Raw genomic sequence first — 56657 nt, 5'->3', positions numbered from 1 at the left:
CGCCTCGCAGCGCCAGCTGGCCGATACGGCCTTTGCGGGTGACGTGGTGGGCATCCCGAACCACGGCACCTTGCGCATCGGCGATACGCTGACCGAGGGGGAAAACCTCGTTTTCCAGGGTGTGCCGAACTTCTCGCCGGAAATCCTGCGCCGCGTGCGGCTTGAGGATGCCATGAAGGCGAAGAAGCTGAAGGAAGCCCTGCAGCAGATGGCGGAAGAGGGCGTCGTTCAGCTCTTTTCGCCGGAAGACGGCTCGCCGGCCATCGTCGGTGTCGTCGGCGCGCTGCAGCTCGATGTGCTGAAGGAACGGCTGATGGGCGAATACGGCCTGCCGGTCTCCTTTGAAATGTCGCGCTTCTCCGTCTGCCGCTGGATTTCCTCCGATCAGCCGGCGGAAATGGACAAGTTCCTCAACGTCAAGCGCGGCGATATTGCCCGCGATCTCGATGGTGATCCGGTGTTTCTGGCGCAGGATGCGTTTTCGCTGCGGTATGAATCCGAGCGTTTCCCCGCGATCAAGATGGTCGCGATCAAGGAATATCACGTCGCCAAGGCGGCGTGATTGCACTTTGAATGCCAAGGGCTTAGTTTCCCCGTAAACGGGAAACTGGTCCGGCATCATGACGCTTTCAGGCAAACATATTCTTCTTATCATCTCCGGCGGCATCGCGGCTTATAAGAGCCTCGATCTCATCCGCCGCCTGAAGGAGCGCGGTGCAAAGGTGACGCCGGTGATGACGAAGGGCGCGCAGGAATTCGTCACCCCGCTAGCCGTCGGCGCGCTCTCCGCCACCCATGTCTTTACCGAGCTTTTTTCAAGGCAGGATGAGCAGGATGTCGGTCATATCAGGCTGGCGCGCGACTGCGATTTCGTGCTGGTCGCACCCGCCACTGCCGATCTGATGGCGAAGATGGCGCATGGACTGGCCGACGATCTCGCCTCCACGGTCCTTCTCGCGACGGATCGCAGGGTGCTGGTCGCGCCCGCGATGAACCCGAAAATGTGGATGGCGAAGCCGACTGTCCGCAATGTTGAAACGCTGAAGAAAGACGGCGTGTTTTTCATTGGCCCGATGGCGGGTGAAATGGCGGAGAAGGGCGAAGCCGGTCCCGGTCGGATGGCGGAGCCGTTGCAGATCGTTGAAGCCGTCGAGGCGCTGCTGCAAAGCGGCCCGAAGCCTTTGCGCGGCAGAACGGCAATCGTCACTTCCGGTCCCACCCATGAGCCGATCGATCCGGTGCGTTATATCGCCAATCGTTCCTCCGGCAAGCAGGGCCATGCCATTGCGGCGGCTCTCGCGGAACTGGGGGCGGAGGTCACGCTGGTCTCCGGCCCGGTCGCCATCGCCGATCCCGCCGGGGTCAAAACGATCCATGTCGAGCGCGCTGAAGAAATGCGCGATGCGGTGATCTCAAGGCTTCCGGCGGATATCGCCGTCATGGTTGCCGCCGTCGCCGACTGGCGGGTGGCCGGCTCGTCGGGGCAGAAGATCAAGAAGCAGCCGGGGGACGCGCCGCCGGCGCTGCAACTGACGGAAAATCCGGATATTCTCAAAACCGTCGGTCACCATGAAAAGCGCCCGAAGCTGGTGGTTGGTTTTGCAGCTGAAACGCAGGATGTCGAAAAGAACGGCCGAGCCAAGCTGGAACGCAAGGGAGCGGATTATATCGTCGCCAATGATGTCTCCGCCGAGACCGGCATCATGGGCGGAGACCGCAACAGCGTGAAGATCATCTCGGCTGATGGCATCGAGGTCTGGCCGGATCTCGATAAAGCGGAAGTCGCAAAACGTCTGGCAGCCCTTGTTGCGGAGAAGCTCGCATGATCCTGTTTGATCGCAAGACATTCGACAGGGTGCTGGGCGCGTGGCCGGGCGTGCGTTTCGTCGATCAATGGGATTCCCATGTCGCCAAGGTGGGCGACAAGGTCTTTGCCGTTCTGGGTGAGCGGGAGGACTGGCGGCTGGTGGTGAAATGCTCGGAGGAGAGTTTTGAAATCCTCACCTCGCTCGAAGGCATCGCTCAGGCGCCCTATTTCGCCAAGCGGAAGTGGGTTTCGATCGCAGATCATTCTCCACTCGAACAGGAAGAACTGGAGCACTATGTGCGCCGTTCCTATGAGCTTGTCGCCGCCGGCCTGACAAAAAAACTGCGGGGCGAACTGGGCATCGTGATCGACACCGCATCTCGCGTGCGCCCAGTCTAAGCGGAAGCGTCGGACGTGTTCTATTCTTTGTTGTTCCGCATTTTCCGGGCGTAAAACCGCTACGCACTTTTACTGGAAATGCGCCAGCCCGTAATCTTCCGTCAGTTGATCTTCTTGTCCTTGCCGATGATCTGACGCACGCCTTCCCTGGTGAATGGCTGCACGAGTTGCGGCAGAAACCCCTTCGCGATTTCTCCTTTGATGCCGATATCGGTGGAGGAGGGCCGGTCGGGATTGTGGTAGGAGCCGAAGATCAGATCGAAGATGACGAGGTTTTCGCCGTAATTGGTATTTCCTTCCGGAAGCTGTTTTGAATGGTGCCAGCGGTGCAGGCGCGGCGTGCTGAAGACGTAGTCGAGCAACCCCGTTTTCATATCGACATTGCAATGGGTCAAAATGCCGATGAAGGCGGTCACGGCGCCCAGCCACCAGAAAACCTGCAGCGGCGCGCCCATGAAATAAAGCGGAATCTGGCTGAGCGCGATCTTGAACAGGGAATCGGCCACATGGAACCGTCCCGTATTAACGACCCAGAGCCGCACGACGCTGTGGTGCAGGGCATGGAAGCGCCAGAAGAACACGGTTTCATGGGCAATGCGGTGGGCCCAGTAAAGACCGAATTCGGCAATCGTTACCGCAAGCGCCACCTGAACGATCATAGGCAGTTGCGACGGCCACAGGTCGAAGCGCATGGCGGCCAGGGGCTGCAGCACATTGGCTGTCAGCATCGGGAAAATCGCGGCTGCCGCTGCCGCGAGCTGGACAAGCCCTTTTGTCAAAAGCGTATGGCCGATGCTGTTCACGGTCTCGCCGTCACCCTCAAGCCATTGCACTTCATAGGGAATATAGCGCTCGAGAAGAAACAGGCTGAGAACTGCGCCCGCATAAACGGCCAGAAAAGCCGCGATCGGATGGCTGCTCGTAAACGCGAAATAGGAGCCCGCAAGGCCGCCCACGAACACCAGCGGCCACGAAGAATAAGAAAGGGCCACTTTCAATGCTTGCGATTTTGCCATGAATTTCAAATCCCGTCCGGCATTACCTGTCTCTCAACCATCGGCGCAATTCCGCGCAGGATCGCGGCGTTGCGTCACTGAAACGGCCATCGCTGCAGGGGTCAATCCCGAACCGCCGCGTTGGCCTCTCATCGTTCAAATCCCTGCGGTCGGGCCTGTCCGAATGGCGTAGCGCGCGCCGCAATTCGCCACAGCTGCGTGGTTTCCCGTCACTTGCGCGCCCGTCGGTGCATGGATCATGGACCCGATGCTCGGCCATCGCATCCGGCACCAAAGCCAGTTGAATGGATATGAGCATCAAAGCAAGCGGCGAGAACGCCTTTATCCGCATGGATCACCTGTCTTGTTTCAAGATCAGGCCCTTATTCCTCCAATAGATTACACCAGCATGGCACTCGTTCGTCTTCAGATGCTCAGCTGACCCTGACAGCAATATAGAGAAGCGTCAGCGCAATCACCCACAGCGCTATCCGGCCCCATTTTGTGTGGCGCGCCTCCGCCTTGCCGATGGCTTCCGCAGTCTGCGCGTCGAAACGCAGGCCATTCTCGCTCATATACATCAGATCGGAATGCAGTTTCTCCGTCTTGGCGGCGATTTCCGGTGCTGCCTCGGCAAGTTTGAGGGCCGCCTTCACGCCATCCTTCAGATCGGTGGCAATGCGCTTCGGACCGAGATTGTCGCGGATCCAGCCGCCGACCACCGGATCGGCCGCCTTCCACATGTTGAAACGCGGATTGAGCATGCGCGACACGCCTTCCACCACCACCATGGTCTTCTGCAGCATCACCAGTTCCGGCCGTGTTTCCATGTCGAAAAGCTCGGTCACTTCAAACAGCAGCGTCAGAAGCTTGCCCATGGAGATTGTCTCGGCCGGCTGGCCGTGAATCGGTTCGCCAATGGCGCGGATCGCCTGCGCGAAGCTCGCTTTATCGTGGTGGCCAGGCACATAGCCCGCCTCGAAATGCACTTCCGCCACCCGCATGTAATCGCGGGTAATGAAGCCATAGAGGATTTCGGCGAGGAAGCGGCGTTCCTTTTTGCCAAGGCGTCCGGCAATGCCCATGTCCACGGCAACAATCATGCCCTGGGCATCGACGAAGAGATTGCCGGGGTGCATGTCGGCATGGAAAAAACCGTCGCGCAGCGTGTGCCGCAGGAAAGACTGGATCAGGGTGTCGGCGAGCTGGTTCAGGTCGTGACCGGCAGCCTTTAGCCCCTCGATATCGGACATCTTGACGCCGTCGATCCACTCCATGGTGACGACATCGCGCCCGGTGCGTTCCCAGTCGACCTCGGGAACGCGGAATCCGGGGTCGTCCTTGGTGTTTTCCGCCAGTTCGGAAAGGGCTGCGGCCTCAAGCCGCAGATCCATCTCGATCTTGGTCGTCTGCTCCAGCGTGCGGGTGACCTCGACCGGTCGCAGGCGGCGGGCGGAGCGGACGAAGCGCTGCTGCAGGTCGGCGATCAAATACATCGCCTCGAGATCGTTCTGGAAACGCTGGCGCACGCCGGGGCGGATAACCTTGACGGCGACCTTGCGCGGCCCCTTGGGTGTATCCACCATTGCCGGATGCACCTGGGCGATGGAGGCGGCGGCGATCGGATCGCCAAATTCCCTGTAGAGATCAGAAACCGACCGTCCGAGCGAACCTTCGATATTGGCCTTCGCGGCGGCGGCCGGGAAAAAGGCCATGCGGTCCTGAAGACTTGCAAGATCATCGGCGAAGTCAGCACCCACCACATCCGGCCGGGTGGCGAGAAACTGACCCATCTTCACATAAGAAGGTCCAAGCCGTTCGACGGCCACGGCCAGCCGGTCGCTGCGCTGGGCCCGTTTCGCCTTGCTGCGGGCGAACGGCTTCAGCAGCGTTTTCAGCAATTGTGCGGGAGCAGGAAGATCATCGGATGGCAAGGCCAGCACGACGCCTTCGCGCACGAGAACCCAGCCCACCCTTGCGAGGCGGAAATATGCGCCCAAAGTGCTCATGCTTATGCTTGTCTCCTGCTTCTGCCAGCCATGCGCCTTAAAGCTTCCAGCCGGAATGCAGGGCGGCGATGCCGCCGGTGTAATTGGTGTAGGTCACGCGGGAGAAGCCGGCGGTGCGGATCATCGATGCAAAATCTTCCTGATTGGGGAATTTGCGAATCGACTCGACCAGATATTGATAGGGTTCGGCGTCACCGGTGATCATCTTGCCGAATTGTGGAATGGCATTGAACGACCAGGCGTCATAGACGCGATCGAGAAGCGGCATTTCGACTTCGGAGAATTCCAGCACCAGCAACCGCCCGCCACGCTTCAGCACGCGGTGGGCCTCCTTCAGCGCGACGTCGATGCGCGGCACGTTGCGAATGCCGAAGGCGACGGTATAGGCATCGAAGCTATTCGCCTCGAAGGGCAGTTCCTCGGCATTGGCCTCAACGAAGGTCAGATTGTCGGAGAGTTTCTTTTTTGCCGCGCGCTCTTCGCCCACAGCCAGCATCGAGCCGTTAATGTCGAGAACGGTGGCGTGCGCCAGGCGATTGGAGGCTTCAACGATACGGAAGGCGATATCGCCGGTGCCGCCCGCCACGTCCAGCACCTTGTAGGAGGAGTCCTTGCGCGGCGAAAGCGAGGAGACCATGGCGTCCTTCCACAGCCGGTGCAGGCCCGCCGACATCACGTCATTCATGATATCGTAGCGTTTGGCCACCTTGTGGAAGACTTCGTTGACCAGCCCCTGCTTTTTGCCTTCGTCCACCTTGTGGAAGCCATAGGACGTTTCCATGCCACCTTCTGCGGTCGTACGGGCGTCGGTCATCGTCTGTCTCCATATTTATTGCGTGGCGGACCATAGCGGAAACGCCACGGCGGCGCTATCTGTTGCCGCATAGCTTAAGCGCGACATTTCGCGTGCATTGTATAGACCACATGGTCCTAACGATAAACTGCCGGATAAGCCAGATGCCAGAATTGCCAGAAGTCGAAACCGTCAGGCGCGGCCTCGCCCCAGCCATGGAAGGCGCAAGGGTCCGCAAGCTCCATCTTGGCCGCCCGGATCTGCGTTTTCCGTTTCCGGAAGATTTCGCGGCGCTTATTGAAGGCAAGGCGATCCTGTCTCTCGGCCGCCGGGCGAAATACCTCCTGATCGAGCTGGAGGACGGGCTGACCATCGTTGCCCATCTCGGCATGTCCGGTTCGTTCCGCATCGAGGCGGAAGTGGATGAAGCCGGCAATACGTCCGGCGCTTTTCATTATGCCCGCTCGAAGGACGGCAAGCACGACCATGTCGTCTTTCATCTGGAAAGGGGCGGAGAGCGTGCCTGTGTCGTCTATAATGATCCGCGTCGCTTCGGCTTCATGCATCTGGTGGAGCGCAACAGGCTTGATCTTTACCCGGCCTTTGCGGAGCTGGGGCCGGAACCAACAGGCAATGCGCTGAGCGCCGATTATCTGGCGAGCCGGTTCGATGGCAAAAGCCAGCCGTTGAAAAGTACGCTGCTGGACCAGAAGGTGATTGCCGGTCTCGGCAACATCTATGTCTGCGAGGCACTGTGGCGCGCCCATCTTTCACCCCTGCGGGCGGCGGGAACACTGGTCACGAAAACCGGCAAACCCAAAGCGCAGCTAGTTGAACTGACGGAGAAGATCCGCGATGTCATCGCGGATGCGATCGCCGCTGGCGGCTCTTCCCTGCGCGACCATATCCAGACGGACGGAACGCTCGGTTATTTTCAGCATTCCTTTTCGGTCTACGATCAGGAGGGCCAGCCTTGCCGGACACCCGGCTGCGGGGGTACGGTTGAAAGAGTGGTGCAGGCCGGTCGTTCGACCTTTTATTGCGCCGCCTGCCAGAAGTGACTGAGCCGGAAAACAACGGGCCGGAAATAGCGGAGAAGGGAGACTACCGTGGATTATGAAACGATACTGGTCGAGAAACGCGATGAGGTGGGCGTCATCACGCTCAACCGCCCGAAAGCGCTCAACGCTCTCAACTCGGTGCTTCTGAAGGAACTTCGGCACATTCTCTCTTCATTTTCCGCCGATGATTCCATCGGTGCCGTCATCATCACCGGCTCGGAAAAGGCATTTGCCGCAGGCGCCGACATCAAGGAGATGCAGGGGCTGGATTTCGTCGATGCCTATGTCGGTGATTTTCTCGGCGGCTGGGACGAGGTCGCGGCGACGAGGAAGCCGGTCATTGCCGCCGTTTCCGGTTTTGCGCTCGGCGGTGGCTGCGAACTGGCGATGATGTGCGATTTCATCATCGCGTCTGATACGGCAAAGTTCGGCCAGCCGGAGATCACGCTGGGCGTCATTCCCGGCATGGGCGGCTCACAGCGCCTCACGCAGGCGGTGGGCAAGGCAAAGGCGATGGATCTGGTTTTGACCGGGCGCATGATGGATGCGGCCGAGGCCGAGCGCGCCGGACTCGTCTCGCGCATCGTGCCCGGGGAAAAACTGATGGAGGAGGCCGTGGAGGCCGCCACCCGCATTGCCTCGCTGTCACGCGCCTCGGTTCTCATGGCCAAGGAAAGCGTCAATCGCTCCTTCGAGGTCCCGCTTGCGGAAGGGCTGCGATATGAAAGGCGATCCTTCCAGTCGCTTTTCGCCACCGCGGATCAGAAGGAGGGCATGGCCGCCTTCGTCGAAAAGCGCAAACCCGTTTTCCGGAATCGCTAAGGATTCGGAATATCGGCGCTTTTAGCGTTTTGCGCGTTGACGGGTGCGCGCTTTAGCGGTATATGCCCGCCCACGGTTAAGGAAAGCCATCCGGCTTGTCCGAAATTACTCCCGCATTCTTGGGTTACGTGAGGTCGTCGAACGACCCGATCCTCTGGTTGCGGAATTTGGTTTGAATTCGAAGAGAGGCATACATGGCCAATACAACTTCGGCGAAAAAGGCGACCCGCAAGATCGCTCGCCGTACCGCAGTCAACAAGGCTCGCCGTTCGCGCGTTCGTGGCTTCATCCGCAAGGTCGAGGAAGCAATCGCTACCGGTGATCTCGCAGTCGCTACCGAAGCTCTGAAGGCTGCTCAGCCGGAGATCCAGCGCGCCGCGACCAAGGGCGTTCTGCACGGCAACACGGCATCCCGCAAGGTGTCGCGTCTCGCACAGCGCGTGAAGGCTCTTTCCGCCTAATCCGGCTAATCACAAATAATTATTCAAAAAGCCTGGTCTTTTGACCGGGCTTTTTCTGATTCTAACCGCCTGTTAATCTTTCCTACCGTAACGTGACAAACGCGTGTCAGATGGACGACAGGAAAAATGAAGTAAAAACAAATACTTGCCGGAGGTCTTCCGGAAAATGAGAAGCTTTCTCTACGGAAGTCGGGACAAGTTTTGAGTCAAGAAGATTTTTATTTTTTTGCCAAAAGCGGCTCTCAAAAATTGCCAAAATTGAATCTCATTGATTCATAAGCGATTCTGCTTCGCACCTCGTCGGTGATGCAAAACGGCCTTTGTGAGTCAATGGCCGATCTGAGTTTTTGCAGAAAAAACGCCATTGATCTCTCACCACGATCCTGCCTAAATGCATTCCAACAAGGGGTGCGGATCTCAGTCCACAGATTATCTCGATGATCGTATCGACGATATTCACCTTCTTGCTGGCGGGTCTTTCGAGATCCGTTTTCTCAGGTCATGGAGCTTTTTGTGCCGTTTCGGTCTCGGAACGGGCAGGGGTTTTTTGTCCTCAAGAATGCGCCTTAAGGTTGTAACGAAAGGAGCGTTTTTAGCGTGTCGCAGGCCTCTCCATGAAGGGGAGGGAAATGGGATAACCGGCTCGCAAACGAGTAGTAGCCTTTGACGTTCTTTCGAGGGGAACGCTGGGGGCAGGAATAATACGAGGGGGATCCCTGGCGGTCGATCTTTGATCGTCAGGCTATGATTGGCAATTTGAAAGGCGGCAATATGCAATTGAATTTGGCGATGGGTGCGGTGGCTGATGGGGACCGCGCACCAAAGGCATGTGATGCAGCTTGCTCTGATGCGGCAGGGGACAAATCGGCAATGAAGCACGATGCGCTGTTTGAACGTTTTAGCGCGCGGCTCAAGGCACAGGTCGGTCCCGAGGTCTATGCAAGCTGGTTTGCACGGCTCAAACTCCACTCCGTTTCGAAAAGCGTCGTCCGTTTTACCGTTCCGACGACCTTTCTGAAGTCCTGGATCAATAACCGTTACATGGACCTGATCACGAACCTCGTCCAGAGCGAGGATCCGGATGTGCTGAAGGTGGAAATTCTTGTCCGCTCGGCCAGCCGTCCGGCTCGTCCGGCACAGGCCGAAGAGCGGGCACAGCCCGTGCCGGAAATCGGCGCGGCGCCGCGTAACAAGTCCTTCATTCCGTCGCAGCCCGCAGCAGCGCCTGCCGCACAGCCTGCGGCAGCGCAGGCAACACTGCGCCAGGGTGGGTCCGGGCCGTTGTTCGGCTCGCCGCTCGATACGCGCTTTACCTTCGATACCTTTGTTGAAGGGTCGTCCAACCGTGTCGCGCTTGCGGCGGCAAAGACGATCGCCGAAGCCGGTGCAGGCGCCGTGCGCTTCAATCCGCTGTTCATCCATGCGGGTGTCGGCCTTGGCAAGACGCATCTTCTGCAGGCCATTGCCAATGCGGCCATCGACAGCCCGCGCAATCCGCGCGTGGTTTATCTGACGGCTGAATATTTCATGTGGCGTTTCGCCACGGCGATCCGCGACAATGACGCGCTGACGCTGAAGGATACGTTGCGCAATATCGACCTGCTGGTCATCGACGACATGCAGTTCCTGCAGGGCAAGATGATCCAGCATGAATTCTGCCACCTGCTGAACATGCTGCTCGACAGCGCCAAGCAGGTTGTGGTTGCGGCTGACCGTGCGCCGTGGGAGCTGGAATCGCTTGATCCGCGTGTCCGTTCCCGCCTGCAGGGCGGCATGGCGATCGAGATCGAAGGTCCCGACTACGACATGCGTTATGAAATGCTCAACCGACGCCTCGGCTCTGCACGTCAGGACGATCCGTCCTTCGAAATTTCGGACGAAATCCTGACCCATGTGGCCAAGAGTGTGACGGCAAGCGGACGTGAGCTTGAAGGCGCTTTCAACCAGCTGATGTTCCGGCGCTCTTTCGAGCCGAACCTCTCGGTTGACCGTGTCGATGAGCTGCTGTCGCACCTCGTCGGAACCGGTGAAGCCAAGCGCGTGCGTATCGAGGATATTCAGCGCATCGTCGCCAAGCACTATAATGTGTCGCGGCAGGAGTTGGTCTCCAACCGTCGCACCCGCGTCATCGTCAAGCCGCGCCAGATCGCCATGTATCTGGCCAAGATGCTGACGCCGCGCTCATTCCCCGAGATCGGTCGCCGCTTTGGCGGTCGCGATCACACCACGGTTCTCCACGCGGTGCGTAAGATCGAGGAACTGATTTCCGGCGACACCAAGCTCGGCCATGAGGTTGAGCTGTTGAAACGCCTGATCAACGAAAACAACGCATGAAAAAAGCGGCCTTCGGGCCGCTTTTTTATTGTCATCTTGTTTATTGGGCTAAAGCTGGCGTCAGCAGGCGAGATCGGCCACCACCGCGTCCAGAATGAGCATGCCGGACGGCGTGCAGCGCAGGCGGGAATTGCCGAGCCTCTCGACGAAACCGTGCTGGAGGAGGAATTCCTCCTTCTCCGGGTCGAGATCGCGGCCGGAAAGATCGCTCCAGCGGGCAAGGTCGATGCCTTCGCGCAGGCGAAGTCCCATCAGCAGCAATTCGTCGGCCTGTTCGTCGACACCCAGCATCTCCTGATCGACCATGCCATGGCCTTCCCGCTCGACGGTTTCGAGCCAGGTTTCCGGGTGGCGCTCGGTGGCGGTTGCGAGCTTGGAGGCGCCCCTCGTCAGGCGTCCATGCGCGCCGGGGCCGATGCCGGCATAATCGCCATAACGCCAGTAGGTGAGGTTGTGGCGGCTTTCGGCGCCGGGACGGGCATGGTTGGAAACCTCATAGGCCGGCATGCCGTAACGCTCGGTGATTTCCTGCGTCGCCTCATAAAGCACGGCTGAATGCTCGCCATCCGGCACGATGAGCTTGCCGGCCTTGTGCAGCCCGTAAAAGGGCGTGCCCTCTTCGATGGTCAACTGATAGAGCGACAGATGGTCGACCGCATAGGAAACCGCCTCTTTCAGTTCGGCGTCCCATTCGGCCACCGTCTGGTTCGGGCGGGCATAGATCAGATCGAAGGACATGCGCGGAAAGATGTCCCGCGCCAGCCGGATGGCCTTCAAGGCATCGGCAACGTCATGCAGGCGCCCGAGGAATTTCAGGTCCCGGTCGTTCAGCGCCTGCACGCCGAGCGAGACGCGGTTGACGCCTGCCGCGCGATAGCCGCGAAAACGTTCCGCCTCGACGCTGGAAGGGTTGGCCTCCATGGTGATCTCGATACCATCGGGCACATGCCAGAAGCGCGAGACGCCATCGAGAACCGCACCCACCGTCTGCGGGTCCATCAGCGAAGGTGTGCCGCCGCCCATGAAGATGCTGGTGACGACCCGTGGGCCGCTGAGCGCCCGCATATGTTCCATCTCCCGGAGGAAAGCTGCGGTAAAGCGCTCCTGATCCACCGGCCGGTGGCGGACATGGCTGTTGAAATCGCAATAGGGACATTTGGCCGCACAGAAGGGCCAATGCAGATAGATCCCGAAACCGGGATCGCCCGTATCCGGCAGAAGCGATGCGCCGGGGGCAGAAAGTTGATGCTCCCCGACCATCGGGTTCATGCCTCCAGGCAGGTTTCTACGAATTTCTTGAAGGCGCGGGCACGGTGTGAGAGTGCGAAGGCATCCCCGTGTTTCCAGCCGTGTTTTTCATCCGCCGTCATCTCGCCGAATGTGGTGTCATATCCTTCGGGTTTAAAGACGGGATCATAACCGAAACCGCTCGTTCCGCGCGGCGGCCACACGACAGTGCCTTCCACCTCGCCGCGGAAATATTCGAGATGCCCATCCGGCCAGGCAAGGCAGAGCACGCTGACGAAGCGGCCCGTGCGATCTTCCGGCTTCGATGCGCCACGCTCGGCAAGTGCATCCTCGACCTTCTGCATGGCCATGGCAAAGTCGCGCGTTCCGTCGGCCGTCTCCGCCCAATTGGCGGTGTAGACGCCAGGCGCACCATCCAGCGCGTCGATGACCAGACCGGAATCATCCGAGAGGGCGGGCAGGCCGGACGCCTTCGCCGACGCCAGTGCCTTGATGGCGGCGTTTTCCTCGAAGGTGGTGCCCGTCTCGTCCGGCTCCTCGAAGTTCAGCTCCGCCGCGGATTTGGCGGAAAAACCGAAAGGTCCGATCAGATCGGCGATTTCGGCGATCTTGCCCTTGTTGTGGCTGGCGACGACGATCGTTCTGGTATCGAGCTTGCGCATCACGCTTTCCTGTCGGCTCAGGCAATCGCCTGTTTCTGAAGGGCGACCAGTTCGCTGCATCCGGCCTTGGCAAGACCGAGCAGCGTCAGGAATTCTTCCTCGGAGAAGGGCGCGCCTTCCGCCGTCCCCTGGACTTCGACGATGCCGCCGGAGCCGGTGATGACGAAGTTCGCGTCGGTTTCGGCGGAGGAATCCTCGAGATAATCGAGGTCGATCACCGGCTGGTTCGCGAAGATGCCGCAGGAGATCGCCGCGATATGGTCCTTCAGAACCTTCTCGACCTTGATCATGTTGCGGGTTTCCATCCACTTCAGGCAGTCATGCAGGGCAATCCATGCGCCGGTGATGGAGGCCGTGCGTGTGCCGCCATCGGCCTGGATGACATCGCAGTCAATGCTGATCTGGCGCTCGCCGAGTGCCTGCAGATCGACGACGGCGCGCAGCGAGCGGCCGATGAGGCGCTGGATTTCCTGTGTGCGGCCACCCTGCTTGCCGGCGGCGGCTTCGCGCTTCATGCGCTCGTGGGTGGAGCGCGGCAGCATGCCGTATTCGGCGGTCACCCAGCCCTTGCCGCTGTTGCGCAGCCACGGCGGCGTCTTTTCTTCAAGGCTTGCGGTGACGAGCACATGCGTGTCGCCGAATTTTACCAGACAGGAGCCTTCGGCATGTTTCGAGAAATTGCGCTCGAAGGAAACCTTGCGCATCTGATCGGTTTTTCTGCCTGAAGGCCGCATATGATCCACTCTCCATGTTGGTTCCTGCCTTCTAAGGCGCGCTCCGGGCTTTTGCAAAGCCAATTTCCATTTTGCCGCAGCCGTGCGACGCATTATATTGATGGAGACAGGATCTCGACGATAAAGAACGGACGAAATGGGTTTTTCTGCACCGCTTTCAAAAGATCAGGCATCGTTGCTGGATGAACGGTCGCGGGAAATTTTCCGGCGCATCGTCGAAGGTTATCTCGATACCGGTGAGCCTCTGGGATCGCGCAGCCTCTCGCGGCTGTTGCCGATGTCGCTTTCACCGGCTTCCGTTCGTAACGTCATGAGCGATCTGGAGGAACTCGGCCTCATCTATTCGCCGCACATCAGCGCCGGCCGCCTGCCGACGCAGACGGGGCTGCGCTTTTTTGTCGATGCCTTCATGCAGGTGGGTGATCTGCCCGCCGAAGAGCGGGCGAGCATCGACCGGCAGATCGGCCCGGTGGCGGCCCATGAGCAGTCGCTGGAAGGGCTGCTGACAGAGGCGAGCCGCATGCTGTCCGGCATGTCGCGCGGGGCGGGTCTTGTGCTCACGGCCAAGAACGACGTTGTCCTCAAACATGTCGAGTTCATCCGGCTGGAACCCACCAAGGCGCTTGCCGTGCTGGTGGGGGACCACAATCAGGTTGAAAACCGCATCATCGAATTGCCGACCGGTATATCCTCGTCGCAATTGACCGAGGCGGCCAATTTCATCAATGCCCATCTCTCCGGCCAGACGCTGCAGGAACTGCGCGGCCAGTTCCAGAAGCAGCGGGCTGAGCTGCAATCCGAACTCGGCACGCTGGCGCAGGACCTCATAGAACGCGGCCTGGCCGTGTGGGCGGGAGACAATGAGGACGGCAAGCTCGGCCGTCTCATCGTTCGCGGACGCTCCAACCTGCTGGAAGGGCTGGCCGGTGAAGAGGATATCGACCGTGTGCGCCTGCTGTTCGACGATCTGGAACGCAAGGAGAATCTGATCGAAATCCTCAATCTCGCGGAAACAGGCTCAGGGGTGAGGATTTTCATCGGCTCGGAAAACAAGCTCTTTTCGCTCTCCGGCTCATCGCTGATCGTTGCGCCCTATCGCGACGAGGACAACCGTGTCGTTGGTGCGGTCGGAGTTATCGGGCCGACGAGGCTCAATTACGCGCGCATCGTTCCCATGGTCGATTATACGGCGCAGATCATGGCCCGCCTTTCCCGTAAGCAGAGATAGGACTAGCCCGCAAGGTCAGGCAATGCGGCAAGCTTTTCGCCGCAAGCCTTGATTTTTGCCCGTCAAAGCTCGATATCGGGCGCAACCTACAACATTCAAATCTGGAGAACGTCATGACCGACGATACAAAAAAGCCCGGACCTGACGCGGACGTCGCCGAAGAGCTTGTCGAACCCGCGATCGCCGGGGAAGAGCCGACTGATGCTGCCGAACCCGATCCGGTGGAACTGCTCAAGGCCGAAAATGCCGATCTGCGTGACAAGTTCCTGCGCCTTGCCGCCGAAATGGATAATCTTCGCCGCCGCACCGAGCGTGACGTCAAGGACGCCAAGGCCTATTCGCTGGCCGGTTTTGCGCGGGATATGCTTGCTGTTTCCGACAATCTTCGCCGTGCGCTCGAGGCCATTCCCGATGAGCTCAAGACCAATGGCGAAGCCGGTCTCAATGGCCTGATCGAAGGCGTGGAGATGACCGAGCGTTCGATGCTGTCGACGCTGGAACGCCACGGCGTCAAGAAGATCGATGCCGAAGGCCAGAAGTTCGATCCGAATTTCCATCAGGCCATGTTTGAAATCCCCAACACGGCGGTTCCGAACAATACGGTGCTGCAGGTTATCCAGGCTGGTTTCACCATCGGCGACCGGGTCCTGCGCCCCGCCATGGTTGGCGTCGCCAAGGGTGGTCCAAAGGCGGAAGCCGCCGCATCGGCCGAACCCGGCACGGCGTCGCTCAATGAAAAGGATGCCTGAGGCATTCCTGTCTGCATAATAAAAAACGCGCCCTTGTGGCGCGTTTTTTATTGTCATGAAACCTGGGACAGGGCGTGCCTGATCAGGCAGCAGTCGCCTGTTCCTGGTTGAGGAAGGCATAGATTGCCGTATCGGAATCGGTGGCGCGCAGCTTGGCCACCAGTTCCGGGTCGCGCAGGGCGCGCGCAATTCTGGACAGCGCCTTCAGGTGATCCGCGCCAGCGCCTTCGGGCGCAAGCAGCAGGAAAACCAGATCGACGGGCTGATCGTCCAGCGCTTCGAAATCGACTGGCGTTTCAAGGCGTGCGAAAACACCAGTGATCTGGTGAATGCTGTTGAGCTTGCCATGGGGAATGGCGATGCCGTGGCCCACGCCGGTGGAGCCGAGCTTTTCACGCTGGAGGATGACGTCGAAAACTTCCCGTTCCGAGACTCCGGTAATTCTGGCTGCCTTTGCGGCCAGCTCCTGAAGCAATTGCTTTTTGGAATTCACCTTGAGGGCGGGAATAATCGCATCTTGTTGCAGCAAATCTGCCAACGCCATTCTCTTTTTCCTTCATGCCATCGAGACGATGCAGGAGGCAGATGCGCCTGTTGCGCTCCGCCTCCCACGTCTTGTCAGACTGTTCAGCTCTTGATCGTTTCCGCGTCGATCCAGCCAATATTGCCGTCATGACGTCGGTAGACGATGTTGAGATATTCCTTGCCGGGGCTGCGGAAGAGCAGAACCGGTTCGTCCGTCATGTCGAGCGCCATCACGGCGCTGGCGACGGACATTGTCTTGATCTGTTTCGAACTCTCCGCCACGATGGTGGGTGCGTAATCTTCAGGGACCTCGTGGTCCTCATCGGGAATGGCATCCATCACCGTATAGGCAATTTCAGTCAGCGCGCCGTTCGCGGCAGAACCATTGTGGTGGTCCTTCAGCTTGCGCTTGTAGCGACGCAGACGCTTCTCGATCCGCTCTGCGGCGGCATCGAAGCTTGCCTGCGGATCATTTGCCTGACCCGCCGCATGCAATACAACGCCCGTATCGAGATGCAGCTTGCAATCGGCGGCAAAACGCGATCCGGACTTCTCCACGGTCACTTGGCCTGAATACCCCCCATCGAAGTATTTGGTAACCGCCAGACCTATATTGTCCTCAATCCGCTGACGGAAAGATTCACCGATCTCCATATGTTTACCAGATACACGCACACTCATGGAAATTTTCCTTTTTGTAGTGATTTGCGAGTACCAGCTTACGTCAAGCCGCGCGCGCATCCAAGCGTTTCGAAGACCTTAAAAAGCCTTCATTCGAATTTTACGCCCATGGACGGTGGAGATGAATCCGTTACAAATGACCTTGCTTACGTGTGCGGCGGGCTTCTAGCCCCTGACGTGATAAGAGTCAATGGTGCGGCAAAAAAGCGCCCCAAACGTGATCGAGCCTGCCGCTTCAGAAGGCTGACAGCTTGGCGAGCGCTTTCTTTTCCCGGCGCCTCTGCACGGAAGAGGGGATGTTCATCGCCTCACGATATTTTGCGACGGTGCGGCGGGCGAGATCAACGCCGCTTTTCTTCAGATTGTCGACGATATCGTCATCGGAAAGCACGGCGTCAGCCGATTCCTGCGCAATCATCGCCTTGATGCGGTGACGCACCGCTTCGGCCGAATGGCTGTCGCCGCCTTCGACGGCGCTGATGGAGACACTGAAGAAATATTTAAGCTCGAACAGCCCGCGCGGCGTCAGCATGTATTTCTTCGACGTTACCCGGCTGACGGTGGATTCGTGCATCTTGATGGCCTCTGCCACCGTCTTGAGGTTCAGCGGGCGCAGGTGGTCGACACCATGGACGAGGAAGGCATCCTGCTGGCGTACGATTTCGGTCGCCACCTTCATGATCGTCCGGGCCCGCTGGTCGAGGCTGCGGGTCAGCCAGTGGGCTGTCTGCATGCACTCGGCAAGGAAATCCTGATCCTCTCCGGCACGGGCCTTGTGTTTCGATACTTCGGCGAAATAGCTCTGGTTGATGAGCACACGCGGCAGGGTCTCGGGATTGATTTCCACCAGCCAGCCGCCGGCGGAGGAGGGGCGCACGATGATGTCAGGGACAATCGTCTCTGAAACCGCCGAATCGTAACCTGCGCCGGGACGTGGGTTGAGCGTGCGGATTTCCGCCAGCATGTCGAGAAGGTCCTCCTCATCGACGCCGCAGAGTTTTTTCAGGGCAGCGAAATCCCGTTTCGCCAGAAGCTCCAGATTGTCGATAAAAGCCCGCATGGCAGGGTCGAGCCGGTCCTTCTGGGCGAGCTGGATTGCCAGACATTCGCTCAGCGAGCGGGAGAACACGCCGGGGGGATCAAACCCCTGAAGTGTCTTCAGAACCTGCTCTACCGTGGATGGCGCAGCCCCCAGCCGTTCGGCGACATCATCGACGGCATCTGCCGCGATATAGCCGGTCTCATCAAGTTGGCCGATCAGCGCATCGGCGATCATTCTGTCTTCGGCGGACGAAATGGCCAGTGGCAATTGCTGATTGAGATGGTCGCCAAGGCTCTGTTTTGCGGCGACGAAATCATCGAGATCATAGCTTTCACCGGACTCCTGTCCGGGCATGGATTTCCACTGGCTTGCCAGTTCGGGGGCATCGGCCTTTCTCGGCTCGGCATCATCAGGAAAAACATTTTCGAAGCTGGTATCGAGCTGCTCTCCAAGATTTGCGGCCCGATCGCCGTACCAGTCGTCGCTGTCGGCCGTCACTGCGGCGGCCCTGTCCGGCCCTTCGCCGTCGGTGTCGCCAAAATTCTCTGCATCCGCCGGGCTGTCTGCGCCCAAATCGCTGTCGTTTGCCGCAATTTCAAGCAGCGGATTGCGTTCCACCTCCTGCGCAATGAACTGCGTCAGCTCGAAATGCGTCATCTGAAGCAGCTGGATGGACTGCATCAGTTGCGGTGTCATCACGAGAGACTGGTTTTGACGCAGCAAAAGGCTGGCAGATAACGCCATGGCGGACGCGAAACTCCCTTTAAAGCTTCTCCATTGCCACAGTTTTCATAAATTTTGAGAAGGCAAAGAAACTTGGCCCAAAAATTGCTTTTTTATCTTGTTTGGTCAAGCGTCAGCACGGGGCGCGATGAAGAATCTTTCGCGCCCGGTGTCTTAAAGGCTGAAATTATTGCCGAGATAGAGGCGGCGTACATCCGGATTGTTGACGATATCGTCCGCGCGGCCGTGGGTCAGAACCTCGCCGGCGTGGATGATGTAGGCGCGGTCGATGAGGCCGAGCGTTTCGCGGACATTGTGGTCGGTAATGAGAACGCCGATCCCGCGCGCAGTCAGGTGCCGGACGAGATTCTGGATGTCGCTGACGGAAATCGGGTCGACACCGGCAAAAGGCTCATCGAGCAGCATGAAGGTCGGATCAGTCGCCAGCGCACGTGCGATTTCCAGGCGCCGCCGCTCACCGCCCGACAGTGCGACTGCCGGGGACTTGCGCAGCTGGGCAATGTGGAACTCTTCCAGAAGCTCATCGAGCTTGCGACTGCGCTTGGTGCTGTCGGGCTCATGGACCTCCAGTACGGCGCGGATATTCTCCTCAACCGTCAGCCCCCGGAAGATCGAGGCTTCCTGCGGCAGATAACCGACGCCGAGACGCGCACGCCTGTACATAGGCATGGTGGTGACGTCGTTGCCGTTGATGGCGATCTTGCCGCTATCGACAGGTACGAGACCGGTGATCATGTAAAAACAGGTGGTCTTGCCCGCACCGTTCGGACCGAGCAGCCCCACCGCCTCTCCGCGGCGCACGACCAGCGACACGCCATTGACCACCCGGCGGGTGTTATAGGTCTTCGTCAGGCCATGCGCGATCAGCGTGCCTTCATAACGGGCCTTGTCGGCCGGTGAGGCAGCTTCCGCGGAAGGATCACGCCCGCCGCCAAGAATTTTTGAGATCGAGGGTATCTTCACGAGAAAAGACTACTGTTTTTTCTGCGATTTCGGATCGAGCATGATCCGGACAGGGCCGCCACAGCTTTCGAGCTTGGCCTGTCCCGTATTCATCAGAACGGTCAGCTTGCAGCCAGTGAAGACATTCGTGCCCTCGGACAGGACGACCTGCTTGCCCGTCAGAATGAAGGTCTGCGCCGCCATGTCGAATTCGCCGTGATCGGCGGTGGCCTTCTGGGTCTCGGAGGTCAGATAGACATTATTGTCGACGAATATCTTTTCGATATTGGCGTCGCCGCTGGTGAGCGAAGAACCCTCGCCCTTGTAGTTGACCGTCATCTTGCCGGCTTGAAGCGTGGTTGTGCCCTGCACGACCTTCACATTGCCGGTGAAATAGGCCTTGCGCTCCTGATCACGGATTTCGAGCTGGTCGCTTTCAATCGCGATCGGCTGGTCACCGGAGAGCTTGACGCCCTGCATGTTGCTCGTGGTGTTCTGCGCGAAAGCCACGGTTGCAAGACACGAAAGAAAAAGACTTGCGGCTGCGAAGCCTGCGGATCTGCCAAGGGAAACGGGACGGGAAATTTGCATCATCTGGACCGGGCTCTCACTTGCCTTCATTTTTGATATTGGATGCAGCGATACGTGCCCGTACCTGCCCCGAAAATGTAATCGTCTTGCCATTATCGGCGATATCAATCGATTGCGCAACAATCGAGCCGTCGTTTGTTTTGATCGAAACGGGCTCCTTGCTGCTCATTTTTCCGGCCTTGAGATCGACGTCTGCGGACTGGAACTTCGCTTGTATGCCATTGCTGAGATTGATGTCAAAAGGGGCCGTCATCTTCAGCGTATTGGTGGCGCGGTCGAAAATGCCTTCCTTGGCGATCACCTGCGCGACACTGTCATTGACCGGAACGGCGGCCAGAACCTTCTCAAGCGTCATGAGGTTGGGGTTGGCGATATCCTGCAACGCACGGTCGGCGTTCATGGAGTAATCGATCCCCTTCTCGTTGCGGCCCGCGACGGCGGGTTTTTCCATCACGATCTTGCCGTCTTCGATCCTCGCGCTTTCCAGCGAAACCTCGTCGGGCGCCCAGGTTCGGATAACCGAAACGGCGATGAAGGCGAGCGAAATGACCGCCGCGCCAAGCGGCAGGATGATTTTCAGCCGCTTCACGCGCGCGGAATGCCTGAGCGCGCGCTCGTAGGCGCCGTTCTGGTCATGGGGCAGCGAAAATGCTGGCGCGGGTTCGCGGAGTCTTTCAAGCATAAGAGTGGGTCCGGAAAACTTCCTGGGCGCCATTCTGGCGCGCAATTGAAGCTTGTATGTTTATCGTAATGTGTTTGGCACGAGTGCTTTGTCCTGCCAATATGGTTTTTGTCTGGAAAGGTGCAAGGGAAATGCGAATTTTATCGTAATTCTGGTTTCCTTATTGTTTCCTTGCGGCTTCGCGCTAGAAGAACCATATGGCCGTGAGGCAGGGTGGTGTCATAAGGCCGGATGGCAGAGGTTTTCAATGGATAATATGGCGATAGCGGATCGCAGGCGATTGCGCCGCAAGCTGACTTTCTGGCGGATTGCCGCTGTTTTCCTGCTCGTCGCCGGCGCCTTCGGCCTCTACCGGTTTTTGTGGGACAGGCCGCAGCAAAGCGCCAGACCCCACATTGCCCGTGTCGAGATTTCCGGTCTGATCCAGGACAATACCGAACTTCTGGAACGGCTCGACAAGATCGCCAGGAGCGACAATGTCAAAGGGTTGATCGTGTCGATTTCCTCGCCCGGCGGCACCACCTATGGCGGAGAGCGCATATTCAAGGCCCTTCGCGGCGTGGCCGAAAAGAAGCCCGTTGTCTCCGATGTCCGCACGTTGGCCGCGTCCGCCGGCTATATGATCGCATCGGCCGGCGATGTCATTGTTGCCGGCGAAACCTCGATCACCGGCTCGATCGGCGTGATCTTTCAATATCCCCAGCTTGGCCAGCTGATGGACAAGCTCGGCGTCTCGCTGCAGGAAATCAAGTCTTCACCCCTGAAGGCCGAGCCCTCGCCGTTCCATGAGGCGCCGGAAGAAGCAAAGACGATGATCCGCGCCATGGTGATGGACAGCTACGGCTGGTTCGTTGACCTTGTGGCCGATCGCCGCAAGCTGCCGCGCGAGGATGTGCTGAAGCTGGCGGACGGATCGATTTTCACCGGCCGACAGGCTCTTGCCAACAGGCTGGTCGATACGCTGGGCGGTGAAAAGGAAATTCGCGGTTATTTCGAAACACGCGGTGTCGCCAAGGATTTGCCGATCGTCGAATGGCGTGCGCCGTCGTCCCGTTCGCCTTTTTCGCTTTTCAGTGTTGCGCAAATAGCGAAGTTTCTGGGATATGACGATTTAATTCCCTTTGCGGGACCTGGCCAGCTCGGTGCGGACAAGTTGTTTCTTGACGGTCTTGTTTCCGTTTGGCAGGTTGAGCCGCGTTAAAAATCCAATCCTTTCAGGGGGCAACCGTGATCAAGTCTGAACTGGTGCAGATTGTTGCTGCGCGTAACCCGCACCTTTATCACCGTGACGTGGAAAACATCGTCAATGCGGTGCTGGATGAAATCACCGATGCCCTGGCGGCAGGAAACCGCGTCGAGCTTCGTGGCTTCGGCGCATTTTCGGTGAAAAACCGTCCGTCCCGATCCGGGCGGAACCCGCGTACGGGCGAGTCGGTTTTCGTCGAGGAAAAATGGGTGCCTTTCTTCAAGACGGGCAAGGAACTGCGTGAGCGCCTGAACCCCGGTATGGGTGACGAAGAGGACGATTGATCGTTCTTGACGCTTGGCCGCTGAAACGGGGCCGGCGGAACACCCGCAGCGATGGAGTATTGTCGGATGTCGAAAAAAATCATCAACCTCATCATCCTGCTTCCGCTGGCGATAATCCTCATCATCCTGTGCGTGGCCAACCGCCAGGCGGTGACGCTTGCGCTCAATCCCTTCCGGGAGGACAGCGTTTTGTCCTTCACCGCGCCGTTTTTCGTCTTCCTGTTTCTGGCGGTGATTTTTGGCGTGCTGCTGGGATCTGCGGCCACATGGTTTGCGCAGGGCAAACATCGCAAGCGCGCCCGTATCGAAGCGAAAGAGGCCGTCCGCTGGCATGATGAGGCGAACCGCCAGAAGGCGGCGGCAACCGCGCAGCTTCCGCATGCGGGACAGCTCCCGGCAAAGTGATGTAGCGGACATTCGTTCCGGCTCTAGGCGAGCGACGCATGGAATGCTATTTGCTGCGCCATAAGACGCGGGCAGAAGCGGAAAGATTTCCATTGAAGAAAAAAGACAGCCGGCCGGGCAATCGTGCGCGTGCCGGGAGCGAGAAAAAACAGGTTCATGCCGCAAAGCCGGCACGCCGACCGGATTCAGCGCCGAAAAAGCGCGAGCCGGATGCCGTGCGCAGCGTGCCGAAGCCTTCGCCTAAAGAAAGGGTCAGCGTAGCGCCTGCGGTTGAGCAGGTGCCCGTGCGGCCCCTCAAGGAGCGCACAGGCGAACTGCCCGCAGAACAGGTTCCGGTCATTCTGGAATCGAGCGGCGCGGGCGATTTTCACCTGATCGACAGCGGGAATGGTCTGAAGCTCGAACAATACGGCGACTACCGCGTCGTCCGTCCCGAGGCGCAAGCGCTGTGGAAACCTTCGGTTCCCGATCGCGTGTGGCAGAATGCCGACGCTGTCTTTACCGGCGACACGGATGAGGACGGCATGGGCCGCTGGCGTTTTCCCAAGGCGGCGCTGGGTGAGACCTGGCCCCTGTCTCTGCTCGGCGTCGAATTTCTGGGCCGCTTCACGGCTTTCCGGCATGTCGGCGTCTTCCCGGAACAGATCGTGCATTGGGAATGGCTGAAACATGCCATCGAGACGGCTGACCGGCCGCTGAAGGTGCTGAATCTCTTCGGTTATACCGGGGTCGCCTCGCTGGTCGCGGCGGCGGCCGGCGCTGAAGTCACCCATGTCGACGCCTCCAAGAAGGCGATCGGCTGGGCGAAGGAAAATCAGGCGCTCGCCGGGCTCGAACAGGCACCGATCCGCTGGATCTGCGAAGACGCGATGAAATTCATCCAGCGTGAGGAACGCCGCGGCAACAGCTACGATATCATCCTCACCGACCCGCCGAAATTCGGCCGCGGCACCCATGGTGAAGTCTGGCAATTGTTCGACCACCTGCCGCTGATGCTGGATATCTGCCGGGAAATCCTGTCGCCCAGGGCGCTAGGTCTGGTGCTGACCGCCTATTCCATCAGGGCCAGCTTCTATTCGATGCATGAGCTGATGCGCGAGACCATGCGCGGCGCCGGTGGTGTTGTCGCATCCGGCGAATTGGTCATTCGCGAGGCCGGGCTTGACGGCAAGACGCCCGGCCGGGTGCTTTCCACCTCGCTGTTCAGCCGTTGGGAGCCGAAATGACGAAGGATATGCGCGAAAACACGACGCGCCGGGTTGGCCAGGTCAAGGAAGTGACCAGCCTCGCCAATCCCATCATCAAGGACATCAAGGCGCTCAGCCAGAAAAAGGGCAGGGAAGAGACCGGCACCTTCATGGCGGAAGGCCTGAAGCTGGTCATCGATGCGCTCGAACTCGGCTGGACCATCAAGACGCTGGTTTATGCCAAGGCCGCCAAGGGCAAGCCGCTGGTGGAGCAGGCGGCGGTGAAGACAGTCGCGTCAGGTGGCCTGGTGCTCGAAGTCAGCGAAAAGGTCATTGCCTCGATCACCCGCCGCGACAATCCGCAGATGGTCGTCGGCATTTTCGAACAGAAATGGAAGCCGCTGAAGGATATCCGTCCGGAAAAGGGCGAGACCTATATCGCGCTCGACCGGGTGCGCGATCCCGGTAATCTCGGCACAATCATCCGCACTGCCGATGCGGCTGGCGCCTCGGGCGTCATTCTGGTCGGCGACTGTACCGATCCCTTCTCGCTGGAAACCGTTCGTGCCACCATGGGTTCGGTCTTCGCCATGCCCGTGGCCCGCGCCTCGGTTGAGGAATTCCTGTCCTGGAAAAAATCGGCACAGGTCAGTGTCGTCGCCACCCATCTTGCCGGTTCGGTGGATTATCGAAAAATCGATTATGCCGGCAAGCCGGTCGTGCTTTTGATGGGTAACGAGCAATCCGGCCTGCCGCCGGAACTGGCCGGCAAGGCCGATCAGCTGGCGCGCATCCCCCAGCAGGGCCGCGCCGACAGCCTCAATCTCGCCATCGCAACCGCCGTCATGTTGTTCGAAGCGCGGCGACATCTCCTCGAACTTGCTCCGGTGAAGTAATGGCCAAAGCGGCACTGTTTTCGAAATTCGGCCCGGCTCTTGCACTGATCGTCGCCGCACTGGTGCTGGACCAGATCGTCAAGCAACTGGTGGAAGCCTATCTGCCACTGCAGGAGATGGTGCCAGTCGTGCCGTTTCTGGCGCTTTACCGGACCTATAATCTCGGCGTCGCATTTTCGATGCTGTCGGACATGCAGGGCTGGTTCATCGTCAGCATGCGGCTCGTCATCGTGGTCTTCGTTCTGTGGCTGTGGCGCAAGACGGCGGCGGACCGTACCTTCGCCCATCTCGGCTTTGCCTTCATCATTGCGGGTGCGGCCGGCAATCTTCTCGACCGGTTTTTCTACGGACATGTCATCGACTACATCCTGTTTCACACGCCGACATGGTCCTTCGCGGTCTTCAATCTCGCCGACAGTTTCATAACCATCGGTGCGGCTTGCGTCATTCTTGACGAGTTTCTGCACGCCCGGGCGGCCAAAAAGTAAAATTTTAGGGTTTGGGCCAAACATATCAAAACCGCTGTCATGGTAGCGGTTGGATATGAGCGAACTGGCAAAACTTCGGGAAAGAGTTTCAGAGGGTCTTGGGCTGGCGTCTGTGGCGGTGCAGCCGGGAGACCGCGCCGATGCAGCAAGGCATCATGCCGCCTCCGAACCCGAAATCGCTTCGGGGCCGATTGCCCTGTATGTCGCGGTTTCATTGTCGGTGGGTGCGTTTTCCGCCGCGCTGATCGCGCTTGCCGTGCCCTACGCGGTCACGGTCGCACTGGCCTCCTTCTTTGGCGCCGTGCTCGTCGGTGTTCTTCTTTATGCGCTGTTCGGGAAAACTGGCTGGCATCGAGGCGCGCTGTCCGCGGACTATTCGGAGGTTCGGCTGCGGCGGACGCAAAACCGTTCGCTGATCGCCGAGATGCAGGAGTCCATGGGCGACATCGTCGTGATCCGAAATATGGATCGGCGCATCGTCGAGGCGAACCGCGTCTTTTGTGAAATGACGGGATGCTCGGTGCCGGAGGGATTGAGCTGCGAGGAAATCGGCATCGCCTTCCGTCCGGGCGACAAGGTCCATGCCTATGACGTGGAAATCGCCACCCCTTTCGGCCAGCGGATATTTTCCTGGCACGATGTCGTGACCCGCGATCTGACAAGCAGCCGTCTTCTTATCAGCAGCATTGCCAGGGATGTGACCGAGGAGCGGCTTGCGCTTGCCGAAAGGGAAGACGCCCGGCTGCGCGCCGAAAAGGCCGATGCTGAAAAGGCGCGGCTGCTTGCCACGGTAAGCCATGAAATCCGCCTGCCGCTTTCCGGCATGCTGGGCATGAACCATCTTCTGTCGCAAACGCGGCTCAACGACGAGCAGCGCAACTATCTCGACGGTATGAAGCAGTCCGGCCAGTCCCTGGTGCAGCTGGTCGAGGATCTGCTGGATTATTCGACCATGGAAGCGGGCCGCTTCAAGCTCAATCCGCGTGCAGAGAACCTGCGCCGGCTGATCGAGAGCATTGTCGAGATGCTGGCGCATCGCGCCCATGAAAAAGGCATAGAAATCACCTCTTTCGTAACCCCGGATGTGCCCGATTATCTCGATTTCGATCCGGCAAGACTGCGTCAGGTCCTGTTCAATCTCCTCGGAAATGCCGTCAAGTTCACGCGGGAAGGCGGGGTCGTCATCCGTGCGCGCATGGCCAACGGTCAATTGCAGATCACCGTCGAAGATACCGGTCCGGGCATGAACGAGGCGGAACAGGCGCGTATCTTCGGCGAATTCGAGCAGGCAGGCCCGATGTCGCAGCGAAGCGCCGGCACAGGCCTCGGGCTTGCGATTTCCGCCCGTATCGTGCGGGAATTCGGCGGCAGCCTCACGGTTTCGAGCCGCAGGGGCAGGGGCAGCATCTTCACGCTGTCGTTCCGCCCGGGTGGCGCGCCTGCCGCAATGCCGGATCCGGGTCGTCGCCATTGCCTGCAGCACACGAACGTCCTGCTCATCGCGCCAAAGGGTGTGGCTGCGGCGGTGACGATGGAGGCTATCGAGGCCTTTGGCGGCAAATGTGTTCTCATCCATCAGCCGGAAGATTTGCAGAAGCTAAAGAGCGAGGCGTCTCACCAGAACGCCGATCTCACCGACATCATCGTCGACCGTCGCGTTTCACCCCTGTTCAGGGACGCCCTGAAGGATTGGCCGCAGCAGAATGTTCGCCGTACGCTGCTGGTCAGCCCGGAAGAACGGCCTTCGACCATGCATGTGTCTTTTGACGCCTGGCTGATCCGGCCGCTGCGCGAAAAATCGCTGATCGATGTCCTTTGCGGCCGCCTGCGTGGCATAGAGCGCCGCGACGCCCTCAACGACAACCACCCGGATGTGGGTTTTTCGTCGCGGCTGAAGGAAGGGGCAAGCGGTATCGACATTCTCGTGGCCGAGGATGATGCCGTTAATGCCCGCATCATTCGCGCCGTTCTGGAAAAGAGCGGCTATACCGTCCGTACGGTCGATAATTTTCAATCCCTGCGGCAGTCGATGGCATCGGATGTGTCTCACCTGCCGCACCTTGTCATCTCGGACCTCAATATGCCAGGCGGTGAGGGGCTGGAGGTGCTGCCGGAGCTTCTCGGCACGCTGGAGGGTGACAGAAATATTCCCGTCATAGTCCTCAGCGGGGATGCCGGTGCGCAGACGGCCGAAATGCTCCTGAAGGCCGGTGCAGGCGCGGTTTTGGCCAAGCCCGCCGACCCCAGACGACTGGTGGAGGAAATCCGCCGCCTGCTGACGGCGAAACGCCTTTCCTCATAATAGCTTGACAGACTGGCACTGTCGGCATTTTGTCACTATTCTGTCGTCAATTAGTGATTTATGACAGGAAAATTCTTTGGTGGCGGAGCGATTCCCCATGGTTGCCGAAATCTTCAATCACGACATTTGTGAAAACAATGTTGTCATTAGCCCGCGCCCTGAGGCAGTTCAGGACAATGAGGGTCTTTTCGGTCGTATCGGTACACTGGAAACACGGCTCGCGCGAAATGACCGCGAGATCGATGCCGCGCAATCCGTGCGTTACCGGGTCTTCGTTGAGGAGATGAACGCGCGCCTTCCCGCTGAAGCGATGCGCCGCAAGCGCGACATCGACGCGTGGGACAGTGTCTGCGACCATCTGCTCGTACTCGACAAGGCGATCGAAGGTGACAGCGAGGACCAGATCGTCGGCACCTACCGTCTGTTGCGGCAGGAAACGGCGCTCGCCAATAATGGTTTTTATTCCGCCAGCGAATTCGACATTGCCGGGCTCGTCGCGCGCCATCCGGGCAAGCGTTTCATGGAGCTTGGCCGTTCCTGCGTATTGCCGGAATATCGCACCAAGCGCACAGTCGAGCTTCTGTGGCAGGGCAACTGGGCCTATGCCGTCAAGCACCGCATGGACGCCATGATCGGTTGCGCCTCCTTTCCCGGCGTGCAGCCGGAAACCCATGCGCTGGCGCTTTCCTTCCTGCATCATAATTGCGTTGCAAAGGGTGAGTGGGAGGCCTCCGCGCTTCCCGAGCTTTACCACGAGATGGACCTGATGCCGGCGGAGGCGCTGAATACCCGCAAGGCGTTGAACGCCATGCCGCCGCTCATCAAGGGCTATATGCGCCTTGGCGCCATGTTCGGCTCCGGCGCCGTGGTGGATCATGCTTTCAACACGACGGATGTTCTCGTGGTCCTGCCGGTCTCTTCCATTGCCGGCCGCTATATCAGCTACTACGGCGGCGAGGCCGAGCGCATCAACGGCTGATCGGTTTTGATGCCTGACCTTGCGGGATGTTCCTGTGGGCAGCCGTGACGTGCGTGTTGTCTTGGGGAGGGCATTGCCGTTAGTGTCGGCGCTCGTTTTCCGCAACACGATATGACATCGGCAGGCCATTGACGGACGTTCTGACAACCGCTTCCCTGATCACGGAGGAGAGCCGCGCTTCGGCCACTCCGATGATGGAGCAATATATCGAGATCAAGGCGAACAATCCCGGTTCGCTGCTCTTTTACCGCATGGGCGATTTTTACGAATTGTTCTTCGACGATGCGGTCGAGGCCTCCCGTGCTCTCGGCATCACGCTGACCAAACGCGGCCAGCATATGGGGTTCGATATTCCCATGTGCGGCGTTCCCGTCCATGCGGCGGACGACTATCTCCAGAAGCTCATCCTGCGTGGCTATCGCGTCGCCGTCTGCGAACAGGTTGAAGACCCTGCGGAAGCCAAGAAGCGCGGATCGAAATCCGTGGTCAAGCGTGATGTGGTGCGGCTCGTCACGCCCGGCACGTTGACAGAAGAGAAACTGCTGTCGCCAACCGAATCCAACTATCTGATGGCGCTTGCCCGCATTCGCGGCAGTGCCGAGGCGCAGTTCGCGCTCGCCTGGATCGATATCTCCACCGGCGTCTTCCGCCTGGCGGAAACCACGCTGACGCGACTTCTCGCCGATATCTGGCGCATTGATCCGCGTGAGCTGATCGTCGCCGACAGCCTGTTCCATGACGAGGAATTGCGCCCGGTATTCGATGTGCTTGGCCGTGTGGCGGTGCCGCAGCCGGCTATTCTTTTCGACAGCGCCACGGCGGAGGGGCGCATTGCCCGTTACTTCAACGTTTCGACACTCGATGGTTTCGGCACGTTTTCGCGGGTGGAACTGGCGGCGGCCGCTGCCGCCGTGGCCTATGTCGAAAAGACCCAGATCGCCGAGCGTCCGCCGCTCGGTGCGCCGGAGCGCGAGAGTGCCGCCTCCACGCTTTTCATCGATCCCGCCACCCGCGCCAATCTGGAGCTGGTGAAGACGCTGTCAGGCGAAAGGGACGGATCGCTGCTGCATGCCTTGAACCGCACGGTAACCGGCGGCGGCGCGCGGCTTCTGGCGGAGCGGCTGATGTCGCCCTTGACCGATCCCGAAAAGATCAATGCGCGCCTCGATGCGGTCGCCTATCTCATCGATGACGTTTCGCTGTGCGACGGCCTGCGCGATGCGCTGAAGCAGGTTGCGGATATGCCGCGTGCGCTTTCGCGCCTTGCGCTGGAGCGCGGCGGCCCGCGCGATCTCGGTGCCATCAGGCAGGGGCTGGCTTCGGCCGAAAAGATTGCCGCCATTCTCGATCAGGGATTGTTGCCGGACGAGCTGGCGGCGGCGCTGTCGGATTTGAAAGCCCTGCCCGGTGGGCTGGAAGCCATGCTCGGCTCGATGCTGGCCGACGATCTGCCGCTTCTGAAGCGTGACGGCGGTTTCCTGCGTGAAGGCGCCAATCCCGAACTCGATGAGGTGCGGGCGCTGCGCGACCAGTCGCGTCGGGTGATTGCCGGGCTGCAACTGAAATATGCCGACGAGACCGGCATCAAGTCTCTGAAGATCAAGCACAACAATGTGCTGGGTTATTTCATCGAGGTCACGGCGGGCAATGCCGATGTGATGACATCGACGGACGAGGCCAAGGCGCGCTTTATCCACCGCCAGACCATGGCGGGCGCCATGCGCTTCACCACCACCGAGCTTGCCGATCTCGAAAGCCGCATCGCCAATGCTGCTGCGCAGGCTTTGACCATGGAACTGGAAGCCTTCGAGCGTATGGTCAAGGCCGTGGTGCAGCAGGCGGAGGCGATCAAGGCCGGCGCGCTGGCGCTTGCGGTGATCGACGTCGCCTCAAGCCTTGCCTATCTCGCGACCGAGCAGGCCTATTGCCGCCCGATCGTCGATGCCTCCATGACTTTCGCGATCAAAGGCGGACGTCATCCGGTGGTGGAGCAGGCGCTGCGGCGGCAATCGGCCGGACCCTTCATCGCCAATAATTGCGACCTATCGGCTGTCGACGGCGGCAAGAACGGTGCGATCTGGCTGCTGACCGGCCCGAACATGGGCGGTAAATCGACCTTCCTGCGCCAGAATGCGCTGATCGCCATCCTTGCGCAGATCGGCTCCTTCGTGCCGGCGGAAGCCGCCCATATAGGCACTGTCGACCGGCTGTTTTCCCGTGTCGGCGCATCGGACGATCTGGCGCGCGGCCGCTCGACCTTCATGGTGGAAATGGTGGAAACCGCCGCCATTCTCAATCAGGCGACGGATCGCTCGCTGGTCATTCTGGACGAGATCGGCCGAGGTACCGCAACCTTTGACGGGCTTTCAATCGCCTGGGCGGCGGTGGAGCATCTGCACGAGGTCAATCGTTGCCGCGGGCTCTTCGCCACCCATTTCCATGAGCTGACCGTGTTGTCGGAAAAACTCGGCCGCCTTTCCAATGCCACGATGCGGGTGAAGGAGTGGGAAGGCGACGTCATCTTCCTGCATGAAGTTGGACCGGGTGCCGCGGATCGTTCCTACGGTATTCAGGTGGCGCGTCTCGCTGGCCTTCCGGCATCGGTTGTGGAGCGCGCCCGCGAGGTTCTGACGAAGCTCGAAGATGCCGACCGCAAGAACCCGGCGAGCCAGCTGATCGACGATCTGCCGCTGTTCCAGATTGCCGTCCGCCGCGAGGAAACCCGCAAAGCCGGCCCATCGAAGGTGGAGGAGGCTCTGAAAGGCTTCAATCCCGACGAAATGACGCCGCGTGAGGCATTGGACGCGCTCTATGCGTTGAAGAAAGAACTTGGCAAGGCTTGAAGGGATACAGTGCCTGTCCATCGCCTTTAAAACTCGCTATAGGACACTCCCATCGCAAGTGGTGGGATTTCCCACAGGACATGGATACCGGCATAGATGGCCATCAAGGACCTGGATTTTTCCGACATTCTCGATGTTTCGGCGCTGAAGCGCGAATGTGACATCATCTTTAGGGAAGACGGCAAGCGCATTGCCGATATCAGGTCCGACCTGCTGCCGCTCTTTCGCAAGGCCAGCACGGAAGGCCGGGAGAATATCCGCGAATTGCTGAAAGCCGATGGCAGCGGCATTGATTGCGCCCGCCGCATTTCCTGGCTTCAGGACCGGCTGATCGAGATGCTTTATGATCTCGCCTGCCAGTATGTCTATCCGAAGGACGCACCCCAGATCGCGGTCGCGGCGGTCGGCGGTTACGGCCGCGGTACGCTGGCGCCGGGATCGGATATCGACCTCCTGTTCCTGCTGCCGGCCAAGAATACGCCTGACATGCACAAGGCCGTGGAATTCGTGCTCTATCTCCTCTGGGATCTCGGTTTCAAGGTGGGCCATGCCACGCGCACGGTGGATGAGTGCATCCGCCTGTCAAAATCCGATATGACGATCCGCACCGCCATTCTGGAAGTTCGGGCGATCTGTGGCAGGAAGTCCCTGACCGACGATCTCGAAAAACGCTTCGAGTCGGAAGTCGTCACCGGCACTGGTCCGGAATTCATCGCCGCAAAGCTTGCCGAGCGCGACCAGCGCCACCGCAAGGCCGGCGATACGCGCTATCTGGTGGAGCCGAATGTCAAGGAAGGCAAGGGCGGGTTGCGCGACCTGCACACGCTGTTCTGGATCGCCAAATATTATTACCACGTTCGCGATACGGCTGATCTGGTCAAACTCGGAGTTCTGTCCAGATCCGAACTGAAGCTGTTCGAAAAGGCCGACGATTTTCTCTGGGCCGTCCGCTGCCAGATGCATTTCATCACCGGCAAGGCGGAAGAGCGTCTTTCTTTCGATATTCAGCGTGAGATCGCCGATGCGCTGAATTATCAGCCGCGCCCCGGCCTTTCCGCCGTCGAACGTTTCATGAAGCACTATTTCCTCGTGGCCAAGGATGTGGGTGACCTGACCCGCATCGTCTGCGCCGCGCTGGAAGACCGGCAGGCGAAGGATGTACCGGGCCTCTCCGGCGTTCTCAGCCGTTTCGCCCGCCGCGTCCGCAAGATTGCGGGTTCAGTGGAGTTCGTTGAGGACCGGGGACGGATCGCGCTGGCCAAGCCTGACGTCTTCAAGAACGACCCGGTCAATCTGATCCGTCTCTTCCACATCGCCGATATCAACAATCTTGAACTGCATCCGGATGCTCTGCGTGTCGTCACCCGCTCGCTGTCGCTCATCAATGACGAGCTTCGCGAAAACGAGGAAGCGAACCGGCTGTTCCTGTCGATCCTCACCTCGCGGCGTGATCCGGCGCTGACTTTGCGCCGCATGAACGAGGCGGGGGTATTGGGCAAGTTCATTCCCGAATTCGGCAAGATCGTCGCGATGATGCAGTTCAACATGTATCATCACTATACGGTGGATGAGCATCTGATCCGCTCCGTCGGCGTGCTGTCGGAAGTGGACAAGGGTACGGCTATTGATGCCCATCCGCTCGCCAACCAGCTGATGCCCGGCGTTGAAGAGCGCGAGGCGCTTTATGTCGCCGTGTTGCTGCACGATGTCGCCAAGGGCCGGCAGGAAGACCATTCGATTGCCGGCGCCCGTGTGGCCCGCAAGCTCTGCCAGCGTTTCCGCCTCACCGGCAAGCAGACCGAAACGGTCGTCTGGCTGATCGAGCAGCATCTTCTGATGTCCATGGTCGCCCAGACGCGCGACCTGCACGACCGCAAGACCATCACCGATTTCGCCGACAAGGTGCAATCCATGGAGCGGCTGAAGATGCTGCTGATCCTGACGGTCTGCGATATCCGCGCCGTTGGTCCGGGCGTCTGGAACGGTTGGAAGGGGCAGCTGCTGCGCTCGCTTTATTACGAGACTGAACTGCTGCTGTCAGGCGGCTTCTCGGAGGTCTCCCGCAAGGAGCGGGCGCAGATCGCCCGGCAGGCGCTCTACGACGCTCTTGATGACTGGGGCCAGAAGGCGCGGCGCAAATATACCAAGTTGCACTACGAGCCCTATCTGCTGACGGTGGCGCTGGAAGACCAGGTGCGCCACACCCGCTTCATCCGTGAGGCCGACAAGCAGGAAAAGGCGCTGTCGACCATGGTGCGCACCCATTCTTTCCACGCCATCACCGAAATCACCGTACTGGCGCCCGACCATCCGCGCCTTTTGTCGATCATCACCGGCGCCTGCGCCGCCGCCGGCGCAAACATCGCCGACGCGCAGATCTTCACCACCTCCGACGGGCGGGCACTGGATACGATCCTCATCAACCGGGAATTCCCGATCGACGAGGATGAGATGCGGCGCGGCAATAATGTCGGCAAGCTGATCGAGGAGGTTCTGTCGGGCCGTCAACGCCTGCCGGAAATGATCGCCACCCGGACCAAGAGCCGCAAGAAGAAAAGCGCCTTCACCATTCCGCCCTCGGTCATCATTTCCAACGGGCTGTCGAACAAGTTCACCGTCATCGAGGTCGAGTGCCTCGACCGGCCGGGCCTGCTGGCGGATATGACGGCTGTCATCGCCGATCTGTCGCTGGACATCCATTCCGCCCGCATCACCACCTTCGGTGAAAAAGTCATCGACACCTTTTATGTCACCGATCTCTTCGGGCAGAAGGTGACGAACGACAACCGGCAGGCCAGCATCGCCACGCGCCTGAAAGCGGTGATGAGCGAGCAGGAAGACGAATTGCGCGACCGCATGCCGAACGGCATCATCGCCCACCCAGACGTGGCGGCGCTGCCGGCCGCGCGCACGGCAAAGGCTTGAAGCGCCCATGAGTCTGATCGGCAAGTTCGCCACTGTCGGCACCGCCACGCTCGGCAGCCGCATCTTCGGCTTCCTCCGTGAAACCCTGATGGCCGCCGCCGTCGGCACGGGTCCGGTGGCCGATGCCTTTAACGCCGCTTTCCGTTTTCCAAACACCTTCCGGCGGCTTTTTGCCGAAGGCGCTTTCAACTCCGCCTTCGTGCCGCTTTTTGCCAAGGAAATCGAGGCGAATGGCATGGAAGGCGCAAGGCGCTTTTCCGAAGAGGTCTTCGGTGTCCTGTTCACCGTGTTGCTGGCGCTGACGATCCTGATGGAACTGTCGATGCCGTTCATCGTGCGCACGATCATCGCGCCGGGCTTCGTCGATGATCCCGTGAAGTTCGAAAACACCATCCATCTCGCCACCATCATGTTCCCTTATCTCGCCTGCATGTCGCTGGCGGCGATGATGGGCGGCATGCTGAACTCGCTGCACCGCTATTTTGCGGCGGCGATCGCGCCGGTTTTCCTCAACATCATCCTTATTGGTGTGCTCGCCCTGGCGTGGTGGAAGAATTACGATCCGTTGCAGGTGGGCTACGCGCTCTCCTGGGGGGTGATGGCGGCGGGTCTGGTGCAGCTTGCCATCGTCTGGATTGCCGTGCGCAATGCCGGCATGCGCATCGGTTTCCGCAGGCCGCGGCTGACGAAGAATGTGCAGCGCCTTCTGGTGCTTGCCCTGCCGGCGGCAATAACAGGCGGTATCACCCAGATCAATCTGCTGATCAACACCAACATCGCATCGGCTGGTGAAGGCGTGATCTCCTCGCTTGCCTATGCGGACCGGATTTATCAACTCCCGCTCGGCGTCGTCGGCATTGCGGTGGCCACCGTGCTTTTGCCGGAACTGGCGCGGGCGTTGCGCGGCGGGCAGATGGTCGAGGCGGGAAGCCTGCAGAACCGCTCGGTGGAATTCGTGCTGTTCCTGACATTACCTGCCGCTGCCGCGCTTCTCGTCATGGCGGAGCCCATCGTTCGTTTTCTTTATGAACGCGGCAACTTTTCGCCTTCGGCCACCGTCACCGTCGCGCAAATTCTCGGCATCTATGGCCTTGGCTTACCGGCTTTCGTGCTGATCAAGGCCTTTATTCCGGGCTTCTTCGCCCGGGAGGATACCCGCACGCCAATGATCTTCGCGGCGATTTCCGTGGTGGTGAACGTCTCCATGGCGCTGACGCTCTTCCCGCGCCTCGGAGGCCCGGGCATTGCCATTGCCGAGATCACCGCCGGCTGGGTCAATGCCGCCTTGCTGTTCGGCATGCTGTTGTGGCGCGGTCACTGGCATGTGGATATTCCGCTGCTCACCCGCATTCCGCGTTTGCTGCTGGCCGCAGCCTTGATGGCCGGTTTCATACATTATGCGCTGACCTGGCTGAGCTTCGAACTGTCTTCCGCCTCGTCGATTTTCGTGCGGGCCGGCACCATCATGGCTCTCGTCTTTGCGGCCATGCTGGTCTATTTCGTGCTCGCTTTCGTTTCCGGCGGTGCCGATATCGGCATGGTCAAACGAGCCATCCGTAAGCGCGGCAAGAAGAACATCGAAACGGAGGCGGGCTGATGTCCTTTGCCGGGAACCGCCGCATAGCGCTCGTCACCCTCGTGGTGGATGATTACGACCGGGCGAAGGCATTTTATTGCGACGTTCTCGGGTTCGACTGCCTTTCCGATCAGCCGCTTGGCGACGGCAAAAGATGGCTGGTGGTGAAGCCGCAAGGCACCGAGGGCGGCGGCCTGCTGCTTGCCGAGGCGGACGGTGAACAGCAGAGGCTTGCCATCGGTAATCAGACGGGCGGCCGTGTCGGGTTTTTCCTGCATACCGATAATTTCCAGCGCGATTATGAGACCATGCTCGCCCGCGGTGTGCGCTTTCTGGAAGAACCGCGCCACGAGGTTTACGGCTCCGTTGCGGTCTTTACCGATCCTTATGGAAATCGTTGGGATCTTCTTCAGCCGCGCGGCTGAGATGCCCTGAAACCGCTTGATTGCGGGGGGCTGCGGGTGCATAAGCGCGCGTGCAATTCCAATCATGGGGCGGGGCCCTCCACAAGCCTTTTCGAGGACGACAATGAACGCATTCAAGCCGCTGGTTTTCTCGGGCGTCCAGCCGACCGGCAATCTGCATCTCGGCAATTATCTCGGTGCGATCCGCAAGTTCGTGGCATTGCAGGAAGATAACGACTGCATCTATTGCGTCGTCGACATGCATGCCATCACCGCCCAGCTCGTTCACTCCGACCTGAAGGCGCAGACCCGCTCCATCGCGGCTGCCTTCATCGCTTCGGGCATCGATCCCGTGAAGCATATCGTCTTCAACCAGTCGGCCGTGCCGCAGCATGCGGAACTGGCATGGGTGTTCAACTGCGTGGCGCGCATCGGCTGGATGGAGCGCATGACGCAGTTCAAGGACAAGTCCGGCAAGAATGCCGAGCAGGTCTCGCTCGGCCTGCTTGCCTATCCGAGCCTGATGGCCGCTGACATTCTCGTCTATCGCGCCACCCACGTGCCCGTTGGAGACGACCAGAAACAGCATCTGGAACTCGCCCGCGATATCGCCCAGAAATTCAACATCGATTTCGGCGATCATATCCGCAAGGCGGACCTTGGCATCGATATCACCGTGGGCGATGAGCCGGTGCATGCCTATTTCCCTATGGTGGAGCCGCTGATCGGCGGTCCGGCACCGCGCGTGATGTCCTTGAAGGACGGTACCAAGAAGATGTCGAAGTCCGATCCTTCCGATCTGTCGCGCATCAACCTCATGGACGATGTCGACGCGATCTCGAAGAAGATCAAGAAGGCTAAGACCGATCCGGACGCATTGCCGAGCGAAGTCGAAGGCCTGAAGGGCCGTCCCGAGGCCGAAAACCTCGTGGGCATTTATGCCGCCCTTTCCGACAGGACCAAGGCGGATGTTCTTGCCGAATTCGGCGGGCAGCAGTTCTCGGCCTTCAAGCCGGCCCTGGTCGAGCTTGCCGTTGATGTGCTGGCTCCGGTCAACAACGAGATGCGCCGTCTTCTCGATGATCCGACCCACATCGACGCCATCCTCAAACAGGGCGGAGAGCGGGCACGCACCATCGCCGAAAAGACGATGAACGAGGTGCGCGATATCATCGGCTTCCTGCGCTGACAGGTCGCTGCCGCGCGGATGCGGCGGGCGGTTTGCGCCTGCCGTGATTTGATATAATCTCCGCCCGAACCGTCGGGCGGTTTTGCGGATCACGGCGGACTTAGGGAGTGCGGAATGGTTTCAAAACGGCTGTCGCGTCTGGAAGGGCATCGCCGCAAGTTTCTCGCTGTTATCGATGACACACCGGAATGCGAAAGGGCCGTGCACTATGCCGGTCGTCGCGCCAAGAACTCCAATGGCGGGCTGGTGCTGCTTTACGTGATCCCCGAAGGCGATTTCCAGCAATGGCTGGGTGTCGAGCAGATCATGCGGGCGGAAGCGCGCGAGGAGGCGGAGGCCACGCTTGCCAAGATCGCCCAGAAGGTTCGTGAGACCATCGGCATCGAGCCGGAAGCGGTGATCCGCGAAGGCAGCGCCACCGAGCAGATACACGGGCTGATCGAGGAAGACCGGGATATCGCGATCCTCGTTCTGGCGGCAGGCTCGACGAAGGAAGGACCGGGACCGCTTGTATCCTCCATCGCCGGACGCGGCGCTGCATTCCCCATTCCCGTCACCGTGTTGCCGGATACGTTGTCGGACGAGGAAATCGACGCGCTCTGCTGATCCGGCCCCGGACAAGATTTAGGGGCTGACGATTTCTTGAATGTAATTATCATGTCAGGGCTTGAAGTGAAGCTTCGCCGGGCGTATTTTTTGGAAGAATTCTAAAACATGTCTCCCAAAAGCGGGAACCGGTTTTGGGATAAAGACATGCGTAGCAAAAAATTTAAAGCGCGTGGTCGTGAAGGCGGCGCGCTTTGAATTACGGGGCGTGAATGGCGACCTCGAAGGAGACAGACGATGTTCATTCAGACGGAAGCCACGCCGAACCCGACGACGCTGAAGTTCCTGCCCGGCAAGGTGGTGCTGGAAAGCGGGACAGTGGAGTTTCTCAACCCGTCGCAGGCGCAGGCCTCACCGCTGGCGGAACGCCTCTTTACGATTCCGGGCGTTACCGGCGTTTATTTCGGTTTCGATTTCATCACCGTCACCAAGGACGGTGCGGAGTGGCAGCACCTGAAGCCCGCCATTCTGGGCGCGATCATGGAACATTTCATGTCCGGCCGCCCGATCATGGGCACGGCTATTGCCGCCGAAGTATCGGATGAGGAAGGCGAGTTCTTCGAAGAGGGTGACGAAACCATCGTCGCCACCATCAAGGAACTGCTGGATACCCGCGTCCGCCCCGCCGTGGCGCAGGATGGCGGCGACATCACCTTCCGCGGTTTCCGCGATGGCACCGTGTTTCTGAACATGAAGGGCGCCTGCTCGGGTTGCCCGTCCTCCACCGCCACGCTGAAGCACGGCGTTCAGAATCTGCTTCGCCATTTCGTGCCGGAAGTGCGCGAAGTCGAAGCGGTATGACATCGTAAGCCAGGTCCCGACATGATTGTTCTCGCACTCGACACGTCAGGTGTGGATTGTTCCGCCTGCGTATATGACAGCGCCTCCGACAGGGTGCTCGGCGAAGTGTGCGAAACGATCGGAAAGGGCCATGCCGAAAGGCTGATGGCTGTGATCGATGGCGCGTTGCAACAGGCACAGCTTCCACTTCAGAAGGTGGAGCGTATCGCCGTGACAATCGGCCCGGGGTCCTTTACCGGCATCCGCGTCGGGGTTGCCGCCGCGCGGGGCTTTGCGCTGTCGCTTGGCGTCGAGGCCGTGGGCGTCACCACGCTTGAAACGCTCGCTCATCATCATCTGCTTGCAAATCCCGGCCGGCCTGTGGCCGCCGGGCTGGATGCCAAACGTGGTGAAGCCTATCTCCAGACATTTGCGGCGGATGGGTCGCCGCTTCGTGAGGCAGTGCTGTTGTCTCTCGACGATGCCAGAGCGGCTCTTTCCGGTTTCGATGGTGCCGTAATCGGCTCGGCCGCGCCCCTGTTTGCAGGAGAGGAAACAGGTTCCGGGCCGGACCATTTCCCGATCGCCTGCGTCGCCCGTGCCGGAGCGCTCAAGCCGGCGGGCCAGCCGAAACCCGCACCGCTTTATCTGCGCGGGCCTGACGCCCGGCCGCAGACCGGTTTTGCGCTGGCACGTCAGGGCGTTGCCTGATAGGGCATTCGTCAAGACGTGCGAATGATTCCTGTGATGCCCGACCCTTGCCATGTTTGATGACTATCTGAGCTGGAAGCCCTATTTCGAGATCGTGCCGATGCAGCATGAGGATTGCGCCGCGGTGGCGGAACTGCACGCGCTGCGTTTTCCGCGCCCCTGGAATGACGGGGAGTTCTCCGGACTGTTGACGCAAGGATCTGTTTTCGGCGCCGTTGCACGTCAGACCAACGCATTTTTCAGCAAGCCGCTCGGTGGTTTCGTGCTTGCGCGGGAAGTGGCGGGAGAAGCGGAAATCCTCACCATCGCTGTCGCCGACAGGTTCTCGCGCACCGGCCTCGGCTGGCGCCTGATGCAGTCTGCCACCCGTGAGGCGATGATGCGCGGCGCTGAAACCATATTTCTCGAGGTGGACAACAGCAACGCCTCCGCCCTCGGGCTTTATAAAAAGCTCGGCTTCAAAACCGTCGCGGAACGCAAGGCCTATTACACCGCCAAGGATGGAACGAAGTCGACGGCGCTTGTCATGCGCCGCGATCTTCGCTAGTTCCCTGCGACAGGCATTTTTTCGGCGAAAGCCGCAAAATTCAACCGGAATACTCAAAAGGCCAGAAGACGTGATAGACCTTTCGAAAACGCTGGAGGAGCTTTGTGCCGAACGCGGCATGCGGATGACGGACCAGCGCCGCGTCATTGCCCGTGTCCTGCAGGAATCGGCTGATCATCCAGATGTCGAGGAACTTTACCGCCGTTCCTCCGCCGTGGACCCGCGCATCTCGATTTCCACCGTCTACAGAACGGTGAAGCTGTTCGAGGACGCGGGCATCATCGAGCGTCACGATTTTCGCGATGGCCGCTCGCGTTATGAGACCGTGCCCGAGGAACATCACGATCATCTGATCGACCTGAAGAACGGCGTGGTCATCGAATTCCATTCGGCCGAGATCGAGGCCCTTCAGGAAAAGATCGCCCGGGAGCACGGCTTCAAGCTCGTCGATCACCGGCTGGAACTTTACGGCGTGCCGTTGAAGCCCGGCGAACACTGAGACGCTGGTGAACAAGCGGGCGTTTCCATCATGATGTGGCTGCGGACAGCCTATATAGCGATCGTTCTCCTGATCGTGACGCTCATCCTGCTGCCGCTGCAACTTCTGGGCCTTGCCTTCGACTGGCGGCTGCGCCGTCGCATTCCCCGCATCTGGCACCGGATAGCCTGTCATGTACTCGGTATCCGCGTGCATGTTCACGGAGAGGTGGAGCGGGCAAAGCCGCTGATGCTGGCGGTCAACCACGCCTCGTGGAAGGACATCCTCGTTTTGGGCAGCATTGCCGACGTGGTGTTCATTGCCAAGACGGAGGTGCGTGACTGGCCGGTCTTCGGCTGGCTTGCCCGGCTGCAGAAAAGCATCTTCGTTCAGCGCGAACAGAAGCGCAGCACCGGCGCACAGGTCAGCGAGATCGCCAGCCGCATGGCTGACGGCGAGATCGTCGTTCTGTTCCCTGAAGGGACGACTTCGGACGGTAATCGCATGCTGGCCGTGAAATCCTCGCTGTTCGGCGCGGCTTCCACTGCCGCTGAACAGGTTCCGGGAAAGCTGGTCTACGTGCAGCCGGTCGCCATCGCCTATACGCGGGTGCATGGCATGGCCATGGGACGTTATCACCGGGTCATTGCCGCCTGGCCGGGCAGCATCACGCTCGTGCCGCATCTGCTCGGCATCATCAAGGCCGGCGCCATCGATGTCGACGTGACCTTCGGTGACAGCGTTCCGTTCCACAGCACGGATAACCGCAAGCGCCTCGCCACCGATATTGCCGGTGCGATCCGCTCCATGCTGGCCTTCAGCCTGCGTGGCGGCTGGCGAAAATGACGTATCGGACCGAAAACTGTGTGGCGTTTTTCGGAAAATCCGCTGCGTAAACAAAAATCGAGAGCAACGGAATGACTCCGTTGCTCTGGTATCGTAGCTTTTCCGGGATTTTTCTATTTAATCTGGCCGGAAAAAACACTAGATAGCCGCCATGACCCAGGAAACGCTTGGCCTCGACGCCCCACACATGATTGCCCGAGAGGGCTCTAACAGTCGAAAAGTCTTCATCAAGACCTATGGCTGTCAGATGAACGTCTATGATTCCGTCCGCATGAGCGATGCGCTGGCGAAGGATGGTTACGTTCAGACCGAGGATATGGGCGAGGCGGATCTGGTTCTGCTGAATACCTGTCACATCCGCGAAAAGGCGGCTGAAAAGGTCTATTCGGCGCTGGGCCGCCTGCGCGACATGAAAAAATCGCGCGAAGAGCAGGGCCGTGAATTCATGATCGGCGTTGCCGGCTGTGTGGCGCAGGCGGAAGGCGAGGAAATTCTTCGCCGTGCGCCCGCCGTCGATGTCGTCATCGGCCCGCAGACCTACCACCGCCTGCCGGACGCCCTGAAGCGGGTGCGTGGCGGTGAGCGTGTCATCGAGACCGAATATGCGGTCGAGGACAAGTTCGAACATCTGCCGGTCGCCGAAAAGGCGACGTTGCGCACGCGCGGCGTCACCGCCTTTCTGACGGTGCAGGAAGGCTGCGACAAGTTCTGTACCTTCTGTGTCGTGCCCTATACGCGCGGTTCGGAGGTGTCACGCCCCGTGCGCCAGATCGTCGATGAGGCGATGAAGCTGGTGGATGCCGGCGTGCGTGAAATCACGCTTCTCGGCCAGAACGTCAATGCCTGGCAGGGTGAAGGCCCGAAGGGCGATAAATGGGGCCTCGCCGAGCTGCTCTACCGGCTGGCGGAAATACCCGGCCTTGCGCGGCTGCGCTACACCACCAGCCATCCACGCGATATGGACGAGCGCCTGATCGGCGCGCACCGCGATCTGCGTATCCTGATGCCCTATCTGCATCTGCCGGTACAATCGGGATCGGATGGCATTCTGAAGGCGATGAACCGCCGCCATACGGGCAGGGAATATATCCAGCTTATCGAAAAAATCCGCGCCGCCCGCCCTGATATCGCCATGTCGGGGGACTTTATTGTCGGCTTCCCCGGTGAGACGGATCGCGATTTCGAAGACACGATGGCGATTGTCGAGACGGTGAAATACGCGCAGGCCTTCTCGTTCAAATATTCCACCCGGCCCGGCACGCCGGGCGCCGATCTCACGGATCAGGTTGCGGAAGAAGTGAAGGCCGAGCGGCTGGAAAGATTGCAGGCCCTGTTGCTGCGGCAACAGAAGGAATTTGCGGAATCGCTGGTCGGAAAGACCATGGATGTGTTGCTGGAAAAGCCCGGCCGCATGCCTGGACAGTTGATAGGTCGCTCTCCCTGGCTGCAATCCGTGAATCTTGATGCAAAGACGTTGAAAATCGGTGACATTGTTCATGTACGAATCACCGCAACGGGTCCAAACAGCTTGTTTGCCGAGGTGGCAGAGAGTTAGAGTGAGGAGCCGACACTGATTGGGACAGGAGCCTGACCGCTTGAACGCACACGAATTGGTATCAAATTCATCGCGCCAGCCACGCCAAGCCGCGACCGACGCCAATCACTTCGTCCTCACGTTCGAGAATAACAGGATAGCGGGAGAGCTATTCGGTCAGTTCGATCAGAACCTGAAGCTTCTGGAACAGCGCCTCAACATTGATGCGCGTCCGCGTGGCAATTCCGTCGCCATCACCGGTGACGTCGTTGCCACCAATCAGGCTCGCCGGGCGCTGGATTTCCTTTATGAACGGCTGCTCAAGGGCGGAACCGCCGAGGTTTCCGATGTCGAAGGCGCGATCCGCATGGCCATGGCCGCGGACGACCAGCTGACCTTGCCGACGATGGAACGCAAGGCGAAGATTTCCATGGCGCAGATTTCCACACGCAAGAAGACCATCGCTGCCCGCACGCCGACGCAGGACGTCTATATGCGGGCACTGGAGCAATCCGAACTGGTTTTCGGCGTTGGCCCTGCCGGTACCGGCAAGACCTATCTTGCCGTCGCTCATGCGGCGCAGCTTCTGGAGCGCGGCGCGGTCGACCGTATCATCCTGTCGCGTCCTGCCGTCGAGGCGGGCGAACGTCTGGGCTTCCTTCCGGGCGACATGAAGGAAAAGGTCGATCCCTATCTGCGTCCGCTCTATGACGCGCTTTATGACATGATGCCGGGCGACAAGGTGGAGCGCGCCATTCAGGCGGGCGTCATCGAAATCGCGCCGCTGGCCTTCATGCGCGGTCGCACGCTTGCCAATGCCGCCGTCATTCTGGACGAAGCCCAGAACACCACGACGATGCAGATGAAAATGTTCCTGACGCGTCTCGGCGAAAACGGCCGCATGATCGTGACCGGCGACCCGAGCCAGGTGGATTTGCCGCGCGGCGTCAAATCCGGCCTTGTCGAGGCCCTGCAAATCCTCGGTGATGTCGAAGGTGTTTCCGTCGTGCGCTTCAAGGATGTCGACGTCGTTCGCCATCCGATGGTTGCGCGCATCGTCCGCGCTTATGAATCCCACACGGCGGTGCCGGATGAAAGCCTCGTGAAGGGCGACTGACGTAAAGACGATGACAGTTCTGGATATTCAAATCAGCGTCGAGGCCGAAGGCTGGTCCTCGGAAGACGATCTGCTTGCCTTTGCAACGAAAGTGCTGGATGCGGCTGTCGATTTTCTGAAGCGGGAAGAGGGCCAACCCTTCCCGAAAATGCCGGTGGAACTGTCACTGGTCTTCACCGACGATGAAAATATCCGCGAGATCAATGCTGAATGGCGCGACAAGGACAAGGCGACCAATGTCTTGTCTTTCCCCGCTTTTCCGCTGGAACCGGGCGGAATGCCGGGACCCATGCTGGGCGATATCGTCATCGCGCGCGAGACGGTTGAGCGCGAGGCCCTTGAACTTGAGAAGAGTTTCGAGGATCATCTGACCCATCTGCTTGTTCATGGGTTCCTGCATTTGTTTGGTTATGACCACATGGACGAGGAAGAAGCCGAAGAAATGGAGTCGCTTGAGACTCGCATTTTGGCGCTGCTTGGCCTATCTGATCCCTACGCGGGTCAGGAACCGCTTTGAATATTGTCTGGAGCCATGAACGAACATTCTGCACGACCTGCCAATGAGGGCAGAGAAAACGGTGAGCAGTCCTCCTCGGAGGAGGGCAGTAGTCATTTACGTCAAGACTACAATGCAAAGCCGAGAACGACGATCTGGTCTCGCATCGCACGGTTGCTGAAACCGTCTCAGGGCGAGCGCCTGCGCGAGGATTTGACCGACGCGCTGATGGACGACACCGAAATCGGTGCGGCCTTTTCGCCCGAAGAACGGGCGATGCTGAACAATATCCTGCGTTTCCGGGAGGTTCGGGTCGAAGATATCATGATCCCGCGGGTGGATATCGACGGTCTCGACCAGAACATGACGATCGGCGATGCGCTGATCCTCTTTGAGGAAACCGGTCGTTCCCGCATGCCGATCTATGACGAGACGCTGGATAATCCGAAGGGCATGATCCATATCCGCGACCTGCTTGCCTATGTCGCCAAACAGGCCCGCAACAAGCGCCGGGCCGGGTCGCGCAGCGTTGCCTATACGGAAGTGAAGGCACCCCGTTCGCCAAGGCCGAATTTCGATCTAGCGCGGGTCGATCTCGAACAGACCCTCGCCGATGCGGGACTGGTGCGTAAAATTCTGTTTGCGCCGCCCTCCATGCTGGCTTCGGATCTCTTGAAGACCATGCAGGCCCAGCGAACCCAGCTTGCGCTGGTGATCGACGAATATGGCGGCACCGACGGTCTCGTCAGCCACGAGGATATCGTCGAGATGGTCGTGGGCGATATCGATGACGAGCACGACAAGGATGAGGCGATGTTCTCGCGTCTTTCGGCCGACGTGCTCGTGGCGGATGCCCGCGCCGAACTTACGGAACTGGCCGAGGCAATCGGGCCTGAATTCGACGTTAGGGAACATCTGGAAGAAATCGATACCCTCGGCGGTTTGATCTTCTTCGCGCTCGGCCGCATTCCGGCCAAGGGTGAGGTGGTCAGGGCCGTGCCTGGTTTCGAATTCCAGATTCTCGATGCGGATACACGCCGCATCAAGGGTGTCCGCATCGTGCGTGATCACGGTTCGGAAGGGCAGGATGACCGTGCACCGGGTGATGCCGGCGCCAACGAGGTGATTGCGCTGCCGGCACCGGATGTCCGCCTCATCGCGCACCAGCAGAATGCCGACTGAATGGGATCGACGGGGATAATACCCGTCGATTTGCTTCTCTGGCTGCGATCCTGCCATTTGAATGCCGGGTCGGTCCATGAAAAGCACAGCCGGTCATCAGGGCTTTCTCCACTCCTGTGGACTGCGAATCTTTTTTCCTTTACGTCGGGTCTGAGAGAAAATTCCGTTGCGCGGCCTTGCCGTCCGCGGGCTTTTCCGGACGCGCATAAAACGGAGATGGCATGGAGCGTCTTGCAGGCAGGGTAATGCTGGCCGGTGGCAAAAGCCGCGCAGTCATGGCGATTGCCGCAGGCGCGGTCGGTGCGCTGGCTTTGCCTCCATTCGGCTTTTTCGCGGCCTTGTTTTTGTCTTTCACCCTGCTTGTCTGGCTGGTGGATGGCTGCACCGGCAAGCCGGGCGGCGGCATCTTCAGTCGCGTCATGCCCGCTTTTGGCATCGGCTGGTGTTTCGGGCTCGGTTATTTCGTGGCGGGCCTGTGGTGGCTGGGTAATGCCCTTTTGCTGGAGGCGGATGAATTCGCCTGGGCGCTGCCGCTCGCCATCCTTGGCCTGCCCGCTTTTCTGGCGCTGTTTTACGGTTTTGCCGTTGCTGCGGCCAATATCGTCTGGTCGGATGGTCTCGGCCGTATTGCGGCGCTTGCCGCCGCATTCGGCTTTTCGGAATGGCTGCGCAGCTTTCTCGCAACTGGCTTCCCCTGGAATGCCATCGGTTACGGCATCATGCCCATCCCGGTCATGATGCAGTCCGCGCATCTGCTCGGACTTTTCAGCGTGACCACGCTGGCCGTTTTCATCTTTGCCGCACCGGCCCTGATCGGCACGAAAAAAGGCATGTGGCCGGGCCTTGCCCTGGCGGGCCTGTTGCTGGCCGGCCATTTCGGTTACGGCCTCTACCGCCTTCAGACACCGGCGGAGACACCGGAAGATGCCCTGACGGTCAGGATCGTGCAGCCGTCGATCGACCAGTCGCGCAAAATGCTGAATTCCGACCGCGCCGAGATTTTCGGTGAGCATCTGCGCCTGACGGCCCTGCCGCCGGGTGAAGGGAAGAAGCGCCCGGACATCATTGTCTGGCCGGAAACATCCGTGCCTTTCATCCTGACGCAGAATCCCGACGCCCTCACCGAGATTGCAAAGACGCTGGAAGACGGACAGGTTCTGTTCACCGGCGCCGTCAGAATGGAAGATCAGGGGGCAGGCCGCCCGCCGCGTTATTACAATTCGGTCTATGCGATCGACAGCCAGGGCGAGATCATCGGCGCGACCGACAAGGTGCATCTGACCCCCTTTGGCGAATATGTCCCCTTTGAAGGCATCCTGCGGGAATTCGGCATCGACAATGTCATCGCCCTGCCGGGGGGCTTTTCCGCCGCTTCCTCGCGTACGCCGCTCACGCTTCCGTCGGGCAAGACCTTCTATCCTCTCATCTGTTACGAGATCATTTTCCCGGGTGAGATGACGCCGGGGCTCGCCGGCTCGGCCGCCATTCTGAATGTGACCAATGATGGCTGGTTCGGCGATACGCCCGGCCCTTATCAGCATTTTCTGCAGGCGAGAGTCCGGGCCGTTGAGACGGGCGTGCCGGTGATTCGGGGTGCCAATACCGGAATTTCTGCCGTCATAGACCCCTATGGCCGCATTATCGCCGGGCTCGATTACGGTCGGGTGGGAATTGTTGACGCCACTTTGAGTGGTGGGTCAAACGACGCATTTACTTACGACACACATCGGACGTATTTCTGGTTGATTTTTTCCATCATGCTGATCGTTGCGGTATTTCCTGCCTGGAGTTTTGCTCGGCGCCAGAATTGACCGGGAACTTCCGCAATTGCATAGTGAATACGTCAGTCGTAAAACAAGTTTAGACGCTGTCGAAATGCCGGCTCATTTCTTCGAATAGTAATGAAGCGAGATATCAACCCTTTCCGAGTGTCAGGACCGCATGATGACCGAGAATAAGAAAAAGCCTAATCCTATCGACATTCATGTCGGAAGCCGAATTCGTCTTCGCAGAACCATGCTGGGCATGAGCCAGGAAAAGCTGGGCGAAAGCCTTGGAATTACCTTTCAGCAAATCCAGAAATACGAAAAGGGCACAAACCGTGTCGGCGCCAGCCGCCTGCAGAATATTTCCGCGATCCTCAATGTCCCGGTGTCCTTTTTTTTCGAAGATGCTCCCGGCGACCAGGCGGGTGGCGCAAGCGGCATGGCGGAAGCCTCCAGCTCCAATTACGTGGTTGACTTCCTGTCCTCGGCCGAGGGCCTGCAGCTGAACCGCGCATTTGTGAAGATTGCCGATCCCAAGGTTCGCCGCCGTCTCGTTGATCTCGTCAAGGCGCTCGCCGCCGAGGGAGACGCGGAGTAAGCTTTGGCGAGCGATGCCCATAAATTTTCCGGCAAGGGCGCCGGACACTCAACGGTCCGCAAGGGCCGTTTTTTTGTGCCGGATTAGAAAGGAATTCTCACATAAAGATATATTTATGTGGTTGTGTCCTTGTCTTTCATGGCCGAAATGACTAACAAACTCGAAGACCGTTCTTTGAGGGGAATCCCGCATGCGTGCCAATTATCTGTTCACCAGCGAGTCCGTGGCCGAGGGTCATCCGGACAAGGTTTGTGATCGTATTTCCGATGAAATCGTGGACCTCATTTATCGTGAAGCGGCCAAGACGGGTGTAGACCCCTGGACCGTGCGCATTGCCTGCGAAACGCTTGCGACGACCAACCGCGTCATTATCGCCGGTGAGGTTCGGGTTCCCGATACGCTTCTGAAGAAGGACAAGGACGGCAAGGTCCTCAAGGATGCCGCTGGCCATCCGGTCATCAATCCCTCGAAGTTCAAGTCCGCCGCCCGTCGGGCGATCCGCGACATCGGCTACGAGCAGGATGGTTTCCACTGGAAGACCGCCAAGATCGACGTTCTCCTGCACCCGCAGTCCGCAGACATCGCGCAGGGCGTGGATAATGCCTCCGACAAGCAGGGCGACGAGGGTGCCGGCGACCAGGGCATCATGTTCGGTTACGCCTGCAAGGAAACGCCGGACCTCATGCCGGCTCCGATCTATTATTCCCACCGTATCCTGCAGCTGCTTGCCACCGCCCGTAAGAGCGGCGAAGGCGAAGCGGCGAAACTCGGCCCCGATGCCAAGAGCCAGGTGACGGTTCGTTATATCGACGGCAAGGCCGCCGAAGCCGTATCCATCGTTCTGTCTACCCAGCATCTCGATGCAAGCTGGGATTCGAAGAAGGTTCGCGCGGTTGTCGAGCCTTATATCCGCGAAGCTCTGGGTGACCTGAAGATCGCTGACGATTGCCAGTGGTATATCAACCCGACGGGCAAGTTCGTCATTGGCGGTCCCGATGGCGATGCCGGCCTGACCGGCCGCAAGATCATCGTCGACACCTATGGCGGTGCTGCTCCCCATGGCGGCGGCGCATTCTCCGGCAAGGACACGACGAAGGTTGACCGTTCCGCCGCCTATGCCGCCCGCTACCTTGCCAAGAACGTCGTGGCTGCCGGTTTTGCCGAACGTTGCACCATCCAGATTTCCTATGCGATCGGTATCGCCCAGCCGCTGTCGATCTACGTCGATCTGCATGGCACCGGCAAGGTCAACGAAGATCAGGTCGAAGGCGCGATCCGCAAGGTCATGGACCTTTCGCCCTCGGGTATCCGCCGTCACCTCGATCTCAACAAGCCGATCTACGCCAAGACCTCGTCTTATGGCCACTTCGGCCGCAAGGCCGGTCGTGACGGCTCCTTCTCCTGGGAGAAGCTCGATCTGGTGAAGCCGCTCAAGGAAGCTTTGAGCGCTTGAAGCATTCCCGGGAAAGAGCCGCATAGCGGTTTTACGTCCGGAAAATGCATGTAGGGGATATCGCCCTTGTCATTCGGCGACGATTGAGAGATACCGTCTGCACTTTTTGTAACCCGCACAGCGCCACATGCGGCTCTGTGCGGGTTAAATCCATTTGTTCTTGAGAGTATGAGATGACGGAAGAGCGGCGCTCGCGCGCAACGGAAGCGTTTTTTGGCAGGCGCAAGGGAAAGCCTCTTCGCAATCAGCAGATCGATACGATCGAGAACCTGCTGCCTTTGCTGAAAATCGATCTGGAAAGCGCGCCGCCGCGTAATCTTGCCGCTCTTTTTCCCGCGGATGTAAAATCGATCCGTCTTGAGATCGGTTTCGGTGGCGGCGAACATCTTGCCCATCGTGCTGTCGAAAACCCTGAAACGGGTTTCATCGGCGTCGAGCCCTTCGTCAATTCCATGGCCAAGCTGCTTGCTGCCGTGCGCGAAGGCGAGCTGATGAATATCCGTCTTTACGATGATGATGCGACGCAATTGCTGGACTGGCTGCCGGAAGGCTCGATCGATCATATCGACCTTCTCTATCCCGATCCATGGCCGAAGAAGAAGCACTGGAAGCGCCGTTTCGTTTCTGACGTCAATCTTGCCCGCTTCCACCGCGTTCTGAAACCCGGTGGCAAGTTCTGCTTCGCATCGGATATCGATACTTACGTCAACTGGACGCTGCAGCATTGCGCCCGGCATGGCGGCTTCGAGTGGACGGCGACAAGCGCTGACGACTGGCGCACGCCCTATGCCAACTGGCCGGGCACGCGTTACGAGAACAAGGCGAAAAGAGAAGGCCGCAGCTCGGCCTATCTCACCTTCATCCGCAGCTGATAGTCACAGGCGACGCGAATATCAGATATTCGCGTCCACTTCCGCGGCAAGCGGAATGGAGGGCTGGGCACCCGCGCGGGTGCAGGCGAGCGAGCCGGCAACGGCAGCGCGCTTCAGCGCCTTTTCGAAATCCATTCCCTGATCGAGGCTGGCGGCAAGATAACCGCAGAAGGTATCGCCTGCGCCAACCGTATCGACCGGCTCGATCTTGAGGCCAGACGCCTTGTAGACCTTGTCGTCGCGCATGGCGATCACGCCGTCCGCACCAAGCGTGACAATCAATGTCTGGCCGGTCCTGTCATGCAGGGCCTTGAGTTCGGTTTCCCGTTCGGAAGCGGAAAGTCCGTTCTTGCCGATCAACAGTTCGAACTCGGTTTCGTTGGCGATGACGATATCGGCAAGGCCGGCAAGGCGCGGCCCGTCGCCGGTCAGCGGCGCAGTATTGATGACGGTGGTGATGCGTTTCGCCTTCGCTGTCGTCAGCGCCGCTTCGATGGCGGACGCCGGTATCTCGAACTGCAGCATCAAAATGTCGCCTGCCGACATTTCCGCCACGGCCTTTGCGGCGTCGGACGCGGAGACTTCGCCATTGGCGGCGGGAATGACCGAGATCATGTTTTCCCCGCCTTCACCGATAAGGATCACCGCCGTTCCCGTCGGGCCGGGCGCTGTTTTGACCAATGAGAGATCGGTGCCGGCGTCGCGCAGCAACGTCAATGCCGGTGCGGCAAAGGTGTCGTCACCCGCAGCCCCCGCCATCTTGACCGTGGCGCCAGCGCGCCGTGCGGCCAGTGCCTGGTTGGCTCCCTTGCCGCCTGCGGCCGTGGAGAAGGTCTCTCCCGTCACGGTTTCACCGGGCTTGGGCAGGCGTTTGGCGGTGGCGACGAGATCCATGTTGATGGAGCCGAAAACAGTAATCATGGCGGGCATGTCCGTATAAAATTCAAGCAAGGCGGCGACTTTGCCCGAGGCGATCACTCGTCGTCAACCACCCGCAACTTGGCCGTTCCCGCCCTGTTCTCCGCAAAGCGTCGCGTTTGCTCGATTTCCCCAGGTGCGCTCTCCTTTTCGCTTGGCGAAAAATCGAGGCCCTCGATCTTTTGGCCGCGCGCCAGCACCTTGTCTGAGGAAATCAGCATCATGTCGATGTCCTTCTGCGCCAGCCCGAAATGGGCCTGCAGCTTGCGCGTCCGGTCGTCCAGCCGTCGCACATCGTCCATGAGCAGGGCGACTTCGCCCTGAATGAGATGCGCCTGCTCGCGCATGCGCTGATCCTTGAGTACGGACTGGATAACCTGCACCGACAGCATCAGCAGCGATGGTGAAACGATGACCACGCGGGCGCGGTGGGCGCGTTGCACGAGATATTCGAAATGCTGGTGAATATCGGCGAAGATCGATTCGGACGGCACGAAGATGAAGGCCGTATCCTGTGTCTCGCCGCGAATGAGGTATTTCTCGGCCACGTCGCGAATATGCACTTCCATATCGCGGCGAAACTGCTGCACGGCGGCGCGTTTGGTTTCCGGTGTCTCATCCGCCTTGATGGCGTTCCAGGCCTCCAGCGGAAACTTGGCGTCGATGACGAGCGGCGGCGCATTGTTCGGCATCTTGATGATGCAATCCGGACGGTAGCCGTTCGAAAGCGTTGGCTGAAGCTGGAAGGCGCCGGCGGGAAGGGCGTCGGCAATCAGTGTCTCCATGCGCGCCTGTCCGAAAGCACCGCGCGTCTGCTTGTTGGACAGGATCGCCTGCAGCCCGACCACATCCTTCGCCAGATCCTGAATATTGCCCTGTGCCGCATCGATGACGGCAAGACGCTCCTGCAGGCGGCTCAGATTTTCATGCGTCGACCGGGTCTGTTCCGTCAGGGTTTCGCCAAGGCGCTGCGACATGCCGTCGAGGCGCTGGTTGAGCGTCTGGCTCATCTCGGTCTGGCGCGTGCCGAGCGTTTCCGCCATGGCCGCGATCCGGCCATGCAGTTCGGACTGTGTTTTCAGGAGATCGGAGATTTCGCCGTCGGCATCCGCTTTTTTCGTGCGGTTCGTCGTAACCAGCCAGATCGTTGCCAGACCGAAAACCAGAGCCGCGAGCAGCGCGCCGAAACTGATATCGACGGAACCGGCACGCAGGGCTGGATCGAGGAGAACGGAGAAATCTATGCTCATGATTAAATCTAGCAGGTTTCTTGTGATTCGGAAGATCAAAACAAGAACATTCCTGCGGCGGAAATGAGTCGGGCAGGGCGGATGCCGCAGGCCGTTTTCACCCTCGTGTTTTTTATTTCCTCGGCGCGAGAGATACGTTATGGGAAGCCATGACTATCAAACCGCTTATCATTTTGCCCGATCCCGTGCTGCGCCAGCAATCGAAGCCCATCGAACAGGTGGATGCTGAGGTGCTGCGCCTTGCCGACGACATGCTGGAAACCATGTATGATGCGCCGGGCATCGGCCTCGCCGCCATTCAGATCGGCGTGGCGCGCCGTATGCTGGTGATCGACGTTGCGCGTGAAGGCGAGGAAAAGACCCCGATCGTCTTTATCAATCCGGAAATCCTCAAGGTCTCGGACGATGTCTCGACCTATGAGGAAGGCTGCCTCTCCATCCCCGATTATTACGCCGAGGTGGAGCGTCCCGCGTCGCTCACGGTGCAATATGTCGGCCGCGACGGCAAGCAGCAGAGGGTCGAGGCGGACGGGCTTCTCGCCACCTGCCTGCAGCACGAGATCGATCATCTGAACGGCGTTCTCTTCATCGACCATATTTCGCGGCTCAAGCGCGACATGGTCATCAAGAAATTCACGAAAGCGGCCCGCGCAAAGATCTGATCCCTCCCCTTTGGGAGACGGAACGGAAGACAGGGCAGGGGGCGACGATGGCTCTTCGCATCATTTTTATGGGCACGCCGGATTTTTCCGTTCCCACTCTGCGTGCATTGGTGGAGGCGGGCCACGAGGTCGTGGCCGTTTATACCCAGCCGCCGCGTCCCGGCGGTCGCCGTGGTCTCGATCTGCAAAAGTCTCCGGTGCATCAGGCGGCCGAACTGCTGGGGCTTCCCGTGCTGACGCCCGTGAACTTCAAGTCTGAGGAAGATCGCCAGCGGTTCCGCGAATTTGATGCGGATGTGGCGGTTGTCGTCGCCTACGGGCTGTTGCTGCCGGAAGCGATCCTCTCCGGCACGCGCCTCGGCTGTTATAACGGCCATGCCTCGCTGCTGCCACGCTGGCGCGGTGCGGCCCCCATCCAGCGGGCGATCATGGCCGGTGATGCCGAGACCGGTATGATGGTCATGAAAATGGAAAAGGGGCTGGATACCGGCCCTGTCGCGCTAACCGCAAAGGTCGCGATCGACGAAAATATGACGGCTGGCGAATTGCACGACGGCCTGATGCTGGCAGGCGCGCGATTGATGCGGCAGGCGATGGACAAGCTGGAAGCCGGCGACCTGCCTCTCGTCACGCAGGCGGAAGAGGGCGTTGTTTACGCCGCGAAGATCGACAAGGGCGAGACCCGCATCGATTTTTCCCGTCCCGCGCAGGATGTGCACAACCATATTCGCGGCCTGTCGCCTTTCCCCGGCGCATGGCTGGAAATGGAAATCGGCGGCAAGGCGGAGCGGGTGAAGGTTCTCGCCTCCGAACTGGCAAGCGGCATGGGGGAAGCGGGTGCGGTGCTTGATGACGCCCTGACGATTGCCTGCGGCAGCGATGCCGTGCGGCTTACCCGTCTGCAGAAGGCCGGCGGCAAACCGATGTCTGCTGCCGATTTCGTGCGTGGCACGCCGGTTCCCGCCACAACGAGGCTCGGCTGATGCCACGCTTCCGCATGACCGTCGAATATGACGGCACACCTTACTTCGGCTGGCAGAGACAGGATAATGGCCCCTCGGTTCAGGGTGCGCTGGAGGCTGCGGTCCGGTCACTGACCGGGGAGAGCGTCTCCATTCGCGGTGCGGGCCGCACCGATTCCGGCGTGCATGCCGTGGGGCAGGTCATCCATGTCGATCTTTCCCGCGACTGGGAACCCTACAAGCTTCGCAATGCCCTGAACGCGCATCTGGCCATGGCAAAAGAGGCTATCTCTGTTCTGGATGCGGCGGCGGTGACGGAGGATTTCGACGCCCGCTTTTCCGCCATCCGCCGTCACTATCTCTACCGCATCATTTGCCGTAAGGCCCGGCTGGCGCTGGAACGCAAGCGGGCATGGTGGGTGTCGAAGGACATGGATCATGAGCTTATGCATGCTGCCGGGCAGATGCTTGTTGGTCGGCATGATTTCACCACCTTTCGCTCGGTCCATTGCCAGGCAAACAGCCCGATCCGGACGCTCGACCGGCTGGATGTGACGCGCAACGGCGACCTCATCGAAATCCGTGCGACGGCGCAGAGCTTTCTGCACAACCAGATACGCTCCTTCGCCGGTACGCTGAAACTCGCAGGCGAAGGGACAATGACGCCGGAGGATGTGCGAGCCGCGCTGGAAGCGCGGGACCGCAAGGCCTGCGGCCCCGTCGCACCGCCGGATGGCCTTTATTTCATGCAGGTCGATTATCCAGACGTAATCAAGCCTCGACGCCCGCGCATGGAGATGAGCAATGACGGTGACGATCTATCATAATCCCGCCTGTGGAACCTCGCGCAACACGCTTGCGATGATCAGGGCCTCCGGCGTCGAACCGGTGGTGATAGAATATCTGAAAACACCGCCTGCGCGAGACGAGATACGCGATCTTGCCGTGCGCATCGGGGTTCCGCTGAGGGCCCTGCTGCGCGAAAAGGGAACGCCCTATGCGGCGTTGGGGCTGCAGGATGAAACCGTAACGGATGATGCGTTGCTTGACGCCATAGAAGCCCACCCGGTCCTGCTCAACCGCCCGATCGTGGTAACGCCCAGGGGTGTGCGGCTTTGCCGGCCCTCGGAGGTGGTGCTGGAAATTCTGCCGAACCCGGATATCGGGGAATTCGTGAAAGAAGACGGCGAGATCGTCCGCTCCGGCCGCTGAAACTCTCGGCAAAGGTCAGGTGGGATAAACGCCGAGAAAGCGCTGCAACGCCTCCGACAGAAGCATGCCCGGCACCAGCAGCGTCATGACGATGGCGGAGACGAGCAGCGACTGGTCACGGATGAAGAACCGCACGATCCGCGAAAAGGCGAAGACCAGCGACAGGAGCAGCGCCAGCCACAGAATGGCGATCAGCCCCTGCAGGGGCGGCAGGAAGAATGCGATCAGGATCAGAACCGCATAGGCATAGGAAAACGGCAGCGACAGCCAGTTCATGGTGGTGACGAGCGGGGCGAATTTCTCCCGTGCGCCGAAGGCGTATAACAGCATGCCGATCAGCAGCAGCGGCACGATCCAGCAGATGGCCTCGACCATCGCCAGACGGAAAAAGAAGATCAGCCCGGTTCCGGTGCCCGGTGGACATCCGGCGAGGAAGGCCGCGCGCAGCCACAGCCAGGAAACCAGCATGGCGGGCAGGCACCACAGGGCGGAATAGAAGGATCGTGCCATGCCGCGCTCGGTCAGATCGAGATAGCGCGCGCCGGTATGGTCGCCGAGCAGCAGAAGCCACAGGCCTTTCAGATAGAGCCTTACTTCACTTGCCGTCGGCATGGGCGAACCATCGTTCGATAAAGGTTTCGTAGATGCGCGTCAGTGTCTCGAGATCGGCAACCGCCACACGCTCATCGACCATATGCATCGTTTGTCCGACGAGGCCGAATTCCACCACCGGGCAATAATCCTTGATGAAGCGGGCATCCGAGGTGCCGCCGGTGGTCGACAGTTTCGGCTCCTTGCCGGTAACGGCCTCAACCGCGCCAGAAAGCGAGGAGATGAGCGCATTGTTCCGCGTCAAAAAGACATGCGCCGGGCGGTCTGCCCAGACGATCTCGTATTTGACCGGGCTGCGTTCGGGACGAAGCTCGCCATCGGCCGCGGCTGCATCGAGACGGCGGATGATTTCCGCTCGCAGGCTTTCGGCTGTCCATGTGTCGTTGAAACGAATGTTGAAGGCCGCCGTCGCCCGCGCGGGGATGACATTGGTCGCGGCATTGCCGGTGTCGAAGGTTGTTACTTCCAGATTGGATGGCTGGAAATTATCCGTGCCGTGATCGAAGGGCGGATGCATCAGCGCCTGGGTCAGCTGCAGCAGCCCGCGAATGGGGTTGTCGGCAAGATGCGGATAGGCGGCGTGGCCCTGAACGCCATGGACCGTGATCCGGCCGGAAAGCGATCCGCGACGACCGATCTTGATCATGTCGCCCAGCCGGTCGGGATTGGTCGGCTCGCCCACCACGCAGGCGTCCCATGTCTCGCCTTTGGCGGCGGCCCATTCCAGCAGCTTGGAGGTGCCGTTGATCGAAGGACCTTCCTCGTCGCCGGTAATCAGGAAGGAAACGGAGCCCTGCGGTTTGCCGTGTTTTTCGATATGGC

At 59.7% G+C, this 56657-nt stretch carries 56 protein-coding genes (2 of these 56 only partly in view); 40 read left to right on the top strand and 16 right to left on the bottom strand.

Annotated features, from left to right (window positions below; all coding sequences use genetic code 11):
* The 3 genes in view from JZX88_RS02760 to JZX88_RS02750 are tightly spaced (at most 58 nt apart) and all read left to right on the top strand, a layout consistent with a single transcriptional unit that may run on beyond the window.
* Positions 1–562: the end of a peptide chain release factor 3 gene (locus tag JZX88_RS02760; RefSeq protein WP_065114687.1), read on the top strand. The gene continues 1022 nt to the left of window position 1, outside the view; 562 of the gene's 1584 nt are visible here — the last part of the coding sequence; its start codon lies off the left edge, out of view; the stop codon is at positions 560–562.
* A gap of 58 nt (positions 563–620) precedes the next feature.
* Entirely contained in the window at positions 621–1826 is a 1206-nt protein-coding gene (coaBC, locus tag JZX88_RS02755; RefSeq protein WP_206912446.1) for a bifunctional phosphopantothenoylcysteine decarboxylase/phosphopantothenate--cysteine ligase CoaBC, read from the top strand.
* Positions 1823–2206 (top strand): MmcQ/YjbR family DNA-binding protein, encoded by a 384-nt coding sequence (locus JZX88_RS02750; RefSeq protein WP_206912445.1) that lies wholly within the window; start codon positions 1823–1825, stop codon positions 2204–2206. Before coaBC ends, JZX88_RS02750 begins: the two co-directional genes overlap by 4 nt.
* A 101-nt stretch (positions 2207–2307) precedes the next feature.
* On the opposite strand, the gene JZX88_RS02745 is transcribed toward JZX88_RS02750, so the two are convergent.
* The 3 genes from JZX88_RS02745 to ubiE all read right to left on the bottom strand — a co-directional run bounded on the left by JZX88_RS02745 (position 2308) and on the right by ubiE (position 6024).
* Positions 2308–3222: a sterol desaturase family protein gene (locus JZX88_RS02745; protein WP_065114690.1), complete on the bottom strand. Its 915-nt coding sequence runs from the start codon at positions 3220–3222 to the stop codon at positions 2308–2310.
* 413 nt (positions 3223–3635) lie between these two features.
* Positions 3636–5210, bottom strand: a complete 1575-nt coding sequence (gene ubiB / locus JZX88_RS02740; protein ID WP_065114691.1) for a 2-polyprenylphenol 6-hydroxylase — start codon at positions 5208–5210, stop codon at positions 3636–3638.
* A 37-nt stretch (positions 5211–5247) separates the two neighbouring features.
* Positions 5248–6024 carry a bifunctional demethylmenaquinone methyltransferase/2-methoxy-6-polyprenyl-1,4-benzoquinol methylase UbiE gene (gene ubiE, locus JZX88_RS02735; RefSeq protein WP_142855231.1) on the bottom strand — a complete coding sequence of 259 codons (777 nt, stop codon included), beginning with the start codon at positions 6022–6024 and terminating at the stop codon, positions 5248–5250.
* A 143-nt stretch (positions 6025–6167) separates the two neighbouring features.
* Here ubiE and mutM point away from each other — a divergent pair, with 143 nt between their 5' ends.
* The 4 genes from mutM (at position 6168) to dnaA (ending at position 10681) form a co-directional block, all read left to right on the top strand.
* The gene (mutM, locus tag JZX88_RS02730) at positions 6168–7064 is read left to right on the top strand and encodes a bifunctional DNA-formamidopyrimidine glycosylase/DNA-(apurinic or apyrimidinic site) lyase (RefSeq protein ID WP_065114693.1); all 897 of its coding nucleotides are present in this window, start codon (positions 6168–6170) and stop codon (positions 7062–7064) included.
* Positions 7065–7112: 48 nt separating this feature from the next.
* The gene (locus tag JZX88_RS02725; protein ID WP_206912444.1) at positions 7113–7886 is read left to right on the top strand and encodes an enoyl-CoA hydratase; all 774 of its coding nucleotides are present in this window, start codon (positions 7113–7115) and stop codon (positions 7884–7886) included.
* A 194-nt stretch (positions 7887–8080) separates the two neighbouring features.
* Positions 8081–8347 (top strand): 30S ribosomal protein S20, encoded by a 267-nt coding sequence (gene rpsT, locus JZX88_RS02720; RefSeq protein WP_004439523.1) that lies wholly within the window; start codon positions 8081–8083, stop codon positions 8345–8347.
* Between the two features lie 870 nt (positions 8348–9217).
* Positions 9218–10681 (top strand): chromosomal replication initiator protein DnaA, encoded by a 1464-nt coding sequence (gene dnaA / locus JZX88_RS02715; protein ID WP_180566407.1) that lies wholly within the window; start codon positions 9218–9220, stop codon positions 10679–10681.
* Between the two features lie 60 nt (positions 10682–10741).
* Here dnaA and hemW read toward each other — a convergent pair whose 3' ends face one another.
* From hemW to rph, 3 genes are read right to left on the bottom strand one after another with little or no spacing between them, the layout of a single operon-like run.
* Positions 10742–11941 (bottom strand): radical SAM family heme chaperone HemW, encoded by a 1200-nt coding sequence (hemW, locus tag JZX88_RS02710; protein ID WP_065116109.1) that lies wholly within the window; start codon positions 11939–11941, stop codon positions 10742–10744.
* A 5-nt stretch (positions 11942–11946) separates the two neighbouring features.
* Complete coding sequence (rdgB, locus tag JZX88_RS02705; protein ID WP_065114695.1) at positions 11947–12591, bottom strand: RdgB/HAM1 family non-canonical purine NTP pyrophosphatase; 645 nt, start codon at positions 12589–12591, stop codon at positions 11947–11949.
* A gap of 17 nt (positions 12592–12608) precedes the next feature.
* Positions 12609–13325, bottom strand: a complete 717-nt coding sequence (rph, locus tag JZX88_RS02700; protein WP_065114696.1) for a ribonuclease PH — start codon at positions 13323–13325, stop codon at positions 12609–12611.
* Positions 13326–13461: 136 nt separating this feature from the next.
* Between rph and hrcA the strand changes: the two genes are divergently transcribed.
* Positions 13462–14553, top strand: coding sequence for a heat-inducible transcriptional repressor HrcA (gene hrcA, locus JZX88_RS02695; protein ID WP_206912443.1), 1092 nt, complete (start codon positions 13462–13464; stop codon positions 14551–14553).
* 113 nt (positions 14554–14666) lie between these two features.
* Positions 14667–15302: a nucleotide exchange factor GrpE gene (grpE, locus tag JZX88_RS02690; protein ID WP_065114698.1), complete on the top strand. Its 636-nt coding sequence runs from the start codon at positions 14667–14669 to the stop codon at positions 15300–15302.
* Positions 15303–15384: 82 nt separating this feature from the next.
* Here grpE and ptsN read toward each other — a convergent pair whose 3' ends face one another.
* The 6 genes from ptsN to lptC all read right to left on the bottom strand — a co-directional run bounded on the left by ptsN (position 15385) and on the right by lptC (position 20509).
* Entirely contained in the window at positions 15385–15846 is a 462-nt protein-coding gene (ptsN, locus tag JZX88_RS02685; protein ID WP_003503792.1) for a PTS IIA-like nitrogen regulatory protein PtsN, read from the bottom strand.
* 83 nt (positions 15847–15929) lie between these two features.
* Positions 15930–16508, bottom strand: coding sequence for a ribosome hibernation-promoting factor, HPF/YfiA family (gene hpf / locus JZX88_RS02680; RefSeq protein WP_065114699.1), 579 nt, complete (start codon positions 16506–16508; stop codon positions 15930–15932).
* 235 nt (positions 16509–16743) lie between these two features.
* Positions 16744–18294 carry an RNA polymerase factor sigma-54 gene (gene rpoN, locus JZX88_RS02675; RefSeq protein ID WP_065114700.1) on the bottom strand — a complete coding sequence of 517 codons (1551 nt, stop codon included), beginning with the start codon at positions 18292–18294 and terminating at the stop codon, positions 16744–16746.
* Between the two features lie 153 nt (positions 18295–18447).
* A complete protein-coding gene (gene lptB / locus JZX88_RS02670; RefSeq protein ID WP_065114701.1) occupies positions 18448–19257 on the bottom strand; it encodes an LPS export ABC transporter ATP-binding protein in 810 nt (269 codons plus the stop codon).
* Positions 19258–19266: 9 nt separating this feature from the next.
* Positions 19267–19830 carry an LptA/OstA family protein gene (locus JZX88_RS02665; RefSeq protein WP_065114702.1) on the bottom strand — a complete coding sequence of 188 codons (564 nt, stop codon included), beginning with the start codon at positions 19828–19830 and terminating at the stop codon, positions 19267–19269.
* A gap of 13 nt (positions 19831–19843) precedes the next feature.
* Positions 19844–20509, bottom strand: coding sequence for an LPS export ABC transporter periplasmic protein LptC (gene lptC, locus JZX88_RS02660; protein WP_065114703.1), 666 nt, complete (start codon positions 20507–20509; stop codon positions 19844–19846).
* 247 nt (positions 20510–20756) lie between these two features.
* On the opposite strand from lptC, the gene sppA reads away from it, so the two are divergent.
* The 27 genes from sppA (at position 20757) to trmB (ending at position 50219) form a co-directional block, all read left to right on the top strand.
* Positions 20757–21710 carry a signal peptide peptidase SppA gene (gene sppA, locus JZX88_RS02655; protein ID WP_142855235.1) on the top strand — a complete coding sequence of 318 codons (954 nt, stop codon included), beginning with the start codon at positions 20757–20759 and terminating at the stop codon, positions 21708–21710.
* A gap of 2 nt (positions 21711–21712) precedes the next feature.
* Positions 21713–22039: an integration host factor subunit beta gene (locus JZX88_RS02650; RefSeq protein WP_262517148.1), complete on the top strand. Its 327-nt coding sequence runs from the start codon at positions 21713–21715 to the stop codon at positions 22037–22039.
* 66 nt (positions 22040–22105) lie between these two features.
* Positions 22106–22444, top strand: coding sequence for a LapA family protein (locus tag JZX88_RS02645; protein ID WP_065114705.1), 339 nt, complete (start codon positions 22106–22108; stop codon positions 22442–22444).
* Positions 22445–22536: 92 nt separating this feature from the next.
* Entirely contained in the window at positions 22537–23670 is a 1134-nt protein-coding gene (locus tag JZX88_RS02640; RefSeq protein WP_142855237.1) for a class I SAM-dependent methyltransferase, read from the top strand.
* Complete coding sequence (locus JZX88_RS02635; RefSeq protein WP_065114707.1) at positions 23667–24527, top strand: RNA methyltransferase; 861 nt, start codon at positions 23667–23669, stop codon at positions 24525–24527. The genes JZX88_RS02640 and JZX88_RS02635 overlap by 4 nt, the downstream gene beginning before the upstream one ends.
* On the top strand, positions 24527–25015 hold the full coding sequence (gene lspA, locus JZX88_RS02630; RefSeq protein WP_065114708.1) for a signal peptidase II: 489 nt from the start codon (positions 24527–24529) through the stop codon (positions 25013–25015). Before JZX88_RS02635 ends, lspA begins: the two co-directional genes overlap by 1 nt.
* 55 nt (positions 25016–25070) lie before the next feature.
* A complete protein-coding gene (locus JZX88_RS02625) occupies positions 25071–27317 on the top strand; it encodes a PAS domain-containing hybrid sensor histidine kinase/response regulator (RefSeq protein ID WP_206912442.1) in 2247 nt (748 codons plus the stop codon).
* A gap of 97 nt (positions 27318–27414) precedes the next feature.
* The gene (locus JZX88_RS02620; RefSeq protein ID WP_206912613.1) at positions 27415–28296 is read left to right on the top strand and encodes a GNAT family N-acetyltransferase; all 882 of its coding nucleotides are present in this window, start codon (positions 27415–27417) and stop codon (positions 28294–28296) included.
* 128 nt (positions 28297–28424) lie between these two features.
* A complete protein-coding gene (mutS, locus tag JZX88_RS02615; RefSeq protein WP_174030419.1) occupies positions 28425–31139 on the top strand; it encodes a DNA mismatch repair protein MutS in 2715 nt (904 codons plus the stop codon).
* 96 nt (positions 31140–31235) lie between these two features.
* A complete protein-coding gene (locus JZX88_RS02610; RefSeq protein WP_174028784.1) occupies positions 31236–34064 on the top strand; it encodes a [protein-PII] uridylyltransferase in 2829 nt (942 codons plus the stop codon).
* 7 nt (positions 34065–34071) lie between these two features.
* Complete coding sequence (gene murJ, locus JZX88_RS02605) at positions 34072–35661, top strand: murein biosynthesis integral membrane protein MurJ (RefSeq protein WP_206912440.1); 1590 nt, start codon at positions 34072–34074, stop codon at positions 35659–35661.
* A complete protein-coding gene (locus JZX88_RS02600) occupies positions 35661–36065 on the top strand; it encodes a VOC family protein (RefSeq protein ID WP_206912439.1) in 405 nt (134 codons plus the stop codon). The genes murJ and JZX88_RS02600 overlap by 1 nt, the downstream gene beginning before the upstream one ends.
* 103 nt (positions 36066–36168) lie before the next feature.
* Entirely contained in the window at positions 36169–37233 is a 1065-nt protein-coding gene (gene trpS / locus JZX88_RS02595) for a tryptophan--tRNA ligase (protein ID WP_110755646.1), read from the top strand.
* A 114-nt stretch (positions 37234–37347) separates the two neighbouring features.
* Entirely contained in the window at positions 37348–37839 is a 492-nt protein-coding gene (locus JZX88_RS02590; protein ID WP_065114716.1) for a universal stress protein, read from the top strand.
* A 237-nt stretch (positions 37840–38076) separates the two neighbouring features.
* Entirely contained in the window at positions 38077–38640 is a 564-nt protein-coding gene (locus JZX88_RS02585; RefSeq protein ID WP_003503755.1) for a NifU family protein, read from the top strand.
* 21 nt (positions 38641–38661) lie between these two features.
* Positions 38662–39330, top strand: coding sequence for a tRNA (adenosine(37)-N6)-threonylcarbamoyltransferase complex dimerization subunit type 1 TsaB (gene tsaB, locus JZX88_RS02580; protein ID WP_206912437.1), 669 nt, complete (start codon positions 38662–38664; stop codon positions 39328–39330).
* Positions 39331–39382: 52 nt separating this feature from the next.
* Positions 39383–39877 (top strand): GNAT family N-acetyltransferase, encoded by a 495-nt coding sequence (locus JZX88_RS02575; RefSeq protein ID WP_065114718.1) that lies wholly within the window; start codon positions 39383–39385, stop codon positions 39875–39877.
* Positions 39878–39947: 70 nt separating this feature from the next.
* Entirely contained in the window at positions 39948–40376 is a 429-nt protein-coding gene (locus tag JZX88_RS02570) for a Fur family transcriptional regulator (RefSeq protein WP_065114719.1), read from the top strand.
* 30 nt (positions 40377–40406) lie between these two features.
* A complete protein-coding gene (locus JZX88_RS02565) occupies positions 40407–41201 on the top strand; it encodes a 1-acyl-sn-glycerol-3-phosphate acyltransferase (protein ID WP_065114720.1) in 795 nt (264 codons plus the stop codon).
* 151 nt (positions 41202–41352) lie between these two features.
* The gene (miaB, locus tag JZX88_RS02560) at positions 41353–42756 is read left to right on the top strand and encodes a tRNA (N6-isopentenyl adenosine(37)-C2)-methylthiotransferase MiaB (protein ID WP_065114721.1); all 1404 of its coding nucleotides are present in this window, start codon (positions 41353–41355) and stop codon (positions 42754–42756) included.
* Positions 42757–42796: 40 nt separating this feature from the next.
* Positions 42797–43852 (top strand): PhoH family protein, encoded by a 1056-nt coding sequence (locus JZX88_RS02555; RefSeq protein ID WP_065114722.1) that lies wholly within the window; start codon positions 42797–42799, stop codon positions 43850–43852.
* Between the two features lie 10 nt (positions 43853–43862).
* Complete coding sequence (gene ybeY, locus JZX88_RS02550; RefSeq protein WP_206912435.1) at positions 43863–44369, top strand: rRNA maturation RNase YbeY; 507 nt, start codon at positions 43863–43865, stop codon at positions 44367–44369.
* Between the two features lie 15 nt (positions 44370–44384).
* Entirely contained in the window at positions 44385–45530 is a 1146-nt protein-coding gene (locus JZX88_RS02545) for a hemolysin family protein (RefSeq protein WP_065114724.1), read from the top strand.
* Between the two features lie 221 nt (positions 45531–45751).
* Positions 45752–47341, top strand: a complete 1590-nt coding sequence (lnt, locus tag JZX88_RS02540; RefSeq protein ID WP_174028791.1) for an apolipoprotein N-acyltransferase — start codon at positions 45752–45754, stop codon at positions 47339–47341.
* A gap of 133 nt (positions 47342–47474) precedes the next feature.
* On the top strand, positions 47475–47894 hold the full coding sequence (locus JZX88_RS02535) for a helix-turn-helix domain-containing protein (RefSeq protein ID WP_065116110.1): 420 nt from the start codon (positions 47475–47477) through the stop codon (positions 47892–47894).
* 190 nt (positions 47895–48084) lie between these two features.
* Complete coding sequence (metK, locus tag JZX88_RS02530; protein WP_065114726.1) at positions 48085–49347, top strand: methionine adenosyltransferase; 1263 nt, start codon at positions 48085–48087, stop codon at positions 49345–49347.
* 173 nt (positions 49348–49520) lie between these two features.
* Positions 49521–50219 (top strand): tRNA (guanosine(46)-N7)-methyltransferase TrmB, encoded by a 699-nt coding sequence (gene trmB / locus JZX88_RS02525; protein WP_206912433.1) that lies wholly within the window; start codon positions 49521–49523, stop codon positions 50217–50219.
* Between the two features lie 21 nt (positions 50220–50240).
* Here trmB and JZX88_RS02520 read toward each other — a convergent pair whose 3' ends face one another.
* Entirely contained in the window at positions 50241–51140 is a 900-nt protein-coding gene (locus JZX88_RS02520) for a ribokinase (protein ID WP_206912432.1), read from the bottom strand.
* A 53-nt stretch (positions 51141–51193) separates the two neighbouring features.
* A complete protein-coding gene (locus tag JZX88_RS02515) occupies positions 51194–52387 on the bottom strand; it encodes a DNA recombination protein RmuC (protein WP_206912430.1) in 1194 nt (397 codons plus the stop codon).
* Positions 52388–52536: 149 nt separating this feature from the next.
* On the opposite strand from JZX88_RS02515, the gene def reads away from it, so the two are divergent.
* From def to arsC, 4 genes are read left to right on the top strand one after another with little or no spacing between them, the layout of a single operon-like run.
* Positions 52537–53049: a peptide deformylase gene (def, locus tag JZX88_RS02510; RefSeq protein WP_065114729.1), complete on the top strand. Its 513-nt coding sequence runs from the start codon at positions 52537–52539 to the stop codon at positions 53047–53049.
* A gap of 47 nt (positions 53050–53096) precedes the next feature.
* Positions 53097–54032: a methionyl-tRNA formyltransferase gene (gene fmt, locus JZX88_RS02505; RefSeq protein WP_110755635.1), complete on the top strand. Its 936-nt coding sequence runs from the start codon at positions 53097–53099 to the stop codon at positions 54030–54032.
* The gene (truA, locus tag JZX88_RS02500) at positions 54032–54838 is read left to right on the top strand and encodes a tRNA pseudouridine(38-40) synthase TruA (protein WP_206912428.1); all 807 of its coding nucleotides are present in this window, start codon (positions 54032–54034) and stop codon (positions 54836–54838) included. The genes fmt and truA overlap by 1 nt, the downstream gene beginning before the upstream one ends.
* Positions 54816–55223: an arsenate reductase (glutaredoxin) gene (arsC, locus tag JZX88_RS02495; RefSeq protein ID WP_065114732.1), complete on the top strand. Its 408-nt coding sequence runs from the start codon at positions 54816–54818 to the stop codon at positions 55221–55223. Before truA ends, arsC begins: the two co-directional genes overlap by 23 nt.
* A 15-nt stretch (positions 55224–55238) precedes the next feature.
* Here the strand turns inward: arsC and JZX88_RS02490 are convergent, their stop codons facing one another.
* Both JZX88_RS02490 and dapE read right to left on the bottom strand, forming a co-directional pair.
* Positions 55239–55835 (bottom strand): hypothetical protein, encoded by a 597-nt coding sequence (locus JZX88_RS02490; RefSeq protein ID WP_110755631.1) that lies wholly within the window; start codon positions 55833–55835, stop codon positions 55239–55241.
* On the bottom strand, positions 55819–56657 hold the 3' portion of the coding sequence (dapE, locus tag JZX88_RS02485; RefSeq protein ID WP_206912612.1) for a succinyl-diaminopimelate desuccinylase. It continues 358 nt past the right edge of the window; 839 of the gene's 1197 nt are visible here — the last part of the coding sequence; its start codon lies off the right edge, out of view — the gene reads right to left on this strand; the stop codon is at positions 55819–55821. The genes JZX88_RS02490 and dapE overlap by 17 nt, the downstream gene beginning before the upstream one ends.

This window comes from Agrobacterium sp. OT33, assembly GCF_017313365.1.
GTDB classification, from domain to species: Bacteria; Pseudomonadota; Alphaproteobacteria; order Rhizobiales; family Rhizobiaceae; genus Agrobacterium; species Agrobacterium rhizogenes_A.
Note: the sequence above shows the minus strand (reverse complement) of the source record. Positions and strands in the feature narration are given on the sequence as shown.

What these genes read in the sequence shown, in the direction of transcription:
- coaBC (WP_206912446.1), top strand. Translation starts at nt 621, where the DNA reads ATGACGCTTTCAGGCAAACATATTCTTCTTATCATCTCCGGCGGCATC.
- JZX88_RS02750 (WP_206912445.1), top strand. Translation starts at nt 1,823, where the DNA reads ATGATCCTGTTTGATCGCAAGACATTCGACAGGGTGCTGGGCGCGTGG.
- JZX88_RS02745 (WP_065114690.1), bottom strand. Translation starts at nt 3,222, where the DNA reads ATGGCAAAATCGCAAGCATTGAAAGTGGCCCTTTCTTATTCTTCGTGG.
- ubiB (WP_065114691.1), bottom strand. Translation starts at nt 5,210, where the DNA reads ATGAGCACTTTGGGCGCATATTTCCGCCTCGCAAGGGTGGGCTGGGTT.
- ubiE (WP_142855231.1), bottom strand. Translation starts at nt 6,024, where the DNA reads ATGACCGACGCCCGTACGACCGCAGAAGGTGGCATGGAAACGTCCTAT.
- mutM (WP_065114693.1), top strand. Translation starts at nt 6,168, where the DNA reads ATGCCAGAATTGCCAGAAGTCGAAACCGTCAGGCGCGGCCTCGCCCCA.
- rpsT (WP_004439523.1), top strand. Translation starts at nt 8,081, where the DNA reads ATGGCCAATACAACTTCGGCGAAAAAGGCGACCCGCAAGATCGCTCGC.
- dnaA (WP_180566407.1), top strand. Translation starts at nt 9,218, where the DNA reads ATGAAGCACGATGCGCTGTTTGAACGTTTTAGCGCGCGGCTCAAGGCA.
- hemW (WP_065116109.1), bottom strand. Translation starts at nt 11,941, where the DNA reads ATGGTCGGGGAGCATCAACTTTCTGCCCCCGGCGCATCGCTTCTGCCG.
- rdgB (WP_065114695.1), bottom strand. Translation starts at nt 12,591, where the DNA reads ATGCGCAAGCTCGATACCAGAACGATCGTCGTCGCCAGCCACAACAAG.
- rph (WP_065114696.1), bottom strand. Translation starts at nt 13,325, where the DNA reads ATGCGGCCTTCAGGCAGAAAAACCGATCAGATGCGCAAGGTTTCCTTC.
- hrcA (WP_206912443.1), top strand. Translation starts at nt 13,462, where the DNA reads ATGGGTTTTTCTGCACCGCTTTCAAAAGATCAGGCATCGTTGCTGGAT.
- grpE (WP_065114698.1), top strand. Translation starts at nt 14,667, where the DNA reads ATGACCGACGATACAAAAAAGCCCGGACCTGACGCGGACGTCGCCGAA.
- ptsN (WP_003503792.1), bottom strand. Translation starts at nt 15,846, where the DNA reads ATGGCGTTGGCAGATTTGCTGCAACAAGATGCGATTATTCCCGCCCTC.
- hpf (WP_065114699.1), bottom strand. Translation starts at nt 16,508, where the DNA reads ATGAGTGTGCGTGTATCTGGTAAACATATGGAGATCGGTGAATCTTTC.
- rpoN (WP_065114700.1), bottom strand. Translation starts at nt 18,294, where the DNA reads ATGGCGTTATCTGCCAGCCTTTTGCTGCGTCAAAACCAGTCTCTCGTG.
- JZX88_RS02665 (WP_065114702.1), bottom strand. Translation starts at nt 19,830, where the DNA reads ATGATGCAAATTTCCCGTCCCGTTTCCCTTGGCAGATCCGCAGGCTTC.
- lptC (WP_065114703.1), bottom strand. Translation starts at nt 20,509, where the DNA reads ATGCTTGAAAGACTCCGCGAACCCGCGCCAGCATTTTCGCTGCCCCAT.
- sppA (WP_142855235.1), top strand. Translation starts at nt 20,757, where the DNA reads ATGGATAATATGGCGATAGCGGATCGCAGGCGATTGCGCCGCAAGCTG.
- JZX88_RS02645 (WP_065114705.1), top strand. Translation starts at nt 22,106, where the DNA reads ATGTCGAAAAAAATCATCAACCTCATCATCCTGCTTCCGCTGGCGATA.
- JZX88_RS02635 (WP_065114707.1), top strand. Translation starts at nt 23,667, where the DNA reads ATGACGAAGGATATGCGCGAAAACACGACGCGCCGGGTTGGCCAGGTC.
- lspA (WP_065114708.1), top strand. Translation starts at nt 24,527, where the DNA reads ATGGCCAAAGCGGCACTGTTTTCGAAATTCGGCCCGGCTCTTGCACTG.
- JZX88_RS02625 (WP_206912442.1), top strand. Translation starts at nt 25,071, where the DNA reads ATGAGCGAACTGGCAAAACTTCGGGAAAGAGTTTCAGAGGGTCTTGGG.
- JZX88_RS02620 (WP_206912613.1), top strand. Translation starts at nt 27,415, where the DNA reads ATGGTTGCCGAAATCTTCAATCACGACATTTGTGAAAACAATGTTGTC.
- JZX88_RS02610 (WP_174028784.1), top strand. Translation starts at nt 31,236, where the DNA reads ATGGCCATCAAGGACCTGGATTTTTCCGACATTCTCGATGTTTCGGCG.
- murJ (WP_206912440.1), top strand. Translation starts at nt 34,072, where the DNA reads ATGAGTCTGATCGGCAAGTTCGCCACTGTCGGCACCGCCACGCTCGGC.
- JZX88_RS02600 (WP_206912439.1), top strand. Translation starts at nt 35,661, where the DNA reads ATGTCCTTTGCCGGGAACCGCCGCATAGCGCTCGTCACCCTCGTGGTG.
- trpS (WP_110755646.1), top strand. Translation starts at nt 36,169, where the DNA reads ATGAACGCATTCAAGCCGCTGGTTTTCTCGGGCGTCCAGCCGACCGGC.
- JZX88_RS02590 (WP_065114716.1), top strand. Translation starts at nt 37,348, where the DNA reads ATGGTTTCAAAACGGCTGTCGCGTCTGGAAGGGCATCGCCGCAAGTTT.
- JZX88_RS02585 (WP_003503755.1), top strand. Translation starts at nt 38,077, where the DNA reads ATGTTCATTCAGACGGAAGCCACGCCGAACCCGACGACGCTGAAGTTC.
- tsaB (WP_206912437.1), top strand. Translation starts at nt 38,662, where the DNA reads ATGATTGTTCTCGCACTCGACACGTCAGGTGTGGATTGTTCCGCCTGC.
- JZX88_RS02575 (WP_065114718.1), top strand. Translation starts at nt 39,383, where the DNA reads ATGTTTGATGACTATCTGAGCTGGAAGCCCTATTTCGAGATCGTGCCG.
- JZX88_RS02565 (WP_065114720.1), top strand. Translation starts at nt 40,407, where the DNA reads ATGATGTGGCTGCGGACAGCCTATATAGCGATCGTTCTCCTGATCGTG.
- miaB (WP_065114721.1), top strand. Translation starts at nt 41,353, where the DNA reads ATGACCCAGGAAACGCTTGGCCTCGACGCCCCACACATGATTGCCCGA.
- ybeY (WP_206912435.1), top strand. Translation starts at nt 43,863, where the DNA reads ATGACAGTTCTGGATATTCAAATCAGCGTCGAGGCCGAAGGCTGGTCC.
- JZX88_RS02545 (WP_065114724.1), top strand. Translation starts at nt 44,385, where the DNA reads ATGAACGAACATTCTGCACGACCTGCCAATGAGGGCAGAGAAAACGGT.
- lnt (WP_174028791.1), top strand. Translation starts at nt 45,752, where the DNA reads ATGGAGCGTCTTGCAGGCAGGGTAATGCTGGCCGGTGGCAAAAGCCGC.
- JZX88_RS02535 (WP_065116110.1), top strand. Translation starts at nt 47,475, where the DNA reads ATGACCGAGAATAAGAAAAAGCCTAATCCTATCGACATTCATGTCGGA.
- metK (WP_065114726.1), top strand. Translation starts at nt 48,085, where the DNA reads ATGCGTGCCAATTATCTGTTCACCAGCGAGTCCGTGGCCGAGGGTCAT.
- trmB (WP_206912433.1), top strand. Translation starts at nt 49,521, where the DNA reads ATGACGGAAGAGCGGCGCTCGCGCGCAACGGAAGCGTTTTTTGGCAGG.
- JZX88_RS02520 (WP_206912432.1), bottom strand. Translation starts at nt 51,140, where the DNA reads ATGATTACTGTTTTCGGCTCCATCAACATGGATCTCGTCGCCACCGCC.
- JZX88_RS02515 (WP_206912430.1), bottom strand. Translation starts at nt 52,387, where the DNA reads ATGAGCATAGATTTCTCCGTTCTCCTCGATCCAGCCCTGCGTGCCGGT.
- def (WP_065114729.1), top strand. Translation starts at nt 52,537, where the DNA reads ATGACTATCAAACCGCTTATCATTTTGCCCGATCCCGTGCTGCGCCAG.
- fmt (WP_110755635.1), top strand. Translation starts at nt 53,097, where the DNA reads ATGGCTCTTCGCATCATTTTTATGGGCACGCCGGATTTTTCCGTTCCC.
- truA (WP_206912428.1), top strand. Translation starts at nt 54,032, where the DNA reads ATGCCACGCTTCCGCATGACCGTCGAATATGACGGCACACCTTACTTC.
- arsC (WP_065114732.1), top strand. Translation starts at nt 54,816, where the DNA reads ATGACGGTGACGATCTATCATAATCCCGCCTGTGGAACCTCGCGCAAC.
- JZX88_RS02490 (WP_110755631.1), bottom strand. Translation starts at nt 55,835, where the DNA reads ATGCCGACGGCAAGTGAAGTAAGGCTCTATCTGAAAGGCCTGTGGCTT.